Here is a 53835-nt window from a genome sequence, read left to right as displayed (position 1 = left end):
GTGCAGCGCGCGCTCGCCGAACTCGAGGCCGAGGAGCGGGTGCGCTCGCTCGGGCGGGCGCGGGCGCAGCGCTGGCTTGCGCCGCCGCTGACCGGATTCACGACGATCTTGTTACTCCCCGCTGCGCTGCCGATTGAATAGAGTTGCTCCAAGGCCCCGATCCGGGGTGCACACAAGGAGCAGCGATGAGCAGCAGCAAGACAAGCAAGGACAAGACCGAGGTCGCGGCACGTGCGGCCGAAATCGTTCGCGAGTACGGCCCGTTCGCCGGCGGCGCAAGCGTGGCCGGCGTGACCTATGACGGCCAGCGCGTCTGGGCCGCCACGGGCGCCAGCCTGGTCGCGTTCGATCCCGAGAGCGGCGAGACCGCGCGCACGCTGGCCTGCGCCGGCGACGCCGGCACCGCCTTCGACGGCACCCACCTCTATCAGATCGCCGAGGCGCGCATCGACAAGATCGATCCCGTCACGGGCACGGTGCTGGCATCGATTCCCGCGCCCGGCGGCGGCAGCGACTCGGGGCTGACCTGGGCCGAAGGCAGCCTGTGGGTAGGGCAGTACCGCGACCGCAAGATCCGCCAGATCGACCCCGCGACCGGTGCTGTCTTGCGCACCATCGAGTCCAACCGCTTCGTCACCGGGGTGACCTGGGTCGACGGCGAGCTGTGGCACGGCACCTGGGAGGGCGACGAGAGCGAACTTCGCCGCATCGACCCGGCCAACGGCGTCGTGCTCGCGCGGCTGGAGATGCCGCGCGGCGCCGGCGTCAGCGGGCTCGAATCCGATGGCGCAGACCTTTTCTATTGCGGCGGCGGAGACAGCGGAAAAGTCCGCGCCGTGCGGCGCCCCAGGGCCACCGCCAGGTCCTGACCGCATCCCTCTTCTAAACGTCTAAACGATTCCTTGACCAAGGAGCAGATCATCATGAACACAACGATTGCCGAGACCCGGACCGACAACCATCCCGTCGTGACGAAAGACAGATGGCTTGCCGAGCGCAAGGCGCTGCTGGCCCGCGAAAAGGAACTGACGCACCTGCGCGACCAGATTGCCCAGGAGCGCCGCGCACTGCCCTGGACGCGCGTCGAGAAGAACTACACCTTCGACACCCCCGAAGGCCCGCGCGCCCTCGCCGACCTGTTCGAAGGCCGGCGCCAGCTGCTGGTGCAGCACTTCATGCTCGGCCCCGACTGGGAGCAGGGCTGCCCGAGCTGCTCCTACATGGCCGACCACATCGGCGGCATGCAGGTGCACCTGGAGCACCGCGACGTCACGCTGCTGGTCGTCTCCCGCGCGCCCCTGGCCGAGATCGAGCGCTTTCGCCAGCGCATGGGCTGGCAGTTCAAGTGGGTGTCGGCGCACGGCAGCGATTTCAACTACGACTTCGGCGTGAGCTTCAAGTCGCAGGAGTGGGCCGAGGGCAAGGGCCAGGTCTATTACAACTACAGCGTGCGGCCGTTCCCCGCGGAGGAAGCACCCGGCATCAGCGTGTTCTACAAGGACGATGCGGGCGAGGTCTTCCACACCTACTCGACCTACGAGCGCGGCGTCGAGGTGATGATGGGCACGTACAACCTGCTCGATCTCACCCCCAAGGGCCGGGACGAACACAACGCGGCCTACACCATGGACTGGGTGCGCCACCACGACCGCTATGAACCGGCACCGGCTGTCAAACCGGCGGCCCATTCGTGCTGCCACGAGTCCAGCTGAACGACGGCGCGCGGACGGAACTCGCAAGCACATCGTGGAAACCCTCTGGCCATGGCTGGTGGTGGCGGGCGTCGGCGCCCTTCACGGGCTGAACCCCGCCACCGGCTGGATGTGGGCCGCGGCCTGGGGCGTGCATTCGCACGATCGGGCGCAGGCACTGCGGGCCTTGCTGCCGATTGCGGTCGGGCATGCCGCATCGGTCGCGCTGGTGGCCGCCGCGATGGCGTTCGGCCTCTCGATGGATCGCGTGGCGCTGCAAGCCGCGGCCGGCGGGCTGGTGGTCGTCTTTGCGGCGCTGCACCTGTCGGACCGCACGCCCAAGGCGGCGCGCGCTCCAGCGGGGCATACCGGGCTCGCGCTCTGGTCCTTCATGATGGCCACCGCGCACGGCGCCGGGTTGATGCTGGTGCCGGCGCTGATCCCGCTGTGCATGGGCGACACCTCGGCCCGGGAAATCTCCGCATCGGGTTCGTTGCTGCTGGCGCTCGCGGCGGTCGGCGTTCACACCGCGGCGATGCTGGTCGTCACCGGGCTGGTTGCCAGCGGGGTCTGTCGTGGGTTCGACTTCGGCACTCGCTGGCTTCGAAGCTTCAGGCGGAAGCTGCGGTCAGCGACGCGCTAGAGGCGTCCGATCGGGCTGCCCGGCCGCCGCACATAGGCCGGAGCTCGGTCGTGGCTCGCCGTGCTGCCGTAGACCGTGTCGGCCGGGTAGTACTCGGCCTGCAGCTGCACCCGGGCCGCGGCTTCCTCGCCGGCGGTGTGGGCGATGAAGGCGAGCATCAGGTCGGTGCCGGCCGAGACGCCCGCCGAGGTCCACACATTGCCGTCCTGCACGAATCGCTGTTCGACCACGTCGACGTCGCCCAGGGCGCGCAGCCGATCGAGGGAACCCCAGTGCGTGGTGGCAGTCTTGCCGGAGAGCAGCCCGGCGGCGTGGAGCACGAAGGCCCCGGTGCACACCGACAGCAGCGCCTCGCAGCCGGGTGCCTGCGCCGCCAGAAACCGCATCATCCCGGGGTTGTCGACCTCGCGGCGCGTGCCCATGCCGCCCGGCACGAGCAGGTAGTCGAGCGGCGGGCAGTCGTCGAAAGACACATGCGGATTGATCGAAAGGCCCTTGGCGCAGACAACAGGGGCGCGCGTCTCGGCAACGATCAGGCAGTTGTCGGGGCCGGCGGCGAGCTTGCTCCACATGGTGAGCATTTCCCAGGGGCCGACGAAATCGAGTTCCTCGACCTCGGGAAAGATGATGATTCCGAAATTCATACTTTCGAACTCCTTGAGTGCCGCGGAATGTGCAAGAAGGTACAGACTTGCGCATATGGTTGCATATTGGCCGCGCCATGACAGCTGGTTGCAAGCTTGGCTCAGTGTTTTCCTCAGAGAACCATGGCTTGAAACTCGCTAGAGTGAAGGCGGCCGTTCAGGCTTTTGCTTCGCACACATCAAGGAAAATTTCATGAGCAAGAAAGTTGCATATGTCACCGGAGGCATGGGTGGCATCGGAACTGCCATCTGCCAGCGCCTGCACAAGGACGGCTTCACTGTCGTCGCAGGCTGCGGTCCCACGCGCGACCATGCCAAGTGGCTGGCCGAGCAGAAGGCCGAGGGCTTCGAGTTTCACGCGTCGGTCGGCAATGTCGGCGACTGGCAGTCCACGGTCGAGGCGTTTTCCGCCGCCAAGGCGGCGCACGGCCCCATCGACGTGCTCGTCAACAACGCCGGCATCACGCGGGACCGCATGTTCCTGAAGATGACGCCGGAAGACTGGAGCGCGGTGATCGAGACCAACCTCAACAGCATGTTCAACGTCACCAAGCAGGTGGTGGGCGACATGGTGGAGAAGGGTTGGGGCCGCATCATCAACATCAGCTCGGTGAACGGCGCCAAGGGCCAGGCGGGGCAGACCAACTACTCGGCGGCCAAGGCCGGCATGCACGGCTTCACGATGGCGCTGGCGCAAGAGCTCGCGAACAAGGGCGTGACCGTCAACACCGTGAGCCCGGGCTACATCGGCACCGACATGGTGAAGGCCATCCGCCAGGAGGTGCTCGACAAGATCATTGCCACCATCCCCGTCAAGCGCCTGGGCGAGCCGAGCGAAATTGCTTCCATCATCTCGTGGCTGGCCACGGACGAAGGGGGTTATTCCACCGGGGCCGATTTCTCGGTCAACGGCGGACTTCACATGCACTGATCATGCTGACCGGCACCTGATCGAAAGACCCGCTCCGGCGGGTTTTTTCATTTGCGCGATGTGGCTTTTACGAATGGAAAGCGGCGAAAACGGCCCTACAGTTTCCCACCCCCTGGAGGCACGACATGGCAGACACAACAATCGCACCCACCAAAAAGCTCCCTCTTTACCGCTCCCTCTACGTTCAGGTGATCACGGCCGTGGTCATCGGCGTGCTGCTCGGCCATTTCTACCCCGCGATCGGCGAGGCAATGAAGCCATTGGGCGACGGCTTCATCAAGCTCATCAAGATGATCATCGCGCCGATCATCTTCTGCACGGTGGTGGTCGGCATCGCCGGCATGGAAGACATGAAGAAGGTCGGGAAGACCGGCGGCCTGGCGCTCCTGTACTTCGAGATCGTGAGCACCATTGCGCTCGTGGTCGGGCTGCTGCTGGTCAACGCCCTGAAGCCCGGCGCGGGCATGAACATCGACCCGGCCACGCTCGACACCAAGTCGATTGCCTCCTTCACCGGCCCCGGCAAGATGACCGGCACGGTCGACTTTCTGCTCAACGTCATCCCCAGCACGGTGGTCGATGCCTTCGCCAAGGGCGAGATCCTGCAGGTGCTGCTGATCGCGGTGCTGTTCGGCTTTGCGCTGCACCGCTTCGGCGGGCGCGGCACGCTGGTGTTCGACGTGATCGAGAAGGGCTCGCACGTGCTCTTCGTGATTGTCGGCTACATCATGAAGCTGGCGCCCATCGGTGCGTTCGGCGCCATGGCCTTCACCATCGGCAAGTACGGGCTGGGCAGCCTGTTCTCGCTCGGCAAGCTGATGGGCACGTTCTACCTGACCTGCCTGCTGTTCATCTTCGTGGTGCTCGGGCTCATTGCGCGCTTTCACGGCTTCAGCATCTGGAAGTTCATCAAGTACATCAAGGAAGAACTGCTGATCGTGCTGGGCACGTCATCGTCCGAATCGGTGCTGCCGCGCATGATGGAGAAGATGGAGAACCTGGGCGCCAACAAGGCCTGCGTGGGCCTGGTGATTCCCACCGGCTACTCGTTCAACCTCGACGGTACTTCCATCTACCTGACAATGGCGGCCGTGTTCATCGCGCAAGCCACCAACACGCCGATGACGCTGACCCAGGAGATCACGCTGCTCGCTGTGCTGCTGCTCACGTCGAAGGGCGCGGCGGGTGTCACCGGCAGCGGCTTCATCGTGCTGGCGGCCACGCTGTCGGCGGTCGGCCATGTGCCGGTGGCGGGGCTCGCGCTCATCCTGGGCATCGACCGCTTCATGTCGGAGGCGCGCGCGCTGACCAACCTGATCGGCAACGGCGTGGCCACCATCGTGGTGGCCAAGTGGACCAACGAACTCGACGAAGCCAGGCTGCAGGCCGGGCTCAACAACGAGAACTGGGTCGAGGCCCAGGAGCCGGAAGTGCTCGAAGGCGCCCGCGTCAGCAAGATGGCGGATTGATGGCCGACTGATGCGCGACTGATGGCCGGGTAATGTCGAAGGACAGGCATCGTTCCTGCAGAATGGAACGATGCCCCACAGCGTTTCCCTGATCAACACCATTGCCGCCGGCTTGGGACTGGCGCTCGTATTCGGTTTTCTGGCGCTGCGCTTGCGGCTGCCGGCCTTGGTGGGTTACCTGCTGGCGGGCGTGATCATCGGGCCCTTCACGCCGGGTTTCGTGGCCGATGCGGGCATTGCCTCGCAACTGGCTGAAATCGGCGTGATGCTGCTGATGTTCGGCGTGGGCCTGCATTTTTCGCTCGACGATCTGCTCGCGGTGCGCAAGATCGCATTGCCCGGCGCGCTGGCGCAGATCGCCGTGGCCACGCTGCTCGGCGGCGCGCTGGCACTCTGGTGGGACTGGTCGTGGGGCGAGGCCCTGGTTTTCGGCCTGGCGCTGTCGGTGGCCAGCACGGTCGTGCTGCTGCGCGCACTCGAAACCCTGGGCATTCTCGATACGTTCACGGGCCGCATCGCGGTCGGCTGGCTGGTGGTCGAAGACCTTGCCATGGTGCTCGTACTGGTGCTGATGCCGCCGCTCGCCGGTGTCCTGGGCGGCCGCGCGGGCGGTGCGGCCGCTTCTGCGGACCCCCTGTGGCAAACGCTCGGGCTCACGCTGTTGCAGGTCGGCGGCTTCGTGGCGTTGATGCTGGTGGTAGGGCGGCGGGCCTTCCCGTGGATTCTCTGGCAGGTCACGCGGACCGGCTCGCGCGAACTGTTCACGCTGTGCGTGATCGCGGCCGCGGTCAGCATCGCCTTCGCCTCGGCGGCGCTGTTCGGCGTGTCGTTCGCCCTCGGTGCGTTCTTCGCGGGCATGGTGATGCGCGAGTCGGAGTTCAGCCACCGCGCGGCGCAGGAGTCGCTGCCGCTGCGTGACGCCTTCGCGGTGCTGTTCTTCGTCTCCGTGGGCATGCTCTTCGACCCGTCTGTGATCATCGAGCGTCCGCTGCAGGTGCTGGCCGTGGTGGGCGTGATCGTGCTGGGCAAATCGCTGGCCGCCTGCGCGCTGGTGCTGGCGTTTCGCTACCCGCTGGGCACCGCGCTCACCGTGAGCGCGAGCCTTGCGCAGATCGGGGAGTTCTCGTTCATTCTTGCGGGGCTCGGCGTGTCGCTCGGGCTGCTGCCGGTGGAGGGGCAAAGCCTGATCCTGGCCGGCGCACTGATTTCGATTGCCACCAACCCGTTGTGGTTCAGCCTGATTGCGCCATTGCAACGATGGCTGCACGCCCGCTCTCCGTTGGCGCGGGGGCTGGAATCGCGCGACCATCCGCTGGCCGAGTTGCCGATTACCACCGAGGCGAAATACCTGTCCCGGCAGGTCGTTCTGGTGGGCTACGGCCGCGTCGGGCGCCGCATTGCGTCCGAACTGGAGGCGAACGACATTCCCTACGTGGTGGCAGAGCAGAACCGCGAACTGGTGGAGAAGCTGCGCGAAGCCGGTGTTGCAGCCGTGTGGGGCGATGCGGCCGACCCGGCTGTTCTGGTTCAGGCGCACATCGCCCGCGCCCGCGTGCTCGTGATTGCGGTGCCCGACGCCATGAACGTGCGCCAGATGATGGCCACTGCCTACACGCTCAACCCGGCCATCGAAACCGTGATTCGCAGCCACAACGAAGACGAAGCCCGGCTGCTGATGCAGGAGACAGCCGCAACCGTCTTTCTGGGCGAACATGAACTGGCGCAGGCCATGGCGCGTGACGTGGTGCGCCGGACCGTGGCTGCGGCCTGAGCCGCGATCGGCGAAGGCCGCCTCAAAGGTCTTCGATGACCAGCGTGCGATAGCGCTGGGCGATGGAATACGGCACGGTGCGCACCACTTCCATCAGGCGGCTGGCTGCCTCTTCGTTCTTGGTTTTCACCAGCAATCCGGTGTGGCCTTCGCGCGCCAGCTTGGTGTAGGCGCGCACGGTTGCGGCGTCGGTTCCGGCGGAGGGCAGCGGGTCGTCGGACTCCTTGACCGTCGGCGTGATCTCGTCGAGCACCGTTTGGGACGGAATCAGGTAGATCTCGTCGCCGCTCACGCCCTTGTCGATCAGTAGGTGGCCGATGCGGTTGGCGTCTTCCGCGCTCGGAAACATCACCATCGAGTAGCCCGATGGATAGAAGGCGCCGCCGAAGGTCGCTCGCATGTGGGGTTCGAGGACGAAATTCTTCATGATGCTGCCTCTTGGGTGGGTGATGCAGTTCTTTTACAGCCACACTAGGCCTTTGGCCAGCCGTGCGCTGTAGGCCTGCTTCTATATTTCCGCAGGGTGGCGCGGGAGGTTTGTGCCGGAACCTTTGCGGAACACCCCGGCAAGCTCCTGTACACTGCCGCTTCCATGTCGTGCCATCTCTTCGTTCCCACCGCCGCCTGCGCCGCCTCCATGGCCGGCGTGATGCCGTCCGCCTTCGCGCGGGTGAATGGGGCATTGGTTGCACGAATGATTACCACCATTACCACCGCGGCCACCTGAGCACGCGCAGGTGGCCGTTTCGGCAGCCACCTGGTGTATCGCTCTTCTTCTCCGAATGAATGAAACCCAGCTCTGGCAGCTGGGTTTTTGTTTTTTCATCCGGAGATTTCCATGTACCGCGATCCAGTCCAGTCACTCGAACCCCTGCCCAGCCGCCCTGCGGCCATGCGCGCTCTGCGCGTGGGGATGATCGGCATCGGCACCGTCGGCTCGGGCACGTTCCGGGTGCTGGCGCGCAACCAGGCCGAGATCGCGGGCCGCGCGGGCCGGCCGATCGAGGTCGTGATGGTCGCGGCGCGCAACCTGGCGCGGGCCGCCGGCATCGTGGGCAAGAGCGTGCCGCTGACCGACGACCCGCTGCGCGTTGCCACGCACCCCGATGTCGACGTGGTGGTGGAAGTGGCCGGCGGCACAGGCCCGGCGCGCGAATGGGTGCTGGCCGCCATCGCACACGGCAAGCATGTGGTCACGGCCAACAAGGCCTTGCTGGCGGTGCATGGCGCCGAGATCTTTGCCGCCGCCCGTCAGCATGGCGTGGCCGTGGCCTACGAGGGCGCGGTGGCGGTGAGCATCCCCATCGTCAAGGCGTTGCGCGAAGGCTTGGCGGCCAACCGCATCGAATGGGTGGCGGGCATCATCAACGGCACCACCAATTTCATCCTGAGCAAGATGCGCGATGAAGGCCTGGACTTTGCCGCCGCGCTCGCGCAGGCCCAGGCGCTGGGCTATGCCGAGGCCGATCCGGCCTTCGACATCGAAGGCATCGATGCTGCGCACAAGCTCACGCTGTTGGCCGCCAATGCGTTCGGTACCCCGGTGCGCTTCGCCGATGTGCAGGTGGAAGGCATCACGGCCTTGCAGCGGATGGACGTGGCCTGCGCCGAGCAGCTGGGCTACCGCATCAAGCTGCTGGGCATGGCACGCCGAAGCGAAGAGGGCATGGAGCTGCGCGTGCAGCCCGCGCTGGTGCCCGCGTCGCACCTCATGGCACATGTGAACGGGTCGATGAACGCCGTCATGGTCAAGGGCGATGCGGCCGGCGTGACGATGTACTACGGCGCGGGCGCCGGCTCCGAGCAGACGGCATCGGCGGTCATCGCCGACCTGGTCGATGTGGCGCGACTTGATGGCACCAGCATCACGCAGCGCGTGCCGCACCTGGGCTTTCATGCGCACGCGATGAATGCATTGCCGGTGCTCCCCCGTGCCGCCGTGTCTTCCCCGCACTATCTGCGCGTGCCCGTGCAGACCGGCAGCGGCATCGAAGCGGTGGCGAGCTGGTTTGCGGATCGGCAATTGCCTGTTAAGCAGGTGACGCTCGCGGCCGGGCAACCCGACACAAGCCCGCAAGTGCTGGTACTGACACTGCCCGTGCGGCAAGCCGAGATGGACCTCGCCCTGCACGCGCTGCAAGCGCACCCAGCGGTGGCGGGCGCGGTGACGGCGCTCCGGGTGGAGGAACTGGCGTGAGGCCTCTCGTTCCAAGCTGAGACAGAATGCGCCCAGCGCGGGCGCTTGTACCCGCAACCGCAACGGGAGTCGCAATGGATGTCGATGGGTTGGGTAGCTCTCGAGAATGCTGGGGAAGCCGCGCGTGAAAGCTTGGTTGCTGACTGTTGCGCTGAGCTTGGCAACGCCCGCGTTTGCGCAACCGGCGGAGCCGGTGAACCAGGTGGACGGGGCGTCTTGCCAAGCCGAAGAAGCCGCGCTCGAGCGCGACATGGACCTGGCTCGCTCCAGGGGCCAGATGCTGCGCCGGCGGCAGCTCGCCGAGACCCTGGCCGCGCTGCGCACGCGCTGCCAGGGGGCTCCGTCTTCTCAAAGCCGTGCGGTGCGCATTGACAAGCTGGAGCACGACATCCGGCTGCTTCGGGCAGAACTCGAACATGCCGAGGAGCAACTGCGCGAGTTGAAGAACGAGCGTCCCTGACCGCTGGCGTTACAGCCGCGGCAGCTGCATGCGCACTCGCCGCGCCGCTTCTTCCTCGCGCGCGTCGTCCACCTCGCGCAGCACGTTGCCCAGATCGACCGGCCCCGTGTCGCGCGCGTGCGTGCCGGTCAGCGCCGATTCGACGCGCAGCAGGCCGCGCTCGTACAGGTGCCAGATCTCGTCGCCGTAGTGCGTACGCAGCAGTTCGGGTGCAAACTGGCCGAAGAAGTTGCGCAGGTTCTCGACATCGCGCAGCAGCATGCGCTTGGCGTGGTTGTTGCCCGCCGCATCCACCGCCTGGGGCAGGTCGATGACCACCGGTCCGTCGGACGCCAGCAGCACGTTGAACTCCGACAGGTCGCCGTGCACCACGCCCGCGCACAGCATGCGCACCACCTCTTTCAACAGGCTGGCGTGGTGCCGCACCGCCTCCTCGGGCGTAAACGCCACGTCATTGAGCCGCGGCGCCGCATCGCCGTTGGCGTCGGTCACCAGTTCCATCAGCAGCACGCCTTCCAGGAAGTTGTAGGGCACGGGCACCCGCACGCCGGCCGCCGCCAGCCGGTAGAGCGCATCGACTTCGGCGCTTTGCCAGATGGCCTCGGTCACCTGGCGCCCGAAGCGCGTGCCCTTGGCCATCGCGCGCGTCTCGCGCGAATTGCGCACCCGGCGGTTTTCCGTGTAGTCGACGGCCTGGCGGAAACTGCGCTTGTCGGCTTCCTTGTAGACCTTGGCGCAGCGCGTTTCGTCGCCGCAGCGCACCACGTAAACCATGGCTTCCTTGCCGCTCATCAGCTGGCGAACCACCGTGTCGATAAGGCCTTCGTCGACCAGCGACTGCAGTCGTGGCGGTGCTTTCATTGATGTTGCTCCCTCGTGGCCAGCGGGCGGGTCGAGAGGAAGGCTCTCAGGCTCTCCGGGCCGATCTGGTAGACCGCATCATGCCTGTGCGCCGCAAAGCCCAGCCGGCGGTTGATGGAGAGCATGGGGGCGTTGACTTCGGCGTTGTGCGTGACGGCCATCGTGACCTCAGGGTGGCGCTCGCGCACCAGCTCCAGCATCAATGCCTTCACGCCCTTGGCCAGACCCTTGCCGCGCCAGTGACGAGCCACGGCCGTGAGCCGTTGAAACATGCGGTCGGGGTACAGCTGGTTCCAGCTTGCATCGCATACCGCGGCCACCTCGTTGCCGTCGAGCAGGAGCACGAGGAAATGCTCGCCGCCGCGGCGGTCGATCTCGGCATACCAGGCGCGAAAGTCCTCGAGCTCGAAGCGCATGGGCGGCCGTTCGAGAGCGGTGGTGGGAACTTCGTCCAGCAGCGCGGACAGCGGCGCCATCAGCGTTGCAAGCCGCTCGAAAGGCACGCGGCCCGCATGGATCTCCATGCGCAGTCCGCGGCCGGCCGCGAGCGCCTCCGCCCGCCAGCGGGCCAGCGCGGCGCCATCGAGATCCGCGAAGGCCATGCGGTTCTCGATGCTGCGGTGTTTCTCGGCCGCACCGATGGCCGCGAGAAACGCGTGTCCCTCGGGAAGGGAGGCCTTGACGGTCGCCGTGGTCTTGCCGCGCTCTTCCATCGAGGTCAGAAGCGTGCGCATCAACGTGCTGGCAACGCCTTGCCGCCGGTGGGACCGGCGTACGCCGCCCCACACATCGACGAAAGGCGCATGGGCCGGGTACCCGGGCGTGCCTTCGCGGCGAACGCTCATGTTGAGGCTGCCGACGATGTCTCCCTGGCCGTCCAGCGCCAGGATGCGATGCACCACGTGCAAGGGCGTGTGCTGGCGCACGTTCTGCATGTTGTCGGCATCGGTCGGCCAGGGTTCACCCGGAAAGTCTTCCTCGTTGCGAAGACGCCAATAGGCAAGGACCTTCGACCACTCTTCAGCGGAGGCCTGCTGAGGATCGAAAACAGAAGTCGCGAAATGCCGCACGTCGGCGGCACGGGTTTCAAGCATGGTGGGCCTTGATGATTCTGAAACGGACGGTCGCGGCCGGCAAGGCATGCCGCCGACGGCGTTTGAATCTCGGGCGGTTTGTTGTTGCGGCAGGAATCGCCGCAAAGCTCAGTCGAACAGGCTGTGCCCTTCAGGGCGTGCGCTAAGAGGGAACCGGGGAAAGCGCGTCAGCAGCTCGTTGAAGAACCGACAAACCGACCGGGAGCGGGGCGTTGAACAGCTGTGTCTTCCATCGCTTACCTCCAGTCTGGGTTGTTTGTCGAAGCGCCGAATGTAGCGGCCTTGTTGCACGCTGTGAAGTGCCGTGTGGTGTTCGCGCAGCGCACATGTACCAGCACCTGCAGGCGGACTGCCGAGCACTATCAGCTTTCGCTCGCCATTTCAAAGGCGGCGGGTTTTTCCACGTCGCGATCACCGGGATTCCGTTCGCCAAGGGTTTGTACTTAGATGCGGTCGCAGAATTGATCTCACGGGCCTGCCCCAACAAGCAAAAGCAGTCCGAAGCATCTCCAACCCATTCAATTCAACGCATTGAACAAAGGAATTCCGAATGACCTCTTCCAAGCTTTTCAAGCCTTCCAAACTTTTCTCCGCCGCCGCATTGGCCCTGGTGACCGCTGCGGGCGCCGCCCATGCCGAAAACTATGAAGGCGTCCACCCGCTGACTTCCGCCGAAAGCCGCGCCGACGTGGCTGCCGGGGGCGTGGTTGCCGCGCGCGTCGGCAATCCCTACGCGACCGGCGCCGATTCAGGCCCGACTGCTGCGCCGGTCGCTCTGAATAGCCGTGAATCGGTGCGCGCCGAAGCGGTGGTCGCCACACGCAATGCCGACCCGTATGCCGAAGGCGCTTCGTCGGGCGTGACCCCGATGGTGGCCGGAGCGGTGGACCGCGCGACAGTGCGTGCCCAGGCCTACGCTGCTGCGCGCGGCGACGCATTGCCGCTGTGATTGCTGCAGCTGGCCGCCACATCGCCATATCGCCGCGTCCGAAAGGACGACCGCTTCAAGAAGCCGGTCCTGCGAAAGCAGGCCCGGCTTTTTTCGTTGGGCGCGCCGGCGGAGCAACGGCTGAGCTAAGGTAGCCGGTCGGGTCAATCCAGAACGGAAAAATGAACAACAGGAGCAAGCTTGCCGCATGCCTTCTCGCTGGTGCGATGAGCGTGGGCGCCTCGGCCCAGGAGTGGCCCACGAAGCCCGTGCGCGTGATCGTCCCCGCGCCGCCGGGAAGTTCGCTCGACCTCATCGCTCGTACGCTCGCCGACCGGCTGCGCACGATGTGGAAGCAGCCCATCGTGATCGAGACCAGGCCCGGCGCGGGCGGCCTGATCGGTATGGACGCGGTGGCCAAGGCGCCGCACGACGGCTACACGTTGGGCATCGGGTTCAACGGGCCCATCGCCTTCGGCCCGCACATGTACAGCCGCATGCCGTATGCACCTGTGCGCGACCTGGTGCCGATCGTGCTCACGACGTCGCAGCCCAACGTGCTGGCGGTGCAGGCCGGCAATCCTGCCAACACGCTGCCGGAGTTCGTGGCCTGGGCGAAGAAGCAGGGCAACCAGTTCAGCTACGCATCGGTAGGGGCGGGAAGCTCCTCGCATCTCACGATGGAGCTGTTTCGCAGCACTGCGGGCGTCGACGCGGTGCACGTGCCTTATGCCGGTTCGCCGCCGGCCGGACTGTCGGTGGCCGCGGGCGATACACAGGCGCTGTTCACCGTGGCGCCCGCGCTGCTGCCGCTCATTCAGGGCAAGCGCATCAAGCTGCTCGCGATCACGAGCCTGACGCGCTCCGAGCTGATGAAAGACTTGCCGACAGTCGCCGAGTCCGGCTATCCGGATTTCGAGGCGCTGGCCTGGAACGGCTTGTTCACCGCGAGCGGCACGCCGCCCGAGGTGGTTCGCCGCATCAATGCCGATGTGAACGCCGTGCTGCGGGAGCCGGCCGTGCGCGAACTGCTCGCACAGCAAGGCCTTGTGGCGGGTGGCGGCTCGGTGGACGAATTCAGGTCCTTCATCGACAGCGAGGGCCGCAAGTGGGGCGCCATCATCCGCAAGATCGGCATCCGGATCGATCAGTGAGGCATTCGGATTAATCTGAAGTTCGGATCAATTGATCCGGATTTTCGATTTTACGGATGACGGCGGCCTGCCTACAGTCCGCCTCGATGAACGCCATTGCACTGCCCCCACTGCTGATCGGCTGCGCGGCCGGCTTTTCCGGCGACCGCACCGATGCGGCGGAGCCGGTGGTCGACACGCTGATTGCGCGGCTCGCCGGTGGCCTGGCGGACCAGCGGGCTTTCCTGATCTTCGAAACGCTGGCCGAACGCACGCTCGCACTCGCGCAACTGCGCCGCCGCGACAACCCCGACGCGGGTTACGAGCCCTTGCTCGACGCCATGCTGCGGCCGGTGCTGGCGCGCTGCCTGGCGCACGGCATCCGGATCGTGAGCAACTTCGGCGCTGCCAACCCCCGTGCCGCCGCCCTCCACATCGCCCGCATGGCGCGCGAGCTCGGCGCCGACGCGCCGCGCATTGCGGTGGTGGAGGGCGACGACCTCTCCGGCTCCGAATACCGGCCGCTGTTGCATGAAACGCTCGGTGCGCAGATGGAGGGCCTTCGCATCGTCAGCGCCAACGCCTACATCGGCGCAGAGCCGATTGCCGCCGCACTCGACGCCGACGCGCAGATCGTGGTGTGCGGCCGCGTGGCCGACCCCTCGCTGACCGTCGGCCCCGCCATGTCGCACTTCGGCTGGCGCGCCGACGATTGGAACCGCTTGGGCCGCGCCACCATGGCGGGCCATCTGCTCGAATGCGGCGCGCAGGTATGCGGCGGCTACTTCGCGGACCCCGGCTACAAGGACGTGCCGGGCCTCGATGCGGTGGGCTTCCCGATCGCCGAGATCGATGCCGACGGCCACTGCACCATCGGCAAGGCCGACGGAACCGGCGGTCTCGTGAGCGAAGCCACCGTGAAGGAGCAGCTGCTGTACGAGGTGCACGACCCGAGCGCCTACCTCACGCCCGACGTGGTGGCCGACATTGCCGAAGCCGAGGTGCAGCAGCAGCCGGACGTGGCGAATCGCGTGGCGCTCTCGGGCGTGCGCGGCCATGCGCGGCCGAGCCATTACAAGGTCAACGTCTGCCATGAAGGGGGCTGGCTCGCCGAAGGAGAAATTTCCTACGCGGGGCCGCGCGCCGAGGCGCGTGCGCGGCTTGCGGCCGAGGTGCTGCGCAAGCGCCTCGACGGGCTCGCACTGCGCGTGGACCTGATCGGCGCGCTGAGCATCCTGGGCGACGATGCCGGCCGCATGCTCGCGGACACGCCCGACACCGGCCTGCGCGACGTGCGCCTGCGCGTGGCGGCCACACACGCGGAGCGCGCGCAGGCCGAGCGCCTCGCGCGCGAAGTCATGGCGCTCTACACCTGCGGACCCGCGGGCGGCGGCGGTGTGCGCACGGCGCTCACGCCGCGGCTCAATACCTTGTCCTGCCTGCTGCCGCGCGAAGCGGTGCCGGTGCGCTTCGAACTGCTCGGCGCGGAGGCCTTGGCATGACCATGAACACGGCGACAGACATGATCGAAGTACCGCTCTACCGCGCCGCCCATGGACGCACCGGCGACAAGGGCGACCGCTCCAACATCAGCGTGATTGCCTGGCACGCGGACCTCTACCCCTTGCTGGCCGAACAGCTCACGCCCGAAAGCGTGTCGGCGCAATTCCGCCAAAGGGCACCCGCACGGGTGCAGCGCTTCCTGCTGCCCCGGCTGCATGCGATGAACTTCGTGCTCGACGCGGTGCTCGACGGCGGTGTCAACGATGCGCTGAACCTCGATGCGCACGGCAAGGCGCTGTCGTTCCTGCTTCTGGACATGCCCGTCCGCGTGCCGCGCGCACTCGTGCCGCTGCTGGCGGGGCCATAGCGGCAGCCTCCCTTTTCACTTACCCATCCATCCGGAGACAAAACAATGAAACGACGTTCCCTGACCCTCTCGGCCGCCGCGCTGGCCCTGGCGCCGCTGCTCGGCCACGCGCAGCAGGCTTTTCCAGAAAAACCCATCACCTTCATCGTGCCCTTTGCGGCCGGTACGGCCACCGACCAGATTGCACGTGCGCTGGGCAACAGCATCACGGCCGAAACGAAGCAGCCCGTCGTCATCGACAACAAGGCCGGCGCCAGCGGCTTCATCGCCTCGCAGCAGGCGGCCAAGGCCGCAGCCGACGGCTACACCGTGCTCATCACCACCAACACCACGCACGCCGCCAACGAGCACCTGTTCAAGAAGCTGCCTTACGACCCGGTGAAAGATTTTTCGCCTGTCGCTGCGCTGGGCAAGGGCGGTCAGATCATGGTGGTGAACCCCTCGTTCCCCGCCAAGAGCGTGGCCGAGTTCGTGGCGCTCGCGAAGAAGGAGCCGGGCAAGTACAGCTTCGGCAGCGGCAGTTCGTCGAGCCGCATGGCGGGCGAGCTGCTGCAGCAGATGGCCGACATCAAGCTGCTGCACGTGCCCTACAAGAGCAACACGCTGGCCGTCACCGACCTGCTGGGCGGACAGATCCACATGATGATCACCGATGCGGCCACCGGCCTGCCGCAGATCAAGGGCGGCAAGCTGCGCGCGCTCGGCGTTTCGAGCGCGGCGCGTTCGCCGCTCGCACCCGACGTGCCCACCATTTCCGAAGCCGGCGTGAAGGGCTACGAAATGGGCTACTGGTTCGCGGCCTACGCACCCGCCAAGACCCCGCCGGCCGTGGTCAAGCGGCTCAACGAGCTGCTGGTGAAGGCTGCGAAGAGCGAGTCCGCAAAGACAGCTTTCTACGAACCCACCGGCACCGAGGTGTTCACCACGTCGCCCGAAGAGCTCGCCAAGTTCCAGACGGCCGAGTCGCAGAAATGGGGCCGCATCGTGAAGGCCGCCGGCATCGAAGCCGAGTAGTCGCGCGCCGGCCGTAGCGGGGATCGGCACCGCGCAGACACCACAACGAAGGAGACAAACCATGCAACGCTGGAGCCTGTTGGCTGCCACGGTGGCTTCGGCCGCCCTTTTTTTGAGTGCCTGCGGCGGGAGCGGTGGTGGAGGCGGTGGCTTCGTGCTGCCGCCGCCGGCCGCAACGACACCGCCGCCCGCGGCCTCTGAAGCACCGAAGTTCAAGCTCGCCATTTCCAAGACCGAGGACGTTGCCGGCACCTTCGGCGGCGTGGGGGCCTACGAAAAAATCACCGGCACCTTCACCGGCGAGGTCGACCCGAAGGACGCGCGCAACGCCATCATCCAGGACCTGTCGCTCGCGCCGCTCAATGCCAACGGCAAGGTCGAGTACAGCTCCGACTTCGTGCTCTTCAAGCCCAAGGACATGAGCAAGGCCAACGGCGTGCTGCGCTACGACGCACCGAACCGCGGCAACATCGTCAACCTCGACCCGTATTTCGCCTCGCGCGGCTACGTGTTCCTCACGGCCGCATGGCAGGGCGACGTGCCGGCCACGGCGGGCAAGCTCACGCTCAAGGTGCCCGTGGCGAAGAACGCGGACGGCAGCACCATCACCGGCACCTACCGCGCCGAGCTGCTGCCCACGGCGGCCACCAACGATTCGCTGCCGCTGCCCGGTGGCCCGTTCAACGCCGCCATGCAGGCCTACGCGACCGCGAGCCTCGACAACACGCAGCCCGGCTACGTGCTCACGCGGCGCATCAACGAAGCCGATGCGCGCCAGCTCATTCCTGCCAGCGACTGGAAGTTTGCCAAGTGCAGCGCCGCCGCGCCGTTCCCCGGCACGCCCGACGAGACGAGCGTGTGCCTCAGGAGCCCATGGGACCCGGCCTACATGTACGAGCTGGTCTATGTCGCGAAGGACCCGAAGGTCATGGGCCTGGGGCTCGCGGCGGTGCGCGACATGATCGCCTTCTTCCATCGCGAGGCGAGCGACGCGGCGGGTAGCGCGAACCCGGTGGCTGCCGCCATCAGGAACACCATCGCCTCGGGCGTGTCGCAATGCGGCAACTTCATGAAGACCTTCGTTCACCTCGGCTTCAACGAGGACCGCGCCGGCCGGAAGGTGTTCGACGGCGTGTTCGCGCAGATCGCGGCGCGGCAGACCAACATCAACATGCGCTTCGCGATTCCCGGTGGCGGCGGTGGTGTGCGCACCGACCACACGGCCTTCGGCCAGGCCGGCACGCGCGGCCTTTCGAAGGACTACGTGGACGACGTGGCGCAGCGCCGCGGCGGCATCCTGTCGCGCTGCGAGGCAAGCGGCACCTGCCCCAAGCTCTTCATCGGCTTCAGCGGAACCGAGTTCTATGTGCTGCAGGGCTCGCCGCTGCTGACGGACGCCTGGGGCACGGCCGACCTGCTGCAGCCGGACAACGCGCGCATCTACTACTACGCGAGTACCCACCACCTGCTGGGCCTTCCCTCGCTGCCGGGTGCGACCGCCGGGGCGCTCTACGCCACCAACGCGAACGCCGGCGTGGTGCCGGTGGTGCGCGCGCTCTACCAGAACCTCGAGGAATGGGTCGTCAAGGGCACCACGCCGCCCGACAGCCAGGTGCCGAAGCTCGCCGACGCCACGCTGGTGCGGCCGCAGCAGGTGAAGTTCCCGGCCATTCCGGGCGCGACTTACACGGGTCTGGTCAATACCTATTCGCTGCTCGACTGGGGACCGAGCTACCGGCCGCAGGATGAAAGCGGCATTGCCACGCAAGTGCCACCGGCGTACCTCGGCCGCGACTATGCCGTGCTCGTTCCGCAGGTGGACGCCGATGGCAACGACATCGCGGGCATACGCAGCCTCGACGTGGCCGTGCCTCTGGGCACCAATACCGGCTGGAACTACACCAACAAGCCGGGCACCATCGATCTGGCGGGGCTCTTCGGCGCGTACTTTCCGTTCGCGAAGACGGCGGCGCAGCGCGGTGCGGATCCGCGCCTCTCGCTGCAAGAGCGCTACACCGACCAGGCCGGCTATGTGGCGGCCGTGACGGCCGCCGCCAACGACCTGGTGGCGAAGCGCTTCATGCTGCGCGCCGATGCCGACGCGGCGATTTCGAACGCAGCTGCAAACCCGGCGTTGCCCTAATCGGCCACATGCGCCGCGAACCCCGAGCGGTGCGGCGCAATCTCGGGCCGCAGAGTGAGGGCGGGAATTTCGTAGTCGCCGGCGTTCTGCGCGCGGAAAGGAATCGGGGCCGTCGTCCACAGCGCATCGAGCCTGTGGCCGAGGTCCCCGGTGATCCGCGCGTAAGCCGTCTCGTCGACCTTGCCCGTGCGGTACACCACGAACGGCGGCAGCACGTCGAAGCCCGGGTAGTAGAGGATGCCGTGGTGAATGGGGAAGAGCAGGTCGTCCATCGGCCCGTTGATGCCGCGCGGACTGTAGTGCGGCGCCCAGCCGCCTGCGGTCACCACCAGCATCGCGCGCTTGCCGGCCAGCGTGCCCTGGCCGAAGCGGTCGCCCCAGTGCGTGTCCGAGTGCTCGCCCACGCCGTAGGCAAAGCCGTAGGCATACACGCGCTCGACCCAGCCCTTGAGGATGGCGGGCATCGAGTACCACCAGAGCGGAAACTGGAAGATCACCGCATCGGCCCACAGCAGCTTGGCCTGTTCGGCGGTGATGTCTTCGTGCTGCGTGCCGTCTTCGAACCCGCGCAGCGAATCCAGCACGGGGTCGAAGCGCGCGCCGCTCTCCACATGGGAGAAGTCGTCGGCGGCCAGCGGCGCCTTCCACTGCATGGCGTAGAGATCGGACACGCGTATGTCGTGACCCGAGCGGGTGAGGTGCTCCACCATGAAGTCTTTCAGCGATCCGTTGAGCGATCGGGTTTCGGGGTGGGCATGGACGATGAGGATTTTCATGAGGGCGTTGCCTGCGGGATGAAGAACATGCACGCAGGCTACGGAAGATGGCGATATATTGGAAATGAATAGTTCGAATTCTTGCCATTGCCATGAACAATTTCAGCCGAATCGACCTCAACCTGCTGGTCACGCTCGACGTGCTCCTGGCCGAGCGCAATGTGACGCGTGCGGCCGAGCGCCTGAACCTCTCGCAGCCCTCGGTGAGCGTGCAGCTTGCCAAGCTGCGCGAGGTTTTCAACGACCCGCTGCTGGTGCCCGCGCAACGCGGCATGCGTCCCACCGCGCGTGCCGACGAGCTGTGCGAGCCGTTGCGCGAAGCGTTGGAGTCATTGGGCCGCGCGGTGGCGCCTACCCAACCTTTCAATCCCGCGCAGGCGACCACCACCTGGCGCGTGGCCGCGGCCGACTATGCCGAATCGGCGATCCTGCTGCCGGCGCTCGCCGGGCTGCGCTCGGAAGCGCCGAACACCCGGCTTGCGGTGGTGGAGGCGGTGCCGTCGCGCATGGCGCGGCAGCTGGAGCAGGCGGAGATCGACCTGTTCTTCCACACCAGCGTGGGGGCTCCGCCCGGGCTGCACCGGCGGGTGCTGTTCCACGAGCGCTACGTGCTGGCCGGGCGCGCCGGGCATCCACGGTTGAAGCGACGGCCGACGCTCGCGCAGTTCTGCGCGCTGGAGCACGTGGTGGTGTCGCCGGGCGGCGGCGGCTTCGTCGGGCCGACGGACGAGGCGCTGGCGCAGAAGGGCCTCGCCCGGCGCGTGGCGCTGTCGGTACCGCACTTCCTTTTCATGATGTCGGTGCTGGCCCGCACCGACATGGTCGCGATGCTGCCCGAGCGGCTAGCGCGCGGCGCGCCGGGGCTGCGCGTGGTGGAAGCGCCGCTGGAGGTGCCGGGCTATGAGATGGCCATGCTGTGGCATGAGCGGCGCCATCGCGACCCGGGGCACCGGTGGCTGCGGGAGCGGATAGCCGCGAGCCTGCAGGTGCCATCGGAGGCGAGTCGGTAGGCAGCGCCTCGAACGATGCCGGCCCCTACGCCTGGGCCATGTCCTCGTGGATGCAGAGGTAGTTGCCTTCGGTGTCCTTGAACCAGGCCGCCTTTTCCGAGCCCAGCACGCAGACATGGTTGACGGTTTTCAGCTCGGGGAAGTCGTAGTCCTCGAACACCACGCCGGCGCTCTTCAACGTCTCCACGCTGGCCGCAATGTCCTCGACTTCGAAGCTGATCGCCGTGTGGTCGGCCTTGGTTCCCTCCGGTTTCGGGAACAGCGACAGCGTGCTGCCGCCCACCCTGTAGACAAACTTCCCGTCAGGCCGCAGGCCACCGGGTTTCAGGCCCAAGCAGCCCTCGTAGAAGGCGCGCGCACGGTCCATGTCCTTGACTGGAAGCATGGTCGTTACAGACGAGTCGGACAACATAGACGGTCCTTTCACACCATTCGGCCCAGCGGTTGCCGCTTCGCGAGCGAGCCTCACCTTGGCTGGCCGACCGGGAACAAAGCTTACGCCCGCAACCGCCGCGAAGCCAGCGCAAGCGCGGCCTGCGCACCATCGCACCACGCCGCTCCCGCAACAGCGGCTACAGTCGCCCCGGTACCGGTCCTTCACTTCAGGAGAACACCACCATGGCGACCACCAACACCGTCCGTCTGCACCGCGTGCTGCGCACCCCGCCCGACCGGCTCTACCGTGCCTTCGTCGAACCCCGCGCTTTCGAGCGCTGGCTGCCGCCGTTCGGGTCTACCGGCCAGGTCCACAGCATGGAGCCCGTGGTCGGCGGCGCCTGGCGCATGTCCTTCACCAACTTCGGCAGCGGCCACAGCCACTCGTTCGGCGGGAAGTACCTGGAGCTGGTCCCCGGCCGGCGCATTGCGTACGACGCGACGTTCGACGACCCGAACCTGCCGGGCACCATGAAGACCACCGTGACCCTGACCCCGGTGTCCTGTGGGACCGAAATGTCCGTCGTGCAGGAAGGCATCCCCGACGTGATCCCGGTCGAAATGTGCTACCTGGGCTGGCAGGAATCGCTGCTCGCGCTGGCCCAGTTGGTGGAGCCGAATATTCCGGGTTGAAGCGGCTCCAGTCGGCCGGGAGACGGCTGACCTCGACCTTGTCGAGCTCATACTCCCGGCAAAGCGCTAGGCGATACGCAACGTATATAATCCATACACGTTTCGTATAAGGGCCTTCAATGGGTATCGTAAAAATTTCAGACCTGATGCACGAGAACCTGCGAGTGGCGGGGAACGCGCTCAGCAGGTCCATCAATGCGCAAGCGGAGCACTGGATGCGCGTCGGCATGCTGACCGAGATGCATCCGGAGCTGGACCACCGGGAAATCTGCCAACTGCTGATTCGAGCTGAACTCGCGGGCGGCCTCGACATCGTCGCGGCTGTCACCCCTCAAACTGGCAAGCCGCGCGCATCGTCGACCGGAAAACACTGATGGCTCGCGGCGTTTCCATCAAGTCCGCCGAGGACATCGAGATGGCGCGGCGGGCTGGCAGGCTTGCCGCGGAGGTTCTGGGCATGATCGAGCCCTATGTCGTGCCCGGGGTGAGCACCGACACGCTCGACCAGATCTGCCACGACCACATCGTGAATGTGCAGGGCGCCGTTCCAGCCAACGTGGGGTACCTGGGGTATCCGAAGACCATCCTCACCTCCGTCAACCAGGTGGTCTGTCACGGCATCCCTTCGCCTGACAAGATTCTGAAGAAGGGCGACATCGTCAACATCGACGTCGCCGTCATCAAGGATGGCTGGTTCGGCGACACCAGCCGCATGTACTTCGTCGGCGCCCCCAGTGTGCTGGCTCGCCGCCTGGTGGAGACGACGTACGAAGCCATGCGCGCCGGAATCCGGCAAGTCAAGCCTGGTGCGACCCTGGGCGACATCGGCCACGCCATCCAGTCGGTCGCCCACCGGGGACATTTCAGCGTGGTGCGCGAATACTGCGGGCACGGCATCGGGCAGGTCTACCACGAAGAACTTCAGGTGCTGCACTACGGGCAGCGCGGGGAAGGTCTCAGGCTGGAGCCGGGAATGGTCTTCACCATCGAACCGATGCTCAACGCAGGCAAGCGCGAAACCAGGCAATTGCCCGACGGGTGGACCGTCGTGACCAAGGACAGGTCCCTGTCCGCCCAGTGGGAACACATGGTGGCCGTGACGCCCGAGGGATACGAGGTGCTGACGCCTTGGCCAGGAGGCACCGGGACCTACGCGCCGGTTTGACGTTCGGCGCCGTCAAATGACGGGCACGCTCGTTTCCTTCAGCACGCGCAGCACGAAGTGCGATTTGCTGTGCCGGATGCCCGGAATCTTGTAGAGCTTTTCGCGCAGCAGCCGCTCGTAGTCGCGCGTGTCGCGCACCGCGATGCGGATGTAGTAGTCGTAGTCGCCCGACACCAGGTACGCCTCCTGGATCTCCGGAATGGTCGCAAGCACGCGGCCGAAGTCGTACAGGGTTTCGTCGGTGTGGCTCTCGAGCGTGACCTGGACGATGACCGAGTCGTGATAGCCGAGCTTGGCCGGATCGACGTCGATGGTGTAGCGCTTGATCACGCCATGGGCTTCCAGCTTCTTGATGCGCGTCCAGCAGCTGGTGGGCGACAGGCCCACCTCGTGGCCGATGTCTTGCAGCGTCTTGCGCGAGTCGAGCAGCAGCACGCGGAGGATGGCCATGTCGGTCTTGTCGAAAGATCCTTCTTCATTGGCTGCTGTTTTCCGAAGAGTTTTCATGAAATGGGGCAAAAGGGCCAAAAGAAAGAAGCAAATTCTGCATCAGAACCGGAAGAATCGACGGCATGCGACTGCTCGACCTTCCCCCCACTTCTTCTCCATCCCTCCAGCCCGGCCCGATGCCCGGCGTGCGCAACGGGGCCGAGGCCCTGCTCGACACGCTGGTCGAATGCGGCGTCGATACGCTTTTCGGCTACCCGGGCGGGGCTGCGCTGCCGCTTTACGACGCGCTCCATGGTGAGCCGCGGCTGCGCCATGTGCTGGTGCGGCACGAGCAGGCGGCGGTGCATGCGGCCGAGGGCTATGCGCGCACCACGGGGCGCGTGGGCGTGGTGCTCGTCACTTCGGGGCCGGGCGTCGGCAACACCATCAGCGGCTTGCTCGATGCCATCAGCGATTCGGTGCCGCTGCTGTGCATCAGCGGGCAGGTCGCGACGGGGGTGATCGGCACGCAAGCCTTCCAGGAGAGCGACGCGCTCGGCATGTCTCGTTCGGTGACCAAGTGGAACCAGCAGGTGCGCGCGGCCGACGATGTGCCGCAACTGGTGCGGCGCGCGCTGGAGATCGCCGCCTCCGGTCGGCCGGGGCCGGTGCTGCTCGATGTGCCGAAGGATATTCAACTTGCGCGCTTGGGCCACGGCGCCTCACCCAAGCCGCTGCGGGCATTGCGCACGGGCAGGGCGGCGCTGCCGCCGCGGGCCATGCTGCAGCGCGCGGCCGATCTGATTTCAACGGCGCGCCGGCCGGTGCTCTACGGCGGTGGCGGCTTGATCAACTCGGGGCCGGCCGCGTGCGAGGCTTTTGCGCAACTGGTGCATCGCCTGCATGCGCCCTGCACGCTCACGCTGATGGGGCTTGGCGCCTTCCCGGCGTCGGACCCGAAGTTCATCGGCATGCTGGGCATGCACGGCATGCTCGAAGCCAACCTTGCGATGCACGAGGCCGACCTGGTGGTGTGCGTCGGCGCACGTTTCGACGACCGCGTGACCGGCAAGCTCGACGAGTTCTGCCCGCACGCGCGCAAGATCCACATCGACATCGATCCGGGCAGCATCAACAAGGTGGTGAAGGTCGATGTGCCGATGGTGGGCGATTGCGGTGCCATCGTCGAGGCGCTGCTTGTGCTGCTGCCTGCCGACAGCTTGGCGCCCGAGCGGCTCGCGCCCTGGTGGCAGCGCATCGAGCGTTGGCGCGCGGAAGATTGCCTGGGCTTCGAGCCGCGCGGCAATGCGATCCTGCCGCAGCAGCTGATGGCGTCGCTGCAGCACGCCATCGGCGGGCGCGACGCCATCGTGTCCACCGACGTGGGCCAGCACCAGATGTGGGCTGCGCAATACCTGCGCTTCGAGCGGCCGCGGCGCTGGCTCACCTCCGGCGGTGCGGGCACCATGGGCTACGGATTGCCGGCAGCCATCGGTGCACAGGTTGCGCACCCGGGGGCGCTTGCCGTCTGCGTGAGCGGCGATGCCTCGGTGCTCATGAACATCCAGGAGCTTTCAACCGCGGTGCAGCATCGCACGCCGGTGAAGCTGGTGCTGTGCAACAACGGCTACATGGGCATGGTGCGCCAGTGGCAGGAGCTCAACCACGGCAACCGCTTGAGCCACAGCTGGAACGAGGCGCTGCCCGACTTCGTGGCGCTGGCCAAGGCCTTCGGCTGGGGCGCGCGACGGGTGTCGGAGCCGGCCGAACTCGAGGCAGCGCTCGCCGAATGCCTGGAGAGCGCAGGCCCTTTCTTTCTCGACGTTCAGGTGGCGCCGCAGGAGAACTGCTTTCCGATGATGCCTGCGGGGCACGGGCATCACCGCGTGATGCTCGGAAAAGACCGCTGGTACGAGGAGGGCGCCTGAGCACCGGATAGGCGTTCGCTCAGGCGGGCTCCATGCCGTGACGGCGCTTGAGGGGCGCGCTCTCGGCCGAAGCCATGAACTCGAGCAGCGCACGCACGGCTCGAGGCTGCGTGCAGCCCATGGCCGGAGCGGCCGAGAACACGGTAGTGATCTGAATTTCCGGCGGCAGCGGGCCGAGCAATTCGATGCCCCCGACGCCGATCAGCTCGCTCAATTGCTGGAAGCCCAGCACCGCTTCGCCCTGAGCGAGCAGCGAGCCGACCGGCACGCCCGGCGGCGCCTGCACCAGGCGGCTTCGAACCGCGTCGGCGATGCCCCAGTGCTCGAACAAGGCCATCAGCGCGACGCCGCTCGGGCCGGTCGAGTAGGCGATGCGGGGTGCGGCGAGCACCGCGCTGCGCACGGCATCGCCGGTGGAAATGTCGGGCCGCTCGGCGCCAGCGCGCACGGCCGCGGCAACACCCGAGCGGACCAGGCCGACCTGGCCCGTGGCATCGAGCCTGCCTGCGGCAACCAGCTTGCCGACGGCGTCGGAGGCAAGCACCACCACGTCGAACAACTCGCCCGCGGAGACGCGCCGGGCGGCTTCGACGCCGCCGACGGCGAGGAAGGAAACCGGGACCCCGGTGCGCTGCGAATGGGCTGCGGCGAGCTCGTCCAGCAACCCGCGGGTCGCCATCGAGCAGATGCCTTGAAGCGGTGCTGTCATCCGTCAATCCGGCTTGATGTTGGCTTCGCGAATCAGCTTGCCGTAGCGTGCCGCATCGGTCTTGAGCAGCTTGTCGAATTGCGCCGTCGGCCCGGGCAGCGGAACACCACCTGCGGCAGCGAGCTGGTCGCGCACTTCGGGCGATTCGAGCGCCTTCTGCACCGCGCCATGCAGCTTCGCGAGCACCGGCTGCGGCAGTTTCGCGGGCGCAACGAAGCCGTACCAGACGCTCGACTCGAAGCCCGCGTAGCCCGACTCGGCCACCGTCGGTACGCCCGGCAGAACCGCGGCGCGCTCGGTGCTCATGACCGCGAGCACCTTGAGTTTTCCGGACTTGACCAGCGGCAGTACCTCCAGGGCATTGACCGCCACCACGTCCACATGTCCGCCGAGCACGTCGGTGATGGCTTGCGCGCCGCCCTTGTAGGGCACATGGCGCAGCGAGAGGCCTGCGGTGTGCTGGAACAGCTCCATCGCCAGGTGCGGTGTGGAGCCGTTGCCCGGCGTCGCGACGGTGACGCTGCCGGGCTTGGCCTTGGCCGCCGCCACCAGCTCGGGCAGTGTCTTGATGGCCGCGCCCTCGCGAACCGTGAACACCACGGGCACGCGTCCGACCGAAGCGACCGGCGTGACGTCGCGCTCCAGGTCGTAGGGCGCGGGCTCGAACAGCGAAGGGTTCACCGCCAATGCGTTGGCGGCCAGCAGCAGCGTGTAGCCGTCAGGCGGGCTCGCGATGAGCGCCTTCACCGCGATGTTGGTGCCCGCGCCCGGCTTGTTCTCGACGATGACGGGCTGCCCGAGGATGGCCGACATCCGCTGGCCGACCGAGCGGGCAATGGCATCGACCGCACCGCCGGCGCTGTAGCCGACCAGGATCTTCACGGGCTTGGAGGGATAGTCATCGGCGGCGGCCGCGCCGATCGAGACGCCGAGCGCCATCAGTGCCGCCAGTCGCAGAAGGTGGCGGCGAATTGGGTTTTTCATCATTGCTTTGTGGATGGAAAGGGTTTCTCGTCCCAGGTTTGAGGCGCGGCATCCCTGCCGGCCACCGAATACAGCGCGCCGGGCGCGTTGCGTGTCTGCTGGAATTCCTCCAGCGATTGGCCGCGCATGGCGGCATAGATGTGCAGGTTGGAAACGCCGAGCACAGCGCCCAGCTTCTCGAGCATGAAGAAGATCACGCCGTAGTGAATGAGCCCGCGCCAATCGCGCCGGCGCACCAGCGCGCGCTCCTGTGCTGTCAGGCCCGCTGCTTCAAAGGCCGCTTCCTCATCGGCGAGGAAGCGTGCGCGATGGTCCGGGCGCGTCATGCCATGCAGGAACTTGTTGAGCCGGTAGGCGCGCACGCTGGTCTCGAGCGTGAACGGATAGGAGCCGTCGAGCGCCTCGATGCCCGCGAGCTGCTCATTCATGTGGCGCCGGTGCCTCTGCACCTCGCCGGCCACGGGCGGGCTCGCAAGGTTCTCGTAGATGGCCGTCGCAATGCCGGTCATCGAAGGCAGGTAGTAGCTCTGGTGCGTCTTGCGCACGCTGGACGACAGCGCGCCGCGCATCACCAGCCACATGATCACTTCGGCGCCCTCCATGCCGCCGAGCGTGGCGAGCTCGGCTTGCGTCATCTCGGTGAGCCGCACTGGGTCGTTCTCGATCAGGTCGAGAAACTGCGCATCCCACGCGGTGTTGTTGAAGCCCGCGCGCTCGCCGTGCACCTGGTGCGAGAGACCGCCGGTGGCGACGATGGCCACGTCCAGGTCTTCCGGGTAGCTCTCGATGGCGCGACGCAACGCCTGGCCGAGGCGCCAGCAGCGGCGCGCCGAGGGCACGGGCGACTGCAGCACGCCCACCTGCAGCGGCACCACCGGAATCGGCCAGCTCGGCTCGTGGGGGCACAACAGCGACATCGGCGAGAACACGCCATGGTCGAGCGCCCGGTCCTGGAAGAAGGACATGTCGAACTCGTCGGCCACCAGAGAGCGGCCGATGTGCTGCGCGAGCGCCGGATGCCCGGCCAGCGCGGGCAGGTCGCGCGCGCCGCCGCCTTCGTCGGCCACCTCGTGCCGCTCGCCCACCCCGAGCGAAAAAGCCGAGTAGTGGTCGAAGAAGAACGAGCTGACGTGGTCGTTGTAGATGAAGAAGAGCACGTCGGGCCGGCGCTCCGCCAGCCAGCGCTGCACGGGCTCGAAGGCCTCGAAGATGGGTGCCCACACGGGGTCTTGCTGCTTCTTCTTGTCGAAAGCGAAGCCGATGGTGGGTGTGTGCGAGCACGCGACGGCGCCGATGATGCGAGCCATGACGTCTTGCGGCGTTCAGTCGACGTAGCGCAAGCCCGCCTTGGCGAGCGGCTCGCGCATGGCGTACATGTCCAGGCCGAGCTCGCCGGCCGCGAAGCGCTCGCGCTTGGCGGTCTCGTTGGCTTCTCGGGCTTCGGCCGCGTCGGCCACCTGCTGTGCGCGCGCGGCCGGAACCACCACCACGCCGTCGATATCTGCGACCACCACGTCGCCCGGACAGACCAGCGCGCCCGCGCACACCACCGGCACGTTCACCGAGCCGAGCGTCGCCTTGATCGTGCCCTTCGAATGAATGGCGCGGCTGAACACGGGGAAGTTCATCGCGTTGAGGTCGCGTACGTCGCGCACGCCGCCGTCGATCACGAGGCCCTTGCAGCCGCGCGCCTGGAACGAGGTGGCGAGCAGGTCGCCGAAGAAGCCGTCGGTGCTGTCGCTGGTGCAGGCCGCCACCACCACGTCGCCGGGCTGGATCTGCTCGGCTGCGACATGCAGCATCCAGTTGTCGCCGGGCTGCAGCAGCACGGTAACGGCGGGGCCGCAGAAGTGCGCATCAGGATGAATGGGGCGGATGCGGGGCTGCATCAGCCCGAGCCGGCCGAGCGCCTCGTGCACCGTGGAGACGCCGAAGCGCGAGAGCTTTTCGACCGCGGCCGGATCGGCGCGCGTGACCTTGCGGTGAACGACGCCGAGTTGCTGGATGGTGCTGGATGCGGTCATGTTCAGAGCCCCTTGGCAGTGAGTGCGCGATCGAGGCGCGGATAAACGCGGCGTGCGTTGGCTTCGAACACCTTGTGCCTGGCGGCGTCGTCGAGCATCGGCGTGGAGTCGATGTAGCGGCGCGTGTCGTCGTAGAAGAAACCGGTCTCCGGATCGATGCCGCGCACCGCGCCGATCATTTCGCTCGCGAACAGGATGTTGTCGGCCGGAATCACGCGCGCCAGCAGGTCGATGCCCGGCTGGTGGTACACGCAGGTGTCGAAGAAGATGTTGTTCAGCAGGTGGTCCTTGAGCAGCGGCTTTTTCATCTCCTGCGCCAAGCCGCGGAAGCGCCCCCAGTGATAGGGCACAGCGCCTCCGCCGTGCGGAATGACGAAGCGCAGCGTGGGAAAGTCGGCGAACAGATCCGACGTGAGGCACTGCATGAAGGCCGTGGTGTCCGCATTCAGGTAGTGCGCGCCGGTGGTGTGGAAGCAGGCATTGCAGCTGGTGCTGACGTGCACCATGGCCGGAATGTCGTGCTCGACCATCTTCTCGTAGAGCGGGTACCAGTGGCGGTCCGACAGCGGCGGCGAGGTCCAGTGCCCGCCCGACGGATCCGGGTTGAGGTTGATGCCCACGAAGCCGTACTCGCGCACGCAGCGCTCGAGTTCGGGGATGCAGCTGCGCGGGTCCACGCCGGGCGACTGCGGGAGCATTGCGGCGCCGATGAAGTGGCCAGGGAACAGCTCGCTGACGCGAAAGCACAGCTCGTTGCAGATGGCGGCCCAGGTCGAAGACGTTTCGAAGTCGCCGATGTGGTGCGCCATGAAGCTCGCGCGCGGGCTGAAGATCGTGAGGTCGCTGCCGCGCTCCTTCATGAGGCGCAGCTGGTTGCTCTCGATCGACTCGCGTAATTCGTCGTCGCTGATCTTCAGGTCGGAGGCGCGGGGCTTCAGCGCAGGGTCTTTCAAGCCCGCGATCTGCTGGTTGCGCCAGTTTTCCAGCGCCTTGGGCGCGGTGGTGTAGTGGCCGTGGCAGTCGATGATCATCTGCAATTCCGTGGGTTGCTTGGGTCTGCGTCGAGGGTGGAAGCAGCGTGTGCGTCCAGTGTGGTTCGCGCTGCGGATGCGTGGGGTGAGTTCGGGTTGCTCTACCATCAGACTTTTTTATCGGCCGGGGTTTTTCCCGAATCTGATCGAGCCGTTCGGCGAGAGAACATCGGCAAGAAGAAAAGCCCGTGAACCGACGAGACAAAGTTATCGACCCGACGCATGCCGGCGCGCTAGGCATCAATCTGCGGCACCTGCGCGCGTTCTCGGCCGTGGCCGCGTCCGGCAGCATTGCCAGGGCCGCGGAAGAGCAGCTCTATCGCGTGGCTTCGGGCGTGACGCGCTCCATCTCGGAACTCGAAGGCGCGCTGGGCCGGCCGCTGTTCGACCGCGGCTCGCGCGGCATGGCGCTCAATTCATATGGGGACCTCGTGCTGGTGCGCGCGCGGCGCATCGAACGCGAGTTCGAGGATGCGCGCGCGCAGCTCGTCGCGCGCGGCGGCATCGGCGCATCGGCCGACGTGCACTCGCTCTTCACGTCGATCCTCAACGGCCGGCGTCTCGCGGTAATTGCGAGCCTCGCGGAGAAGCGCAGCATGCCGGTGGTCGCGCGCGAGTTCGGCATCACGCAGCCGGCCATCAGCCGTGCGCTGAAAGACCTCGAAGACGGGCTCGGCGTGCCGCTGCTCGAGCGCAAGTCGCGCGGGCTGGTGCCAACGACCGCGGGCGAGATCGTAGCGTTCCATTTCAAGCGGGTGCTCTCGGAACTGCGCCACATCGGGCCGGACATCGCGGCCAGCGAAGGCACGCTGCAGGGGAGCGTGACGGTCGGCGCATTGCCGCTCGGCCGCACGCAGATATTGCCGCTCGCGATCGCCTCGCTGGTTGCGCGCCATCCAGGGCTGCACGTCGCAACGGTCGAAAGCCCTTACGACGCACTATCGGCATCGCTGCGAAGCGGCGACATCGACTTCATTCTCGGCGCCCTGCGCAGCAGTGCCGAGGCCAAAGACCTGCAGCAGGAAGCGCTTTTCGTGGACCGCATTTCAGCGATCGCCCGCGCCGGCCATCCGCTCGCGCGCGCCACGCGGGTCGACTTCGATGCATTGCGGCAAGCGACGTGGGCGCTGTCGCGGCACGGCACGCCCTCGCGCGAGTTGCTCGAGCGCTTTTTCTCCGCGGCGCGGCAGGCGCCTCCCATTCCCGCGGTCGAGACGGGCGACCTGGCCGTGCTGCGCGGCCTGCTCCTCGAAAGCGACATGCTGACCGCGATCTCGGCCCATCAGCTGCGCTACGAGATCCGCGATGGCAGCCTGGTGGTGCTGAATTTTCCGCTCGACGAGACGCGGCGCGACATCGGGCTCAGCCAACGCCTCGGCGCGTTTCCTTCGCCGGGTGCGCGGGCCTTGATGCAGGAGATACGCGCCGTGGTGGCACGGTCTCCCGATTTCCACGTCAGGGGGCCAGGCTGATCTCGCGTGACGGAGCAACGATGATCGTCAGGAGTGGCCGTCGACCCGCATCTGAAAGAGAAAGTAGGGCGGAATGCATGCGCCCCGGCCGTCCGGCTGGCCTTCCGCTTGCGCGCAGATGAAGTCGTCGCGGCAGGGCTGCTCGGCCGAGCAGCTGCGCAGGTTGCCGGGTCGCGTGTGTTTGCTCAGGCATTCGCCGAAGGGCTTGTTCGCAGCCAGGCACTGGTTGAAGTCGCTGAGAATGGCGATGCCGCCGCAGGTGCCGTTCTTGTCGAGCGGGTCGCAAGGGCCCGAGCACATGCCGCCGGGGAAGCCGACCGAGGTTTTCTCGCAGACCGAGAGCGCGCCTTCGCAGGCCACGCGCGGCAGTTTCTCGGCGCGGTCGAGCCACGGATTGGCCGACGGCGTGATGCGTGTGGGCTCGCAGCCCGCACCGACCGTGGCCTTGTCCGATGCGGCGTTCGCGTCGCCGGGCTCGGCGAGCGGCCGGAACGGATCGGGCCGCGGTGCCGACAGCGCAGCGTGCACGTAGCGGCCACGCCGCGCCAGTTCGTCCTGCAGGTGCGGCGAGTGCGGCAGCGCAAGCGCATTGCCCGCAGTGAAGGTGCGCGATGCGCCGCGCCGGTCGACGCCGAGCAGATGAAAGCCCGCGACCGCGCGGCTCTGGTGGCAACCCGCGCAACTGAGATCGTCGAGGCGGCGCAGCACGGCCTGCGGCGAGTGCAGCGTGCGGCTCGCGGGCACGGCCTGCCACTCGGCGGCTGAAAAGATCTGCGCGAACGGCCGGTTGGCCAGCCGTTCGAGACCGCGCGGCGCCACGGAGAGGGCTTCGGTCGCCAGGAATTTCGCGGGCAGATGCAGCGTGGCTTCGTCCAGCGCGCGCAGGTTGCCGGGCTGCTGCAGCCACTGCCGCAGTTCCTTGCGCAGCGGGGCATCGGCCTTGAGCCGCGCGACGTCGGGTGTGTTTTCGAGCGGGGCCACGTCGAAGCGCTGCGCGCTCGTGTTCCATCGGAAGGCACGCAGCATGTATTCCGCATGGCCGCCAAGATCGGGCCGCACCGCGGAGGGCCAGCGCACGCTCTGCAGGTTGGTGGTGATCTGCGCAATGCGTGCGGGCGCAAGGCGTTGCGGCGCCAGCGGACCGTCCGGCGACACCAGCCAGCGGCCGAGCGCCTCGTCCGTCATCGAAGGCTGCGGCGGTTGCCAGCGACGTGCGGTGCCGGCGCAGCTGCCGTCGGCGTCGGGTGCATCGCCGCGCAGTTCGACGTTGACCGTCATCGGCAGGCGAGACTGCATCGCAGGCGTGCGATAGGCGAGCCGATACACCAGCCGTGTTTCGCCGCACGCGCTGTTCTGGAACGGTCGGCGATCCATGCGATTGGCGACGCCCACGAGTTCGAAGAAGGCGTCAGGACTCGCGAGCCAGCGCGCGTCGAACAGCCGGTGCGGGTAGCGCGCGATGCCGACGCCGGCACGCGGGTCGCTGCGCTGGATGCGCGTGAGGCTTTCGTTCAGCGGACGGGCGATGGATTGCCAGGCGGGCGAGCGCATCAGCGCCTGGTTGGTCGTGATGCCGTCAGCCGAAACGGACACTTCGCCGAACCAGCGCGCGAAGCCGGCGCCGGATTTTTCGGCGGCTTGCAGGGCGGCCGGCGATGTGACGACGAGCAAGGGTTCGGCTGCATGCGCAAGGGGCGCATTGAAAGCGAAGGCTAGCGCGACGGCGGCAGGCAGGCTGTGTTTGAAGAGCGGCACGCAGGCGATTGTGCCGCGCCGCTCGGCGCGCTCGCGGCCACCGGGGCGGGCCGTCTTCGCTTACCCTCCGTCACCTGGGCTCTGTGGCTCTCTGTTCAATTCTCATTTCAAAAGTAGACCTGCATGGATCAAATCACGGCAATGAAAGCGTTTCAAACCGTGGTGACGGCGGGCGGCTTCTCCGCCGCCGCGAAGCTATTGCAGGTCTCGCACACGGTCGTGTCGCGGCAGGTCGCGCAACTGGAAGCCCTGCTGGGCACTCAGCTGCTGAACCGGACGACGCGCCGCTTCGCCTTGACCGAGGCCGGGCAGACTTACCATGAATACAGCACGCGGATTCTCGAACAGCTCGAAGAAGCCGCGCTGGCGGTGACCCGGCATCAGGTTCAACCAGTGGGCGTGCTGCGCATCAACGCCCCGATGTCGTTCGGTCTGCAGGAACTGGCGCACTGGTTGCCGGCCTTCGGCGCCGCCTATCCGGGAGTGAAAATCGATCTGGTCTGCAACGACCGGTTCGTCGATCTGATCGAAGAGGGTTTCGACGTCGGGCTCCGGCTGGCTTATGTGCTGTCGGATTCCACCTTGATCATCAAGCGGTTGGCGACATGCGAGGAATGGTGGGTGGCATCGCCCGGGTACTTGCAAGCGCACGGCACTCCGCGGGTGCCGGCCGACCTGGCGCAGCACAACTGCCTGGTCTATTCGCTGATGCAAAAGGCCAACCTGCCCACGTTCACCGGACCGGACGGCGCTGCCCACACGGTGGGCATCACAGGAAGCCTGCAGGCCAACAGCGGCATCGCCTTGCGCGCCGCGGCCATGTCGGGAATGGGTCTTGCTGCCTCGCCCGCGTTCCTGGTTCATCAGGACGTGAAGCGCGGAGATCTGGTTCGTGTGCTGGCCGATTTCAGGCAGCGGCCGCTGGAGCTTTACGCGCTCTATCCGCAGAGCCGTCATCTGTCGCCCAAGGTGCGCGCTTTCGTCGACTTTGCGGCGAGCCAATATCGGGAACCGCGCTGGTAGGCTGTCGGATTCTCCCGAATCACTTCGTTGAACGTTCGCCCTTGGCCGTGGGCACCAGGTCGAAGTGGTCGTTCTGGTACTGGAACAGCACGCAGTTGGCGCCGGGTTCGCAGCCGCTGAGGTGCGGCAGCTTGCCCGGGATGTAGTAGTACGAACCCGCCGGATACAGCACTTTCTTGCCGTCTTCGAAGACGGCATAGAAGACGCCGCTCAACACGACGGTGGGCAAGCTCTGCGTGTGGAAATGGGGCGGGTTGTTCTTGCCTGCCGGAAATTCTACGAAGGCCGTTGAGCCGCGAATGGCTGTGGACGTCGGTCTGGGAAAAGGGCTTCGACATTCAATCGAGATCGCTCGACACCAACATGTCGTGCCTGCGCCGAAAGCTCGGCTTGCACACGGGCAGGCATGGGTTGAGCCTGCAGTCGATCTGGGGAACGGGCTACCAGTTGAGCCAAGCCGCGCGGGCGCTTTAGCAGGTCGGACACGAAGCCCCGGTGGATGGCGTGCGCACGACGAGCACGAGAGATCGTGCAATTTGCCGCAAGTTCGATTTTGGAGATTGGCTAGCGAGGCAGATTGCGCGGCGTAGTGGCCGACCATAGGCGAAGAGCGTTGCCGGCGCCTTGGCGCCGGCTGGTGAGTGGACGAGCCGCGTCCGCAATTGATTATTTCAAGAGGCTTTCATGACTGCATTGCAAACCCCGGCGCGACGTGTCTGGCACGTCGTTTCGCCCACCGGGGAGGAACATCAAGTGATTCTGGAGGTAGGTATCCCTGCTCCACGCCCGGATGGATCGTGGGGCGTAATGACTTCCGTTGGCGGCCTTGATCCCGAGCCGCGGATTATTTTCGGCGTCGATGCGTGGCAAGCCATGAGTCTCGGCATGCATTTCGTGGCGAACCAGGTCGAGTTTTTTTCCGAGAAGGGCTGGCAGTTTTTCTGGGAAAGAGCGGGCGATCGCGCGAGCGCATCTGAACTCAGGTGTGACTCTCCAGAGAAGGAAGGGACAGGGACGAAAAATGAACAATCGTGATGAGAACGATAAAAAATTCAGTCATTACCCGATCGATCTGCCGATCCTGATCGGAGAGGATCACAAATACGTGCCTGTGATCGCCGTCTTCCGGAACATCCCCATCGAGAACATCGATGAATGGGTGATGTTCGAAGGAAAACCACGAAACGACCGCGATATCGCAACGGAAATTCTGGTCGAAGTACGAGGCTTGCCCGGCGCCGATGGCCGGCAAGGCCGGCACTACAGCGTGGCCGAAGTCCTTGCGTTCGAACTTGCGTCGGCGCTGATCGTCTCGGTGTTCTTATCGAAGCTTCCGCGAGCGGACGATCGGCCCAAGACCGAAGCGCGGCGACCTAAGCATTCCAGCAGGAGCCATGGCGCGGGCCTTCAGCCCAGCCCGCCTGCGATGTTCCAGCCGAATTCGCGGCTCGCCTTTTGTTCTCCGGATGGCAGCGAAGCAACGATCGATGCGGGTCGCCATGGTTCGGAAAGCTTCGCAGATCGGCGATAGGCAGTGTGCGAAATGACCGATTTCAGCGAGTTCCGGCCCGAACTTGGTAGGCGTTTTCGTTCGGAGCGGCGTTGCCCTTCAACCGAATGCCAATCGAAACGACACGCCATGAAGAGTCTTGTCCACGCCTCAGGGAACACCCAACCGCAAAAGCCCCTCAAGTCCCGCTCGATGTGGGCGATGATCTGGCGCGGCTTTGCAAGGGTCGATGAAACGCAGCGCGCCAAGGAAAGGCGCGTGCTCGAGCGAACGCAGCAGTTGGCGCGTCTGGAGCAGATGGAAATCGACCAGCTTGTTCGTGAAGTGGGCGAGTGGTGACGCCGCCATCGCCTTTGTGGCGCCGCAGCATTGATGCCGCTTCTTGTTTGCGTGCCTGGCGAATCACGCTGGTGGGGGTGCTGATTGGTTTTCTGGTCGGCCAGGCGATGGCTATCACCTGGCTGGCTCTGGGCCCGGCCAAGACCGTGCAGGAACGCCAGGTGATCGAGGCTGCATGGCGTGCCAGCGCTACCGCGGCGCACTGTGGCGAGCAGGCTTCGCAAGAGACGAAAAGCGATTGTTAGACCGACGACGCAGCGGCCTGCCCCGGTTATCCCCAATTGCAAAATCGTTAACAGTTGCCAAATAATCCGGCAACTGTATGAATGACGATCCGTCCGCCATCCTGCGCATCGATACCGATGCCCTGCCGGCGCGCGACAAGTTCGCGTTCTGGGCCGAGGAGATGGGGACCAAGCGCGGCTTCTCCAGCTACGACAGCCCGGAGCGCGACACTTTCTACCAGGAGCTTTCGGTTGTCGACGCGAACGGCGTCGCTTTCATGCGGGCGCGGGGAAGCGCCCTCGATATCTACCGCAGCGCGCCCAGCCGCATCAAGGAAGCGGCCGAGTACCCCTTTCACCTTCTGGTCAAGCTGAACACGGGGTTCACCACCAGCGAGCAGCTGGGCCGCAGCGCGACCATCGGTGTCAACGACATGTTGATCATCGACTCCAATGAAGCCATGCGGCTGCGTTCGCACCACGGGACAGATGCCTGGATCATCGGGCTGTCGCAAGCGCTGGTGACGCGCTGGCTGCCGGACGCGAGAGCTGCGGCGGCTGTTGTGCTCAAGGGCGACAAGGGATGGACGGCCGTCTTGGCGGGTTATTTGCGCGCCACGAACCTGGAGCATCTGAACGCTGCTGCGAGCCCGTTCGAGCGTGAACTCATGGGCGAGCATGTGCTGTCGATGCTGTCGATGGCGCTGTCCCAGAACAAGCTTGCCCATGACACGGAAACAGTTTCCGCGCGGGACCGCGTCCTGCATGCCCGGATGCGCGCGTGGATTCGCGACCATTACGCAGACCCGGAGGTGAGCGCGGCCAAGCTCGCCGCCGACTTCAACGTCTCCGTGCGCTACGTGCACAAGGCCTTCGCGAGCGCCGGGCGCGGCATGAGTTTTCTGGACGCGGTGCAGCACGAGCGCATGGAGGCCGCCATGCGGATGCTGCGAACCTCGAACATTTCGAACACGCAGATTTCGCAGATCGCCTACAGCTGCGGCTTCACGGATCCCGCCTATTTCGGATTGGTGTTCCGCAAGTACCAGGGATGCGCACCCGGTGTGTTTGCGAAGGCGCATGGCCTGAATCCCGAGCCTCGTTTGTCGATCGACGCTGCTGCGCAGTCCGTCCTGGCTGTCTCCCGGTAGCGCACGCGCGGCGCTGCCGCCGCCGCCATCTCTTCCGCCGGCCTACGGCGTGACACATTGTCCCGGTCCTGGGACATCCCCCCGCCTTTCGCGCGCACGACGCCGTGGCGCCACCCTGTGGACGCATGGACGGAACGGCCCTTGCTATGACAAGCGAGTCCATGACTTCGTCCCGCCGCCCGAACCCGCCCATGACCTCCACCGACTTCGCCATCGCCTCCCGGCATGACCTGAGCGTTCGCACGGTGAGCGTGAGCGCTCCCGGGCGTCTGCACCTGGGGTTTCTCGATCCTTCCGGCTCGCTGGGGCGTGCGTTCGGCAGCCTGGGGCTGGTGATCGACGGTTTCACGACCGAGCTCGAACTGTCGGCCGCGTCGTCGGACCACCTGAGCGCCGACACACCGGCCGCCGAGGCCGAGCTCGATCGGGCGGCCGCCCATCTCGAGCGGCTGAAGCAGCGCAGCGGCTGCCATGCGCCGCTGGCCCTGCGGCTGCGCCGGGTGCTGCCGTCGCATGCGGGCTTTGGCTCGGGCACGCAGCTCGCGTCGGCGATCGGGCGGGCCTTTGCCGAATGGCACGGTCTCGACCTGGGCACCGCGACGCTGGCGCATTGGCTCGGCCGCGGGCTGCGTTCGGGCATTGGGATCGCGGGTTTCGACAGCGGCGGCTTGCTGCTCGACGGCGGTCCCGGCCCGGACGGCCTGCCGGCGCCGCTGCTGTCGCGCATTGCGTTTCCACCGGCGTGGCGCATCGTCGTGGTTCAGGATCCCGCGCATCGCGGCCTTTCGGGCGGCGAGGAAAAAAAAGCCATCGCGGCCTTGCCGCCGTTGCCGCAGGCGGCCGCCGCCGAGATCTGCCATCAGGTTCTGATGCGTGTCCTGCCCGCCGCCGCAGGCGCGGAGTTTGCACCGTTCGCCACGGGCATCAACCGCATGCAGCAATTGCTCGGCGAGCACTTCGCGCCGGCGCAGGGCGGCACCTTCACCAGCGCGGCGGTCGCGCGGTTGATGCAGTGGTTCGCCGATGCGAGCCGCGCAGGCGGCGCGGCCATCGGCCAGAGCTCCTGGGGTCCCACCGGCTTTGCGATCGTGCCTTCGGAAGCGCAGGCGCAGGTGCTTGTGGATGCCGCGCGGGCCTCCGGGCGCATCGGGCCGCAGCTGCAACTGCACATCGTCTCGGGCCGCAACGGCGGCGCCGTGGTGCGCGACCGCATTGCCGAGCCGCGCATGCGCTGAATTCGTCGCCTGTTTTCACACCGCACGCCGACATCCCACGTCAACCTTTTCACACACCCACGCAGGCTCTCATGGAACGTCCCCGCATCCTCCACATGTTCACCCCCGGCCGCCAGATGAGTCCGTTCGACATCAACATGGCGGCAGACGCGGGGTACCAGATCATCGTGCCCTATTGCGACGTGGCGCTCGATCGCATCACGGGGCTGACGCAGGACACCATCTTCTCGCGCGGGCCCAAGGGCGTTGCGCGCACCGGCATCTTCATCGGCGGGCGCGACGCGCAGCTGGCGGCCGACATGCTCGAGCGCGCAAGAACCTCGATGGTCAAGCCCTTCGTCGTCTCGCTCATGGCCGACCCGAGCGGCGCCTACACCACGGCTGCGGCCATGGTGGCTTGCGTGGAGGCCGCGTTGAAGCGTCACCATGCGCAGGGCCTCGAGGGCCAGCGCGTGGTGATCCTCGGCGGCACCGGGCCGGTGGGCCGCGTGGCTGGCGTCATCGCAGCGCAGGCCGGCGCCGATGTGTACTTGTCCAGCCGCAACGGCATCGATGCGGCGCAAGAAGCGGCGGACGAAACCGGGCAGCGCTTCGGCGTGAGGCTGCACGGCCTGTCGGGTGGCGACCCCGATGCCGTGCGCCGCTCCATCGCCGATGCCGATGTGCTGCTGGCGTGCGCGGCTGCGGGCGTGCAGGTGGTCTCGAGTGAAGCACTCGGTGCCACGACGCGGCTCAAGGTGGCGGCCGACGTGAACGCCGTGCCGCCCGAAGGCATTGCCGGCGTGGGCGTAATGGATGACGCCAAGCCGCTGGCCGGCACGCAGGCGGTAGGCATCGGCGCCCTGGCCGTCGGCAACGTCAAGTACCAGACGCAGCATCGACTGCTGGTGCAGATGTGCGAGGCCGAAAAGGCGCAGGTGCTGAGTTTTCCCGAAGCCTTCGCGGTCGCACGCACGTTCCTGGTTGAGCAGGCCGAAAAGGCAGCTTGAAGCAGGCCCGCGCAATGCCGACCGTTGCCGTCGCCGCCATCTCCGCGCGCGCCATGGCCGAGGCCGCAGCGAACGATGGCTTCAAGGTCGTTGCGCTCGACCTGTTCGGCGACGTCGATACGCGGCGCGCCGCATCGCGCTGGCTGCCCATCGGCGCGCCCGGCAGTTTGCAGATCGACGCGGCAACCGTCATGGCCGCGCTGCGCCAGTTGGCGGACGAGGGCGAGGGCGGAGAGCCGGTGGTGGGCTGGATCGCGGGCAGCGGCTTCGAAGGCGAGCCCGCATTGCTGGAAGAGGGCGCGGCCGTGCTGCCGCTGATCGGCACCGCGCCCGCCGCCGTGCGCCGCCTGCGCGATCCGGCGAGCTTCTTCGGCTTTCTTGCGGCGCGCGTCATACCGCACCCCCAGGTGATGCTGCAGCCGCCCGAGGATCCCGCTGCGTGGTTGATGAAAGATGCCTACGGCTGTGGCGGATGGCATGTTCGCCGTGCGCCCTGGTCGTTGGACGAGCCGCCGTCTTCGCACCATTACTTCCAGCGCGAGATGCCGGGGCTGCCGATGTCGGCCACCTTCATTGCGAACGGCCGCGATGTGCATGTGCTCGGCTTCAACGAGATGAGCGTGCGTCGTTTCGGCTCGCGGCCCTTCGTGTTCTGCGGTGTCGTCGGGCCGGTGCCTGTGCCGGAGAACATTGCAAGCCGCGTGACATCGATCGCGCGCATGCTCGCAGTGGAGTTCGAGCTGCGGGGCCTGTGCAGCCTCGACTTCATGCGCGACGGCGACACCATCGGCGTATTGGAAGTCAACCCCCGGCCGCCGGCAAGCATGAGCCTCTACCGCAGGCCCGCCGATTCACCGGGCCTGATGCAGGCGCATGTGCGCGCCTGCACGAGCGGCGAGCTGCCGACGATGCCGCCCCAACCGCAAGATACGGAAGGTATCGAGATCGTGTTCGCGCGTCGCCCTGTGCAACTCGATGCGCCCGCGGCAGAAAAGCTCGCCGCATGGCCCGGTATCGGCGATGTGCCCGGCGCCGGCCAGCGCTTCGACATCGACGACCCCTTGTGCACCCTGACCGCGAGCGACACCGGCGCGGACCCGGTGCGCGCCCGTTTGAACGAAGGCCGCGAGCGGCTGCTGAAATCACTGGAGACATTGGCATGAGCAACACACCACCGCCGACGGGTGCCGCGGGCCTGAGCGTCAACCGGTTGGCCCGGCCCCTTGTCGAGCGCCTGCTGGCCGATGCCGATGCGCTCGGGCTGCTGGTGCGCCACGACGAGAGCGGTGCGCACATCGTCGATGCCGGTATCGCGGCGCCCGGCAGCATCGAGGCCGGCTTGTGTGTCGGCGAAATCTGCATGGGCGGTCTCGGGCATGTGACCCTGCGCAGCGGCGGCAGTGCCGAAGGCTGGCCCACCTGGCTCGACGTGCGCAGCTCCCAGCCGGTGTTGGCTTGCCTCGGCAGCCAGTACGCAGGCTGGAGCCTCGCGGCGACCAAGGAAGAGACCGGCGGCAAGAAATTCTTTTCGCTCGGCTCGGGCCCCGCGCGCGCGCTGGCGGTGAAGGAAAAGCTCTTTGCCGAATTGAACTACCGCGACCGCGCAAACACCGGCGTGCTGGTGCTGGAGGTCGATCGCGCGCCACCGAAGGTCGTGATCGACAAGCTCCTGCGCGACTGCGGCCTGGCCGCGGAAGCGCTGACGTTGATCCTCACGCCGACCACCAGCCTCGCGGGCACGACACAGGTGGTGGCGCGCGTGCTCGAGGTGGCGCTGCACAAGGCGCACGAGCTGGGCTTTGCGCTGACCGACATCGTCGATGGCGCCGCGACGGCCCCGCTGCCGTCGCCGAGCGCCGACGGTGTGGAGGCCATGGGGCGCACCAACGATGCCATCCTGTACGGCGGCCGCGTGCATCTCACGGTTCGCGGCGGCGACGAGGCGGCGCGCGGGCTGGCTCGTGCGCTGCCTTCGCGCAACTCGCGCGACTACGGGCGGTCGTTCGCCGACATCTTCAAGGAGGTCGAGTACGACTTCTACAAGATCGACGGCGCATTGTTCGCCCCCGCCGAGGTGTGGGTCAGCAACATCGACAGCGGCAACACCTGGCATGGCGGCGCGCCCGACATGGCGCTGCTGCAGCGGCTCTGGCTGCAGGAGGCCTGACCATGCGCATCGCAATCATGACCGACGAAATCGGCTGGCACACGCGCCAGCTGCAGGCCGCATTGCGCGCGCGCGGCGCGGTAGGCCGCTGCGTCGACCTTGCCGACTGCAGCATCGACACCACCGCGGCATGGCACGGTCTCGTCATTCCGGGCTATGGCCGCGAACTGCCCGACGCGGTGCTGGTGCGCGGCATTGCGGGCGGCAGCTTCGAGCAGGTCACCAAGCGCCTGGGCGTGCTGCATGCGCTGCGCGAACTCGGCGTGCCGGTCTACAACGATGCGCGCGCCATCGAGCGCGCGGTCGACAAGTCGATGACCAGCCTGCTGCTGCATGCCGCGCGCATTCCCGCGCCCGCCACCTGGGCCACCGAGTCGGCGGCGCAGGCCCGGCGCATCGCCATGCGCGAAACCGCCGCGGGGCACGCACTCGTGCTCAAGCCCTTGTTCGGCTCTCAGGGCAAAGACCTGCGGCTCGTGGGAGAGGTCGACGGCGTGCACCATCCGATGCCCGATACCGACGCGTGCTATGCGGGCCTGGCCTATCTGCAGCGCTTCGTTCCGCCGATGGCGTCGCCCGGTTTCGACTGGCGCGTTCTCGTGGTGGGCGGGCGTGCCATCACTGCGATGCGGCGCGTCAGCACGCATTGGGTTCATAACGTGGCCCAGGGCGCGCGCTGCGAGCCCGCCAATCTGGAGCCGGCGCTTGCGCAGTTGGCCGAAGACGCGGCCCATGCACTCGACATGGACTACGCGGGCGTGGACCTCATTGCAGCAGCGAGCGGGCCGAAGATCCAGGTGCTCGAGGTCAATGGCGTGGCTGCATGGCAGGGGCTGCAGCGCGTCACCGGCTTCAACATCGCCCGCGCCATCGTCGACGACCTGCTCGACCGCAAGATGGTGCAGACCCGCCGCCGCGTGGAGGAGAGCCTGCCACCGGAGCGCCGCGCCTGATGAACGCCCGGCAGGCCGCCATCGAACGCGCGCGGGCCTGTTTCCTGCGCGCCTGCTGGCTCGATGTTGCGGTGCGCAAACCCGGCAACGTGAGCCAGGCTTCGCCCGGACACCGCATGCAGGCCTCGATGTTCATCGACAGCGCCAAGGCCGCGGCAGGCCCGCTGTTCGAACCCGGCTTGCGCGCAGGGGAACGCATCGAAGCCGCTGTGGAGGCCACTTGGGCGGTGGCGGGGTGCAACACCAACCTCGGCATTCTCTTGCTGTGCGCTCCCATTGCGCTGGCCATGGAGCAGAACCCCGCCGCGGCAACGCCTGCCGCGTTGCGCGCGTCGGTGGAATCCGTGTTGGCCACCCTCGACATCGATGATGCACGCGCGGCTTACCGCGCCATTGCGCGCGCGCATCCTGGCGGCCTTGGGAGCGCGCCGGAGGAAGACGTGCACGACGCCCCCACGGTCGACCTTCGCGCAGCCATGGTGCTTGCGGCCGACCGCGATCTCATTGCACGCCAATACCGCGACGGCTTTGCGGACCTGTTCGCGCTGGCATTCCAGGTGCCGGTGTATCAGGCCGGTCAGTGCAATGCGCCCGCCGACGCCGCAGCCCCGCCCGACGCGGCCACTGTGGCTTCCGTCCAACGGCTTTACCTGGCTTGCCTGAGCGCCTTTCCCGATTCACACATTGTTCGAAAACACGGCGAGCGCGTGGCACAGACTGTCATGACCGCGGCGCAGGCCTGGCGCGAGCGGGCGGACGCCGGCGTGGCGCTCGATGCAGACCCGGAATTCGCCGCCTGGGACGTTTCGCTCAAGGCCGCAAGCGTCAACCCGGGAACCAGCGCCGATTTCACCGTGGCCGCACTGCTGCTGTCGGGCTGGATCCGGTCGTGCGCGGCGCCCGCCCGAAGCGCGGCGAGCGGATGGCACGGAACGTGATAACCATGGCATTGCGCTGGTCGTTCTGACCGGTGTCGTAATGATCCCAATCACCTTGGACCTCTGAGAGGAGACTCGAAACCATGGCAAAAATAGATCGACTGATGGTGGGCGAATCGCTCGTCGGCGAGGGCAACGAAGTAGCCCATATCGACCTGATCATCGGACCGCGCGGCAGCGCCGCCGAGACCGCCTTCGCCAACGCGTTGACGAACAACAAGGACGGCTTCACGTCGCTGCTCGCTGTCGTGGCACCCAACCTGCTGACCAAGCCGGCAACCGTGATGTTCAACAAAGTGACCATCAAGGGTGCCAAGCAGGCGGTGCAGATGTTCGGGCCGGCGCAGCGCGCCGTTGCGTTGGCGGTGGCCGATAGCGTCGAGGACGGCACCATCCCCATGGCCGAGGCGGACAACCTGTTCATCTGCGTCGGCGTGTTCATCCACTGGCTTGCCGACGACGACAAGAAGATCCAGGACTACAACTACCAGGCCACCCGCGAGTCCATCCAGCGCGCCGTAGCCGGTCTGCCGACCGCTGCCGAAGTGGTCGACAAGAAAGGCACGACGGCACACCCGTTCGCCGCGCACCTCTGACATCTCCGAGGCCCCGAAAACGAAGAAGCCGGCGCGTGGACCGCGTCGGCTTCTTTTCTTGTGCCTTGCCGCGCGGGGCGGCGGTATCCGATCTCAGTGTTTGGCGGGCACCATGCCGCTGGCGAGAAACTTCAATACGGTTGCGCTGTGAGCCGGCTTCGACGCTCGGTGCGTTGCGGCATGGCGCTCGATCTGCACGCCCACGGCCTGCACATCGTCGAACTTGCGCGGCTTCACGACCTTCACGCGGACCCAGCCGGCGCCGAATTCGTCGATGAGGATGTCGACAATCGCTTCTGCGAAGGCCTCCAGCAGCTTCAGCCGGTGCTCGGCCATGAGCCGCAGCAGCCGCTCGCGCACCACGCCGTAGTCGATCGTGTCGCCGATGCGGTCGGTGTCGCAGGCGCGCGCGCGGGGCACTCCAGCGTGCACGTCGATCACCAGCGGCTGCGGATGATGCAGCTCGGAGTCGTGGATGCCAATCACTGTCTGGCCGCTGAAGCCCTCGATGAAGATCAGGTCCATGGGCGCGGGCGCCTCGTTCCCATCGGGCGAAGCGTCCGATGCGGTCGCGGAAAGGCGGGCCATGGAAGGACTCGGGCTGGTGTTCAAGTGGCGTCTCCGGTGATCGAATGTGTTTGAAAGTGTGTCTGGCGGCATGCAAGCCCACTCCAGCTGGATTCATCAACGCAAAATGCAGGCCAGAGAGCGGATCCAGCTCCGGCGCTTGTCACTGCTTGGTGTTTCACCGGGTGTGCAGCGTGTCGGCAAGTACAACAATGGACCGACCAAGGAGACACGATGCAAAGCGCTGGAGACATCCAATGACATTGACGCTGCGACAAGGCGACAGGCATGCCGACCGAGTGCTCGACGTGGTGAGGCGGGGCTTTCACGAAGAGGGCAACGACCTGGTCACGCGCTCGTGGAGCCGTTGCCTGAACCAGTACCAGCTCGATCCGGGCCGTCCGCGCGAGCCGGTGGTCATTGCGTCGTCGGCCTTGCAAAGCCGGCGCAACCAGCATGCCGACGTCATTGAATGCGCACGCTACGAGATGACCACGCTCTACCAGCAGCTCGCCGATGCCGAGTCGGCCGTGGTGCTGACCGATACCGACGGTGTCATCGTGCACATGGTGTCCTCGCCCGAGTTCGCCGCCGAAGTGGAGCCCATGGGCCTGCGCGCCGGCGGCATGTGGGGCGAGGCCGAGGCCGGCACCAACGGCATGGGCACCTGCCTCGCGGCCGCGCACCCGATCTCGGTGCGTCGCGAAGAGCACTTTTTCAGCCACTTCACGCAGCTCACCTGCTCGGCGGTGCCGGTGTTCGATCCGTCCGGCGAGATCATCGCGGTGCTCGACGTGACCAGCCGCTCCAGCCTCATGCAGCAGCACGTGCTGGTGCTGCTCGGCATGACGGCGCGCATGATCGAGAACCGTCTCATCGACAAGCGCTTTTCGAATGCGCATCCGCTGCACTTCCACAGCCGGCCCGAGTTCGTCTACACGCTGCATGAAGGCAAGCTTGCGGTCGGCGACGACGGGCGCATTCTCGCGGCCAACCGCAGCGCCTTGTTCCAGCTCGGCCTGCAGTCGATGGACGAGATACGCACGCAACGCATCGACGATCTGTTCCAGACCTCGCTCGAAGACATCGTGCAGCGCAGCCTTTCTTCTTCGTTCCATCCGGTGGTGGCCTACCGCGCCAACGCGGCGCTGCGATTCTTCGCGGTGGCGCGGCGGCCGGCATCCGATGCGGCCACGCCGTCGCGCGCACGTGCAGCGGGCGCAGGTGGCGCAGGGGCTGCTCCCATCGTGGCCGAGACGGGCATCGACGCTTTCCGTGCGCCGCTGCGGCCTGTTGCCGCTGCGCGCCCAGCGCCCGGCATTCGCACGTTCAAGGATGCGCGGCTCGTCGCCCATCTGGACACCGCGCGTCGTGTGGTCGCGCGCCGGACCCCGGTGCTGCTGTGCGGCGAAACGGGTTCGGGCAAGGAGGTGTTCGCACGTGCCATCCACGAGACCAGCCCGCATGCACAAGGTGCCTTCGTCGCGGTCAATTGCGCGAGCCTGCCCGAGACGCTGATCGAGTCCGAACTCTTCGGCTACAAGGCCGGCGCCTTCACCGGCGCACAGCGCAGCGGCCGTCGCGGCAAGATCCTGCAGGCCGACGGAGGCACGCTGTTCCTCGACGAAATCGCCGACATGCCGCTGGAGCTGCAGGCCCGCCTGCTGCGCGTGCTCGACGAGCGCCAGGTCACGCCGCTGGGTACCGAAGAAACCCACCCGGTCGATTTTCAGCTCGTGAGCGCAAGCCATCAGCATCTGCCGAGCCTGGTGCGCGAAGGCCGCTTCCGTGAAGACCTCTACTACCGTCTCGCCGGCATCGAACTCGACCTGCCCGCCTTGCGCGACCGCACCGACAAGCGCGAGCTGATCCATGATGTGCTGAAGGACGAGGGCGGCAGCGACTGCCGCCTCGGCGAAGACGCCGAGCGCGTGCTCATGGGCTATCCGTGGCCCGGCAACCTGCGGCAACTGCGCCACGTGCTGCGCAGTGCCGCCGCGCTGGCCGACGGCAAGACCATCACGCGGGAGCACCTGCCTTCGCTGGCCGCAAGGCCGGTGCCTTCTCCCGCGCCGACCTATGCGGCATTGCCTGCACTGTCCGAACCGGCGGATGCCTCGGCCGACGCAGCACCTTCCGATGCGGCACCGGCCGTCAAACTCAATCCGATCCAGGCCAACGAGCGGCAGGTACTGTTGCAGATGCTCGAGCAGCATCGCTGGAACGTGAGCAACGTCGCCAAGGCGCTCGATGTCAGCCGCAACACCTTGTACCGAAAACTCCACAAGCTTCACATCGAGATCTCTCCACCCGATTGAGCCCGCGGACCCTCTGGACATGACGAACGAAGGGGCATCGGGGACGGGCCACAAGATCGATCCACGCGGCGCGGGCCTCGCCATCGAAGACGGCGAACCGCCGCTCCCGGCATCGCCGCCTCGTTCGCGGCTGGCCTGGTGCATCACGGGTTCCGGCCACTTCCTCGAAGAATCGCTCGCGCTCGCGGCGCGGCTGCCGTCGGTGGACCTGTTCCTCTCGGCTGCCGCCGAGGAGGTGCTGCCGATCTACAAGCTGCACATCGAGGCGCTGAAGTCGCGCTTTCGCGTCTTTCGCGACAAGACGGCCAGCGGCGTGCCGGTGGGCATGCTCTACGACGACATCTATCACACGGTGGTGGTGGCTCCGGCCACCAGCAACACGGTGGCCAAGTGCGCGTTCGGTATCAGCGACAGCTTGCCGACCAACATGTTTGCCCAGGCCGGCAAGCTCGGCATTCCTGGCATCGTGTTTGCATGCGACACAGAGCCGGTGGTGGTGACCAAGTCGCCGCACGACTGGGTGACGCTGCGGCCGCGGCGCATCGAACTGGACAACGTGGAGCGGCTGCGCGGCATCGATTTTTGCCAGGTGGTCTCGTCCCCGGCCGAACTCGAAGCCGTGCTCGCCGCACGCATGAAGGAACTCTCTCTCGCATGGAACACATCGTCTTCCTGACCGGGCGCCTCGCCCAAGCCAGCCTCTCGCGGGTGCTGGCCGGCATCGAGGCGGCGCCGTTCACATGGGAAGTACGGGAGATCGGGTTGCAGGTGGCGGCGCTGATGACGGCCGACATGATCCGCCGCCGCGTCGCGGCACCGGTAATGACCGAAGCTGAAGGCGAGGGCGCCGTGCCGCGGCGCGCCGACCGCATCATGGTGCCGGGCCGCTGCCGGGGCGATGTCGAGGCCTTGAGCCTTCACTTCGGCGTGCCGGTGGAGCGCGGCCCGCAAGAGCTGAAAGACCTGCCGCGCCACTTCAACCGCAGCGCGCACGCGGTAGACCTGAACGACTACGAGGTCGCGATCTTTGCCGAGATCGTCGATGCGCCGCGCCTCTCGGTCGCGCAGATCATCGAGCGCGCCGGGCAGCTCGCGGCCGACGGCGCCAACGTCATCGACCTGGGCTGCCTGCCCGAGACGCGCTTCGAGCACCTGGCTGAAAGCGTGCAGGCACTGAAGGCCGCGGGCTTTCAGGTGAGCGTCGATTCGAGCGACCCGAAGGAACTGCTGCTCGGCGGCAAGGCCGGCGCCGACTACCTGCTGAGCCTGACGCTCGACAGCCTGTGGATCGCCGACGAGGTGGCCGCCACGCCGGTGCTGATACCGCGCGTTCCGGCCGACGAAGAATCGCTGTACGAAGCAGTGCTGCAAATGCAGCGCCGCGGCCGCGCCTTCCTGGCCGATTCGATCCTTGACCCGATACCTTTCGGCTTGACCGCCTCCATCGTGCGCTACCACCGGCTGCGCGAGCGCTTTCCCGATGCGCCGATCATGCTGGGCGTCGGCAACGTCACCGAGCTTACCGAGGCCGACACCAGCGGCATCAACGCGGTGCTGTTCGGCATTGCCGCCGAGCTGAACGTGGCGGCGGTGCTGACCACGCAGGTCAGCCAGCACGCGCGCCGCGCGGTGAGCGAGGCCGACTGGGCGCGCCGCATCATGCATGCCGCGGCCCGCAACGCCACGCTGCCCAAGGGCATGAGCGATGCGCTGATGACGGTGCATGCCAAGCATCCGTTTCCCGACACGCCCGAAGAAATCGGCGAGATCGCCTCCCAGGTGCGCGACCCGAATTTCCGCGTGCAGATATCGCCGCTCGGGCTGCACGTGTACAACCGCGACGGATTGCGGCTGGGGCAGGGCGCCTTCGAACTCTGGCCGCAGCTCAAGCTGCAGGACGATGCCGACCACGCGTTCTACATGGGCGTGGAGCTCGCGCGCGCCGAAATCGCCTGGCAGCTCGGCAAGCGCTACGTGCAAGACCAGCCGCTCGACTGGGGGTGCGCCGCGCCGCGGCCGACCGAAGACCTTGCGCGCTGGTGCGCGCCGGGAACGACCATGAAGACTTCCAGGAACCAGAGCGCGGCCGAGCCGGGCGTCGTAGACGCCGCCGCACCGTCACCCTCATGAACGACCAGATCTTCGAAGCCGTGGTGACCACGGTGGCCCCTGGCGGCAAGCCACACGTGGCCCCGATGGGCATTCGCTACCAGGATGGCGGCATTCTGCTGATGCCGTTCAAGCCCTCGACGACGCACGACAACATCGTGGCCACCGGTCATGCGGTGCTCAACATCGTCTGCGACACCCGCGTGTTCGCGGGCTGCGTGACCGGACGCAAGGCTTGGCCCACGCTGCCCGCCGAACGCATCGAAGGTGTGCGGCTTGCCGCGGCATTGCGCCACATCGAGCTCGAACTCGCCGAGCAGCGCGACGACGTGCAGCGGCCGGTGCTCCGAATGGTGCCGGTGCACGAGGCGACCCATGCGCCCTTCGTCGGCTTCAACCGCGCGCAGGCCGCGGTGATCGAAGGCGCCGTGCTGGTCAGCCGCCTGCACATGCTGCCCCCCGAGAAAGTGGAAACCGAAATGACCTATCTGCAGATTGCGATCGACAAGACCGCCGGCCCCGAGGAACACGAAGCCTGGGAGTGGCTGCGTGCCGCCGTCGCACAGCATCGCGCCGGCACACCGGAGCGCGCATCATGACGCGCATGCTGGTGAGCGTGCGCAGCGTGGACGAAGCCTTGCTTGCGGCAAGCGGTGGGGCCGACTTCATCGACCTGAAGGAGCCCGGCGAGGGCGCGCTCGGCGGTCTGCCGGTGGCAACGGTCCGCGCCATCGTGGAGGCACTGCGTGCGCACGGCATCGGCCTTCCCGTGAGCGCAACCATCGGCGACCTGCCGATGCGTGCGTTGGACCGCATCCTGGCGCAGGTGGAAGCAGTCGGTGCCTGCGGTGTCGACTACGTGAAGGTCGGCATCGAGCGAGGCGCCGAAGCCTTCGCGGTGCTCGACGCGCTGGCGATTTGCGGCTGGCCCGTGGTGCCGGTCTTCATCGCCGACCGCGGGCTCGATGCCGCGCTGGTCGCACATGCCTGCGCACTGGAATTTCCGGCGTTGATGGCGGACACTGCCGACAAGCAGGCCGGCAGCCTGTTCGATGCGGTGCCGATCGCGGACCTGCGCGCCTTTCTGGCTCAGGTGCGCGCCTCGCATCGGCTGGCCGGCCTCGCGGGTGCGCTGCGCACAAAACACGTTCCGCTGCTGCAGTCGCTGGCACCTGATTTCGCGGGCTTTCGCAGTGCTGTTTGCGTGGCAGACCGCAAGACGGCGCTCTGCCCGCAGCGGCTTGCGGCACTGGCCGCGCTGCTGCACGGCGAGGTCGTCGAGTCCGTGCCGGCTTGAACATTTTCTGCGTGCGCGGCGGGCAGGCCGGGTCAGCGCGGCACGAAGGTGGCTTCGCCCAGCAACAGCGCACGCATGATCGCCAGCTGGTTCTTGTGAAGCAGGGTGATCGGAAACGCCGCGTCGCCAGACTGTTCGGCAAACTGCTGGTCGACCACGCCGGTATCACCCAGTTCGGCCAGCGTCATTTGCGGATCGATGACGCACGACTTGACCAGCACCAGCTGCTCGGCATTGAGATGCTTCGCGAGATCGAGCGCAATGGTGTCGGAAGTGGCGTTCCAGCCGGTGCGCTCGTCGGGTTGCTCGCGCCGCAGTTCGAGCGGCACCCAGAGGGCAGTCTTTCCCTGGCGCAGCAGATCGGGGATGTCGGTCTTGCGCGCGGCCAGCTGCAGCGCAGGATTCAGTCCATGCAGCTGGTAGGCCGTTTGCGCCATGGCCAGCACCGCCATGTTGTGCGCGGCCAGGTCGTTGAACTGCCAGTGCGCCTGTACACGCCGCACTTCATCCGCAAAGGTGCCGCCGCCGCAGACCACCGTCACGCGGCCGCCGCCGATCTGCGTCAGCAAATCGAGCCACTGCGGCAGCAGCGGGTCGGCACAAAGGCTGCCGCCAATCTTGACGACCCACATCAGTCGTGCTCCCTTTCGAACAGCGCCGCCACCGCGACGCTGGGTGCGCATACCTGCGCCCAGGTGCCGGTGCCCGCGGCCGCTTGGCGGGCCACCTTCGCGACGTCGCGGCCATAGGCGGCAAAGCGGCGCGGCGCGGAGCCAGCGGTTTCGGCCGCGGCAACGGCCGCCAGGCTGGGCACCAGGAAGGCGCCGCAGCCCGCGCTCACAATTACCGCTTCACGCGAGAGCCCATGCGCGCCGAGCACGCGGCGCAACTGCGATCCCACGGCTTCGACCTGGGCCGCGCGCCAGGCGTGCGCCAGCTCCAGCCATTCTTCAGCGGAGGCATCGCGCTCGTCCAGCCCGACCATGCGCGCGAGCCGCTGGCGCGTGGCCGGCAGGCTCTTGGCTGCGTTGTCGGCGCTCGGGTACAGGTCGTGCGCCGGGTCGAGTTCGCCGCAAAGCCGGTAGACGTCGGCCGTGGTGGCGAAGAATTCGTTCATCACATGGCGAGCGTGGCCGCGCCATTCGATGCGCTGCGTCAGCGCACACACCGGCGTGCGCACCACGCCGTGGTAGGCGAGCTCGCCGCTCACCAGTCGTTCGGCGTCGGTGCGGCTGGTGGTCAGCACGCGCTCGTTGCCGAAGGCGATCAGGTCGGTGGTGGTGCTGCCGATGTCGACCAGCATGCCCTCCGGAAACACCAGTGCGGCGTGGCGAGCCGTCGCAAGCCAGTTGGCCGAGGCGATGTGTTCCCAGTGCCGGGCCACGTCTTCGGCGGAGCACCATCCGGCATCGCCGGCAAAGAAGTGCAGGGCACCCGATGGCGCAGGAAGCGACGCCGCCAGCGCGGCGGCAATGCCTCGCACGCCGGCTTCGCGATCGGGGAACAGGTCGACCATTTCGCCCGTCATGGTCACGGCATGCTGTGCTGCGGCGAGCGCCGGCCAGCGCGCCTGCGCGGCTTGCAATGCACGCGCCAGGTGATCCAGGCCCTGCCAGAGCGGGCAACCCCACTGCGCCACATCGGCCACCTCGCCGCCTTGCAGCAGGCAGGCCTTGACATGTGCACCGCCGATGTCCCACCCGATGGTGGCGCGTTCAGGCGTTGGCACGTGCAAGTTCCCGCTCGCGGACTTCGCCGTGAAGCCGGTCCGCCAACAGTTCGGCCGCCAGGTTGCGGCCCAGCGCCGCCGAGAGCCCGACATAGGCGCAGGTGACGCGCGGGTTGACCTCGATCACCACCGGCCCGTGCTGCGGATGCCAGACCAGGTCGATGCCGGCGAAGCCGCGCAGGCCCGGGATGGCGCGTGCCACTTGCATGGCCAGCGCGGCCAAGGAGCGCCGGCGCGGATCGCCCTGGCCCACGGCGTCGACGCTCACACCGTCGAAGGACAGTCTCCCGTGCGTGTCGATCGAGATGCACTGGCGATTGATGCTCAGCATTTCGGCATTCTGCGCCGAGCACAGCAACGACAGGCTCAGTGCTTCGCCTTCGATCCAGGGCTCGAGCGTCAGGGGCGCGCCGCCTTGCGCGCGCAGGGCCTGGTCTTCGAGCGCGTCCGCATGGCGCGTGTGCACGTGCGTGGCCACGCCGCCGGCGCCATCGTCGGGCTTGACCACCCAGCGCTTGATCTCGGATGCATCGGCGAAGGCCAAAGGCGTTTGCACGCCATGCGAAGCCAGGTGCGCGAGCGTGGCCTTCTTGCCCGCGGTCAGTTCGATGGCCTCGGCGCTGCAACCCAGCCAGCGCGCATTGCCCACCGTGCGCTGGAAGCGGGCCAGGAGGCCGTCCGTCTCGGGGGCCACCAGCCAGACCAGGTCGTGCAGCGCGCTCTGCCGCGCCACGAAGTCGAAGGCCGATTCGTTGGCCCGCGGGCGCAGCGGCATCGCCCGGGCGGGCAGGGTGTTCCCCTGTTCGCAGGTTGCCGCCGAAACCGAACAATCGGCAGCGCGCATCAGGTCTGCCACCATCGCGTCGCGCATGGACGTTCCGAGCGGCAGCAACTCATCGGCCGCCGCGTCATCGCCATAGTCGCTCCAGCCGCCGCCGCTGAGATACTCGTAAACAAAAACGCGTGTCGTCATTTCATCATCCACCTTCCGGGCGCTTTCCCATGACTTCCGAATTGAACCTGATCCCCGTTGTCGACCTGCTGCAGGGGCAGGTGGTCAGGGCCGTGCGCGGCGACCGCAAGGCGTACCGGCCGATCGTCTCGGCGCTGTGCGCCAGCAGCGATCCGGTCACGGTGGCGCGCATCCTCTGCGACCACTGCGCGGCGCGGCAGCTGTATGTGGCCGACCTCGACGCCCTGCAGGGCGGGGCGGTGCAGATCGGCGTGCTGACCGATCTGCTGAAGGTCTTGCCTGAAATCGAACTCTGGCTGGACGTGGGCCTGGCGGACGCCGCGGCGGGCGAGGCGCTGCGCACGCAGCTGGCGCCTTTCGCCTCGCGCATCGTGCTCGTGTTCGGCAGCGAATCCCTGCGTTCGCGCGAGGCGCTCGAACGCTGCTTCGAAAATGCGGCGGACGGGACCGCCGGCGTGGCTGAACCCGCTGCCGCGCTGTCGCTGGACCGGCGCGACGGACGTCGCCTGGACAACGC

General features: G+C 66.9%; 60 protein-coding genes (2 of these 60 cut by a window edge). 42 read left to right on the top strand and 18 right to left on the bottom strand.

Features of this window, described 5'->3' with window-relative positions; all coding sequences use genetic code 11:
- The 4 genes in view from QFZ42_RS14310 to QFZ42_RS14295 are tightly spaced (at most 54 nt apart) and all read left to right on the top strand, a layout consistent with a single transcriptional unit that may run on beyond the window.
- Positions 1 to 141 carry the final stretch of a helix-turn-helix domain-containing protein gene (locus tag QFZ42_RS14310; RefSeq protein WP_307701587.1) on the top strand. It extends 1080 nt beyond the left edge of the window, so 141 of the gene's 1221 nt are visible here — the last part of the coding sequence; its start codon lies off the left edge, out of view; it ends in the stop codon at positions 139 to 141.
- Between the two features lie 44 nt (positions 142 to 185).
- Entirely contained in the window at positions 186 to 869 is a 684-nt protein-coding gene (locus QFZ42_RS14305) for a Vgb family protein (RefSeq protein ID WP_307701586.1), read from the top strand.
- A gap of 54 nt (positions 870 to 923) precedes the next feature.
- Positions 924 to 1712, top strand: coding sequence for a DUF899 domain-containing protein (locus tag QFZ42_RS14300; protein ID WP_307701585.1), 789 nt, complete (start codon positions 924 to 926; stop codon positions 1710 to 1712).
- Positions 1713 to 1746: 34 nt separating this feature from the next.
- The gene (locus QFZ42_RS14295) at positions 1747 to 2334 is read left to right on the top strand and encodes a hypothetical protein (protein ID WP_307701584.1); all 588 of its coding nucleotides are present in this window, start codon (positions 1747 to 1749) and stop codon (positions 2332 to 2334) included.
- Here the strand turns inward: QFZ42_RS14295 and QFZ42_RS14290 are convergent.
- Positions 2331 to 2978, bottom strand: coding sequence for a DJ-1/PfpI family protein (locus QFZ42_RS14290; RefSeq protein WP_307701583.1), 648 nt, complete (start codon positions 2976 to 2978; stop codon positions 2331 to 2333). The genes QFZ42_RS14295 and QFZ42_RS14290 overlap by 4 nt on opposite strands.
- 193 nt (positions 2979 to 3171) lie before the next feature.
- Here QFZ42_RS14290 and phbB point away from each other — a divergent pair, with 193 nt between their 5' ends.
- The 3 genes from phbB (at position 3172) to ybaL (ending at position 7149) form a co-directional block, all read left to right on the top strand.
- Entirely contained in the window at positions 3172 to 3909 is a 738-nt protein-coding gene (gene phbB, locus QFZ42_RS14285) for an acetoacetyl-CoA reductase (RefSeq protein ID WP_307701582.1), read from the top strand.
- Positions 3910 to 4034: 125 nt separating this feature from the next.
- Positions 4035 to 5378 (top strand): dicarboxylate/amino acid:cation symporter, encoded by a 1344-nt coding sequence (locus QFZ42_RS14280; protein WP_307701581.1) that lies wholly within the window; start codon positions 4035 to 4037, stop codon positions 5376 to 5378.
- Between the two features lie 70 nt (positions 5379 to 5448).
- A complete protein-coding gene (ybaL, locus tag QFZ42_RS14275) occupies positions 5449 to 7149 on the top strand; it encodes a YbaL family putative K(+) efflux transporter (protein ID WP_307701580.1) in 1701 nt (566 codons plus the stop codon).
- A 22-nt stretch (positions 7150 to 7171) separates the two neighbouring features.
- Here ybaL and QFZ42_RS14270 read toward each other — a convergent pair whose 3' ends face one another.
- Positions 7172 to 7576: a hypothetical protein gene (locus QFZ42_RS14270; RefSeq protein ID WP_307701579.1), complete on the bottom strand. Its 405-nt coding sequence runs from the start codon at positions 7574 to 7576 to the stop codon at positions 7172 to 7174.
- A gap of 411 nt (positions 7577 to 7987) precedes the next feature.
- Here QFZ42_RS14270 and QFZ42_RS14265 point away from each other — a divergent pair, with 411 nt between their 5' ends.
- A complete protein-coding gene (locus QFZ42_RS14265) occupies positions 7988 to 9346 on the top strand; it encodes a homoserine dehydrogenase (RefSeq protein ID WP_307701578.1) in 1359 nt (452 codons plus the stop codon).
- Between the two features lie 124 nt (positions 9347 to 9470).
- Positions 9471 to 9806: a DUF1090 family protein gene (locus QFZ42_RS14260; RefSeq protein ID WP_307701577.1), complete on the top strand. Its 336-nt coding sequence runs from the start codon at positions 9471 to 9473 to the stop codon at positions 9804 to 9806.
- A gap of 9 nt (positions 9807 to 9815) precedes the next feature.
- Here QFZ42_RS14260 and QFZ42_RS14255 read toward each other — a convergent pair whose 3' ends face one another.
- Positions 9816 to 10667: a PA4780 family RIO1-like protein kinase gene (locus tag QFZ42_RS14255; RefSeq protein WP_307701576.1), complete on the bottom strand. Its 852-nt coding sequence runs from the start codon at positions 10665 to 10667 to the stop codon at positions 9816 to 9818.
- Positions 10664 to 11761: a GNAT family N-acetyltransferase gene (locus QFZ42_RS14250; protein ID WP_307701575.1), complete on the bottom strand. Its 1098-nt coding sequence runs from the start codon at positions 11759 to 11761 to the stop codon at positions 10664 to 10666. The genes QFZ42_RS14255 and QFZ42_RS14250 overlap by 4 nt, the downstream gene beginning before the upstream one ends.
- A 326-nt stretch (positions 11762 to 12087) precedes the next feature.
- Between QFZ42_RS14250 and QFZ42_RS14245 the strand changes: the two genes are divergently transcribed.
- The 7 genes from QFZ42_RS14245 (at position 12088) to QFZ42_RS14215 (ending at position 18849) form a co-directional block, all read left to right on the top strand.
- Positions 12088 to 12315, top strand: coding sequence for a hypothetical protein (locus QFZ42_RS14245; RefSeq protein ID WP_307701574.1), 228 nt, complete (start codon positions 12088 to 12090; stop codon positions 12313 to 12315).
- Positions 12312 to 12710, top strand: coding sequence for a helicase SNF2 (locus tag QFZ42_RS14240; RefSeq protein ID WP_307701573.1), 399 nt, complete (start codon positions 12312 to 12314; stop codon positions 12708 to 12710). The genes QFZ42_RS14245 and QFZ42_RS14240 overlap by 4 nt, the downstream gene beginning before the upstream one ends.
- A gap of 161 nt (positions 12711 to 12871) precedes the next feature.
- On the top strand, positions 12872 to 13843 hold the full coding sequence (locus QFZ42_RS14235; RefSeq protein ID WP_307701572.1) for a Bug family tripartite tricarboxylate transporter substrate binding protein: 972 nt from the start codon (positions 12872 to 12874) through the stop codon (positions 13841 to 13843).
- Positions 13844 to 13929: 86 nt separating this feature from the next.
- Complete coding sequence (locus QFZ42_RS14230) at positions 13930 to 15324, top strand: acyclic terpene utilization AtuA family protein (protein WP_307701571.1); 1395 nt, start codon at positions 13930 to 13932, stop codon at positions 15322 to 15324.
- Between the two features lie 2 nt (positions 15325 to 15326).
- Positions 15327 to 15692 carry an AtuA-related protein gene (locus QFZ42_RS14225; RefSeq protein ID WP_307704240.1) on the top strand — a complete coding sequence of 122 codons (366 nt, stop codon included), beginning with the start codon at positions 15327 to 15329 and terminating at the stop codon, positions 15690 to 15692.
- A 45-nt stretch (positions 15693 to 15737) separates the two neighbouring features.
- A complete protein-coding gene (locus tag QFZ42_RS14220) occupies positions 15738 to 16706 on the top strand; it encodes a Bug family tripartite tricarboxylate transporter substrate binding protein (RefSeq protein WP_307701570.1) in 969 nt (322 codons plus the stop codon).
- Positions 16707 to 16767: 61 nt separating this feature from the next.
- Positions 16768 to 18849, top strand: a complete 2082-nt coding sequence (locus QFZ42_RS14215; protein WP_307701569.1) for an alpha/beta hydrolase domain-containing protein — start codon at positions 16768 to 16770, stop codon at positions 18847 to 18849.
- On the opposite strand, the gene QFZ42_RS14210 is transcribed toward QFZ42_RS14215, so the two are convergent.
- Positions 18846 to 19625 (bottom strand): NAD(P)H-dependent oxidoreductase, encoded by a 780-nt coding sequence (locus tag QFZ42_RS14210; protein ID WP_307701568.1) that lies wholly within the window; start codon positions 19623 to 19625, stop codon positions 18846 to 18848. The genes QFZ42_RS14215 and QFZ42_RS14210 overlap by 4 nt on opposite strands.
- 92 nt (positions 19626 to 19717) lie before the next feature.
- Between QFZ42_RS14210 and QFZ42_RS14205 the strand changes: the two genes are divergently transcribed.
- A complete protein-coding gene (locus QFZ42_RS14205; RefSeq protein ID WP_307701567.1) occupies positions 19718 to 20635 on the top strand; it encodes a LysR family transcriptional regulator in 918 nt (305 codons plus the stop codon).
- A 25-nt stretch (positions 20636 to 20660) separates the two neighbouring features.
- Here QFZ42_RS14205 and QFZ42_RS14200 read toward each other — a convergent pair whose 3' ends face one another.
- On the bottom strand, positions 20661 to 21047 hold the full coding sequence (locus QFZ42_RS14200) for a VOC family protein (protein ID WP_307701566.1): 387 nt from the start codon (positions 21045 to 21047) through the stop codon (positions 20661 to 20663).
- A 206-nt stretch (positions 21048 to 21253) separates the two neighbouring features.
- On the opposite strand from QFZ42_RS14200, the gene QFZ42_RS14195 reads away from it, so the two are divergent.
- The 3 genes from QFZ42_RS14195 to map all read left to right on the top strand — a co-directional run bounded on the left by QFZ42_RS14195 (position 21254) and on the right by map (position 22868).
- Entirely contained in the window at positions 21254 to 21703 is a 450-nt protein-coding gene (locus QFZ42_RS14195; RefSeq protein ID WP_307701565.1) for an SRPBCC family protein, read from the top strand.
- A 119-nt stretch (positions 21704 to 21822) separates the two neighbouring features.
- Entirely contained in the window at positions 21823 to 22077 is a 255-nt protein-coding gene (locus QFZ42_RS14190; RefSeq protein WP_307701564.1) for a ParD-like family protein, read from the top strand.
- Entirely contained in the window at positions 22077 to 22868 is a 792-nt protein-coding gene (gene map, locus QFZ42_RS14185) for a type I methionyl aminopeptidase (protein ID WP_307701563.1), read from the top strand. Before QFZ42_RS14190 ends, map begins: the two co-directional genes overlap by 1 nt.
- A gap of 12 nt (positions 22869 to 22880) precedes the next feature.
- On the opposite strand, the gene QFZ42_RS14180 is transcribed toward map, so the two are convergent.
- A complete protein-coding gene (locus QFZ42_RS14180; RefSeq protein ID WP_307701562.1) occupies positions 22881 to 23375 on the bottom strand; it encodes an Lrp/AsnC family transcriptional regulator in 495 nt (164 codons plus the stop codon).
- 65 nt (positions 23376 to 23440) lie between these two features.
- Between QFZ42_RS14180 and ilvB the strand changes: the two genes are divergently transcribed.
- Positions 23441 to 25225 (top strand): biosynthetic-type acetolactate synthase large subunit, encoded by a 1785-nt coding sequence (gene ilvB, locus QFZ42_RS14175; protein ID WP_373423336.1) that lies wholly within the window; start codon positions 23441 to 23443, stop codon positions 25223 to 25225.
- Between the two features lie 19 nt (positions 25226 to 25244).
- Here ilvB and QFZ42_RS14170 read toward each other — a convergent pair whose 3' ends face one another.
- From QFZ42_RS14170 to QFZ42_RS14150, 5 genes are read right to left on the bottom strand one after another with little or no spacing between them, the layout of a single operon-like run.
- A complete protein-coding gene (locus tag QFZ42_RS14170; protein WP_307701561.1) occupies positions 25245 to 25934 on the bottom strand; it encodes a substrate-binding domain-containing protein in 690 nt (229 codons plus the stop codon).
- A gap of 3 nt (positions 25935 to 25937) precedes the next feature.
- A complete protein-coding gene (locus tag QFZ42_RS14165) occupies positions 25938 to 26918 on the bottom strand; it encodes a Bug family tripartite tricarboxylate transporter substrate binding protein (RefSeq protein WP_307701560.1) in 981 nt (326 codons plus the stop codon).
- Complete coding sequence (locus QFZ42_RS14160) at positions 26918 to 28225, bottom strand: gallate dioxygenase (RefSeq protein WP_307701559.1); 1308 nt, start codon at positions 28223 to 28225, stop codon at positions 26918 to 26920. The genes QFZ42_RS14165 and QFZ42_RS14160 overlap by 1 nt, the downstream gene beginning before the upstream one ends.
- A gap of 15 nt (positions 28226 to 28240) precedes the next feature.
- Positions 28241 to 28942 (bottom strand): 4-carboxy-4-hydroxy-2-oxoadipate aldolase/oxaloacetate decarboxylase, encoded by a 702-nt coding sequence (gene ligK / locus QFZ42_RS14155; protein WP_307701558.1) that lies wholly within the window; start codon positions 28940 to 28942, stop codon positions 28241 to 28243.
- A 2-nt stretch (positions 28943 to 28944) separates the two neighbouring features.
- Entirely contained in the window at positions 28945 to 29973 is a 1029-nt protein-coding gene (locus QFZ42_RS14150; RefSeq protein WP_307701557.1) for an amidohydrolase family protein, read from the bottom strand.
- A 188-nt stretch (positions 29974 to 30161) separates the two neighbouring features.
- Between QFZ42_RS14150 and QFZ42_RS14145 the strand changes: the two genes are divergently transcribed.
- A complete protein-coding gene (locus QFZ42_RS14145; RefSeq protein ID WP_307701556.1) occupies positions 30162 to 31445 on the top strand; it encodes a LysR family transcriptional regulator in 1284 nt (427 codons plus the stop codon).
- Between the two features lie 27 nt (positions 31446 to 31472).
- Here the strand turns inward: QFZ42_RS14145 and QFZ42_RS14140 are convergent, their stop codons facing one another.
- Positions 31473 to 33200, bottom strand: coding sequence for a hypothetical protein (locus tag QFZ42_RS14140; RefSeq protein WP_307701555.1), 1728 nt, complete (start codon positions 33198 to 33200; stop codon positions 31473 to 31475).
- A 123-nt stretch (positions 33201 to 33323) separates the two neighbouring features.
- On the opposite strand from QFZ42_RS14140, the gene QFZ42_RS14135 reads away from it, so the two are divergent.
- Positions 33324 to 34223, top strand: a complete 900-nt coding sequence (locus QFZ42_RS14135; RefSeq protein ID WP_307701554.1) for a LysR family transcriptional regulator — start codon at positions 33324 to 33326, stop codon at positions 34221 to 34223.
- A gap of 19 nt (positions 34224 to 34242) precedes the next feature.
- On the opposite strand, the gene QFZ42_RS14130 is transcribed toward QFZ42_RS14135, so the two are convergent.
- Positions 34243 to 34524, bottom strand: a complete 282-nt coding sequence (locus tag QFZ42_RS14130; protein WP_307704238.1) for a cupin domain-containing protein — start codon at positions 34522 to 34524, stop codon at positions 34243 to 34245.
- Between QFZ42_RS14130 and QFZ42_RS14125 the strand changes: the two genes are divergently transcribed.
- The 13 genes from QFZ42_RS14125 (at position 34512) to fae (ending at position 44325) form a co-directional block, all read left to right on the top strand.
- Positions 34512 to 34697, top strand: a complete 186-nt coding sequence (locus QFZ42_RS14125; protein ID WP_307704237.1) for a winged helix-turn-helix domain-containing protein — start codon at positions 34512 to 34514, stop codon at positions 34695 to 34697. The two genes, QFZ42_RS14130 and QFZ42_RS14125, sit on opposite strands and share 13 nt — an antisense overlap.
- 210 nt (positions 34698 to 34907) lie before the next feature.
- On the top strand, positions 34908 to 35258 hold the full coding sequence (locus QFZ42_RS14120) for a hypothetical protein (RefSeq protein ID WP_307701553.1): 351 nt from the start codon (positions 34908 to 34910) through the stop codon (positions 35256 to 35258).
- A complete protein-coding gene (locus QFZ42_RS14115) occupies positions 35245 to 35754 on the top strand; it encodes a hypothetical protein (RefSeq protein ID WP_307701552.1) in 510 nt (169 codons plus the stop codon). The genes QFZ42_RS14120 and QFZ42_RS14115 overlap by 14 nt, the downstream gene beginning before the upstream one ends.
- Positions 35755 to 35766: 12 nt before the next feature.
- Positions 35767 to 36072, top strand: a complete 306-nt coding sequence (locus QFZ42_RS14110; RefSeq protein ID WP_307701551.1) for a hypothetical protein — start codon at positions 35767 to 35769, stop codon at positions 36070 to 36072.
- On the top strand, positions 36066 to 36317 hold the full coding sequence (locus QFZ42_RS14105; protein ID WP_307701550.1) for a hypothetical protein: 252 nt from the start codon (positions 36066 to 36068) through the stop codon (positions 36315 to 36317). Before QFZ42_RS14110 ends, QFZ42_RS14105 begins: the two co-directional genes overlap by 7 nt.
- A 77-nt stretch (positions 36318 to 36394) precedes the next feature.
- Positions 36395 to 37447 carry a helix-turn-helix transcriptional regulator gene (locus tag QFZ42_RS14100; protein WP_307701549.1) on the top strand — a complete coding sequence of 351 codons (1053 nt, stop codon included), beginning with the start codon at positions 36395 to 36397 and terminating at the stop codon, positions 37445 to 37447.
- Positions 37448 to 37638: 191 nt separating this feature from the next.
- Positions 37639 to 38682, top strand: coding sequence for a beta-ribofuranosylaminobenzene 5'-phosphate synthase family protein (locus QFZ42_RS14095; RefSeq protein WP_307701548.1), 1044 nt, complete (start codon positions 37639 to 37641; stop codon positions 38680 to 38682).
- 71 nt (positions 38683 to 38753) lie between these two features.
- Positions 38754 to 39671, top strand: a complete 918-nt coding sequence (locus QFZ42_RS14090) for an NAD(P)-dependent methylenetetrahydromethanopterin dehydrogenase (protein WP_307701547.1) — start codon at positions 38754 to 38756, stop codon at positions 39669 to 39671.
- 14 nt (positions 39672 to 39685) lie between these two features.
- Positions 39686 to 40834, top strand: coding sequence for an ATP-grasp domain-containing protein (locus QFZ42_RS14085; RefSeq protein ID WP_307701546.1), 1149 nt, complete (start codon positions 39686 to 39688; stop codon positions 40832 to 40834).
- Positions 40831 to 41838, top strand: a complete 1008-nt coding sequence (mch, locus tag QFZ42_RS14080) for a methenyltetrahydromethanopterin cyclohydrolase (protein ID WP_307701545.1) — start codon at positions 40831 to 40833, stop codon at positions 41836 to 41838. Before QFZ42_RS14085 ends, mch begins: the two co-directional genes overlap by 4 nt.
- Positions 41839 to 41840: 2 nt before the next feature.
- A complete protein-coding gene (locus tag QFZ42_RS14075; RefSeq protein ID WP_307701544.1) occupies positions 41841 to 42791 on the top strand; it encodes an ATP-grasp domain-containing protein in 951 nt (316 codons plus the stop codon).
- Positions 42791 to 43729, top strand: coding sequence for a triphosphoribosyl-dephospho-CoA synthase (locus tag QFZ42_RS14070; RefSeq protein ID WP_307701543.1), 939 nt, complete (start codon positions 42791 to 42793; stop codon positions 43727 to 43729). Before QFZ42_RS14075 ends, QFZ42_RS14070 begins: the two co-directional genes overlap by 1 nt.
- A gap of 83 nt (positions 43730 to 43812) precedes the next feature.
- Positions 43813 to 44325, top strand: a complete 513-nt coding sequence (fae, locus tag QFZ42_RS14065; RefSeq protein WP_307701542.1) for a formaldehyde-activating enzyme — start codon at positions 43813 to 43815, stop codon at positions 44323 to 44325.
- Between the two features lie 93 nt (positions 44326 to 44418).
- Here the strand turns inward: fae and QFZ42_RS14060 are convergent, their stop codons facing one another.
- Entirely contained in the window at positions 44419 to 44850 is a 432-nt protein-coding gene (locus QFZ42_RS14060) for a dihydroneopterin aldolase (RefSeq protein WP_373423391.1), read from the bottom strand.
- Positions 44851 to 45149: 299 nt separating this feature from the next.
- Between QFZ42_RS14060 and QFZ42_RS14055 the strand changes: the two genes are divergently transcribed.
- From QFZ42_RS14055 to QFZ42_RS14035, 5 genes are read left to right on the top strand one after another with little or no spacing between them, the layout of a single operon-like run.
- Entirely contained in the window at positions 45150 to 47210 is a 2061-nt protein-coding gene (locus QFZ42_RS14055) for a sigma-54-dependent Fis family transcriptional regulator (RefSeq protein ID WP_307701540.1), read from the top strand.
- A gap of 19 nt (positions 47211 to 47229) precedes the next feature.
- Positions 47230 to 47886: a flavoprotein gene (locus QFZ42_RS14050; RefSeq protein ID WP_307701539.1), complete on the top strand. Its 657-nt coding sequence runs from the start codon at positions 47230 to 47232 to the stop codon at positions 47884 to 47886.
- Positions 47865 to 49340 carry a DUF6513 domain-containing protein gene (locus QFZ42_RS14045; RefSeq protein WP_307701538.1) on the top strand — a complete coding sequence of 492 codons (1476 nt, stop codon included), beginning with the start codon at positions 47865 to 47867 and terminating at the stop codon, positions 49338 to 49340. The genes QFZ42_RS14050 and QFZ42_RS14045 overlap by 22 nt, the downstream gene beginning before the upstream one ends.
- Entirely contained in the window at positions 49337 to 49918 is a 582-nt protein-coding gene (locus tag QFZ42_RS14040; protein WP_307701537.1) for a DUF447 domain-containing protein, read from the top strand. The genes QFZ42_RS14045 and QFZ42_RS14040 overlap by 4 nt, the downstream gene beginning before the upstream one ends.
- Entirely contained in the window at positions 49915 to 50616 is a 702-nt protein-coding gene (locus QFZ42_RS14035; protein ID WP_307701536.1) for a (5-formylfuran-3-yl)methyl phosphate synthase, read from the top strand. The genes QFZ42_RS14040 and QFZ42_RS14035 overlap by 4 nt, the downstream gene beginning before the upstream one ends.
- 32 nt (positions 50617 to 50648) lie before the next feature.
- Here the strand turns inward: QFZ42_RS14035 and QFZ42_RS14030 are convergent, their stop codons facing one another.
- The 3 genes from QFZ42_RS14030 to QFZ42_RS14020 are packed head-to-tail and all read right to left on the bottom strand — an operon-like array spanning position 50649 to position 53318.
- Positions 50649 to 51248, bottom strand: a complete 600-nt coding sequence (locus QFZ42_RS14030; protein WP_307701535.1) for an amino acid kinase family protein — start codon at positions 51246 to 51248, stop codon at positions 50649 to 50651.
- Positions 51248 to 52345 (bottom strand): hydantoinase/oxoprolinase family protein, encoded by a 1098-nt coding sequence (locus QFZ42_RS14025; protein ID WP_307701534.1) that lies wholly within the window; start codon positions 52343 to 52345, stop codon positions 51248 to 51250. Before QFZ42_RS14025 ends, QFZ42_RS14030 begins: the two co-directional genes overlap by 1 nt.
- Positions 52332 to 53318 (bottom strand): ATP-grasp domain-containing protein, encoded by a 987-nt coding sequence (locus tag QFZ42_RS14020; RefSeq protein ID WP_307701533.1) that lies wholly within the window; start codon positions 53316 to 53318, stop codon positions 52332 to 52334. The genes QFZ42_RS14025 and QFZ42_RS14020 overlap by 14 nt, the downstream gene beginning before the upstream one ends.
- 29 nt (positions 53319 to 53347) lie before the next feature.
- Between QFZ42_RS14020 and QFZ42_RS14015 the strand changes: the two genes are divergently transcribed.
- Positions 53348 to 53835: the 5' portion of a HisA/HisF-related TIM barrel protein gene (locus tag QFZ42_RS14015; protein ID WP_307701532.1), read on the top strand. It continues 253 nt past the right edge of the window; 488 of the gene's 741 nt are visible here — the first part of the coding sequence; the start codon lies at positions 53348 to 53350; its stop codon lies off the right edge, out of view.

Source organism: Variovorax paradoxus, from assembly GCF_030815855.1.
Taxonomy (GTDB): domain Bacteria; phylum Pseudomonadota; class Gammaproteobacteria; order Burkholderiales; family Burkholderiaceae_C; genus Variovorax; species Variovorax paradoxus_M.
The sequence above is the reverse complement of the archived record's forward strand: the minus strand, read 5'-3'. Positions and strand labels throughout refer to the sequence as shown.

Bases quoted from the DNA above. Each gene is read 5' to 3' on its own strand.
- QFZ42_RS14300 (WP_307701585.1), top strand. From the start codon at position 924: ATGAACACAACGATTGCCGAGACCCGGACCGACAACCATCCCGTCGTG.
- QFZ42_RS14120 (WP_307701553.1), top strand. From the start codon at position 34,908: ATGACTGCATTGCAAACCCCGGCGCGACGTGTCTGGCACGTCGTTTCG.
- QFZ42_RS14250 (WP_307701575.1), bottom strand. From the start codon at position 11,761: ATGCTTGAAACCCGTGCCGCCGACGTGCGGCATTTCGCGACTTCTGTT.
- QFZ42_RS14085 (WP_307701546.1), top strand. From the start codon at position 39,686: ATGCCGACCGTTGCCGTCGCCGCCATCTCCGCGCGCGCCATGGCCGAG.
- QFZ42_RS14240 (WP_307701573.1), top strand. From the start codon at position 12,312: ATGACCTCTTCCAAGCTTTTCAAGCCTTCCAAACTTTTCTCCGCCGCC.
- QFZ42_RS14235 (WP_307701572.1), top strand. From the start codon at position 12,872: ATGAACAACAGGAGCAAGCTTGCCGCATGCCTTCTCGCTGGTGCGATG.
- mch (WP_307701545.1), top strand. From the start codon at position 40,831: ATGAGCAACACACCACCGCCGACGGGTGCCGCGGGCCTGAGCGTCAAC.
- QFZ42_RS14290 (WP_307701583.1), bottom strand. From the start codon at position 2,978: ATGAATTTCGGAATCATCATCTTTCCCGAGGTCGAGGAACTCGATTTC.
- QFZ42_RS14200 (WP_307701566.1), bottom strand. From the start codon at position 21,047: ATGTTGTCCGACTCGTCTGTAACGACCATGCTTCCAGTCAAGGACATG.
- QFZ42_RS14095 (WP_307701548.1), top strand. From the start codon at position 37,639: ATGACCTCCACCGACTTCGCCATCGCCTCCCGGCATGACCTGAGCGTT.
- QFZ42_RS14230 (WP_307701571.1), top strand. From the start codon at position 13,930: ATGAACGCCATTGCACTGCCCCCACTGCTGATCGGCTGCGCGGCCGGC.
- ligK (WP_307701558.1), bottom strand. From the start codon at position 28,942: ATGACCGCATCCAGCACCATCCAGCAACTCGGCGTCGTTCACCGCAAG.
- ybaL (WP_307701580.1), top strand. From the start codon at position 5,449: ATGCCCCACAGCGTTTCCCTGATCAACACCATTGCCGCCGGCTTGGGA.
- QFZ42_RS14020 (WP_307701533.1), bottom strand. From the start codon at position 53,318: ATGACGACACGCGTTTTTGTTTACGAGTATCTCAGCGGCGGCGGCTGG.
- QFZ42_RS14045 (WP_307701538.1), top strand. From the start codon at position 47,865: ATGGAACACATCGTCTTCCTGACCGGGCGCCTCGCCCAAGCCAGCCTC.
- QFZ42_RS14210 (WP_307701568.1), bottom strand. From the start codon at position 19,625: ATGAAAATCCTCATCGTCCATGCCCACCCCGAAACCCGATCGCTCAAC.
- ilvB (WP_373423336.1), top strand. From the start codon at position 23,441: ATGCGACTGCTCGACCTTCCCCCCACTTCTTCTCCATCCCTCCAGCCC.
- QFZ42_RS14055 (WP_307701540.1), top strand. From the start codon at position 45,150: ATGACATTGACGCTGCGACAAGGCGACAGGCATGCCGACCGAGTGCTC.
- QFZ42_RS14035 (WP_307701536.1), top strand. From the start codon at position 49,915: ATGACGCGCATGCTGGTGAGCGTGCGCAGCGTGGACGAAGCCTTGCTT.
- QFZ42_RS14280 (WP_307701581.1), top strand. From the start codon at position 4,035: ATGGCAGACACAACAATCGCACCCACCAAAAAGCTCCCTCTTTACCGC.
- QFZ42_RS14040 (WP_307701537.1), top strand. From the start codon at position 49,337: ATGAACGACCAGATCTTCGAAGCCGTGGTGACCACGGTGGCCCCTGGC.
- QFZ42_RS14160 (WP_307701559.1), bottom strand. From the start codon at position 28,225: ATGGCTCGCATCATCGGCGCCGTCGCGTGCTCGCACACACCCACCATC.
- QFZ42_RS14060 (WP_373423391.1), bottom strand. From the start codon at position 44,850: ATGGACCTGATCTTCATCGAGGGCTTCAGCGGCCAGACAGTGATTGGC.
- QFZ42_RS14135 (WP_307701554.1), top strand. From the start codon at position 33,324: ATGGATCAAATCACGGCAATGAAAGCGTTTCAAACCGTGGTGACGGCG.
- QFZ42_RS14070 (WP_307701543.1), top strand. From the start codon at position 42,791: ATGAACGCCCGGCAGGCCGCCATCGAACGCGCGCGGGCCTGTTTCCTG.
- QFZ42_RS14170 (WP_307701561.1), bottom strand. From the start codon at position 25,934: ATGACAGCACCGCTTCAAGGCATCTGCTCGATGGCGACCCGCGGGTTG.
- QFZ42_RS14150 (WP_307701557.1), bottom strand. From the start codon at position 29,973: ATGATCATCGACTGCCACGGCCACTACACCACCGCGCCCAAGGCGCTG.
- QFZ42_RS14180 (WP_307701562.1), bottom strand. From the start codon at position 23,375: ATGAAAACTCTTCGGAAAACAGCAGCCAATGAAGAAGGATCTTTCGAC.
- QFZ42_RS14165 (WP_307701560.1), bottom strand. From the start codon at position 26,918: ATGAAAAACCCAATTCGCCGCCACCTTCTGCGACTGGCGGCACTGATG.
- QFZ42_RS14245 (WP_307701574.1), top strand. From the start codon at position 12,088: ATGTACCAGCACCTGCAGGCGGACTGCCGAGCACTATCAGCTTTCGCT.
- QFZ42_RS14215 (WP_307701569.1), top strand. From the start codon at position 16,768: ATGCAACGCTGGAGCCTGTTGGCTGCCACGGTGGCTTCGGCCGCCCTT.
- QFZ42_RS14220 (WP_307701570.1), top strand. From the start codon at position 15,738: ATGAAACGACGTTCCCTGACCCTCTCGGCCGCCGCGCTGGCCCTGGCG.
- QFZ42_RS14270 (WP_307701579.1), bottom strand. From the start codon at position 7,576: ATGAAGAATTTCGTCCTCGAACCCCACATGCGAGCGACCTTCGGCGGC.
- QFZ42_RS14255 (WP_307701576.1), bottom strand. From the start codon at position 10,667: ATGAAAGCACCGCCACGACTGCAGTCGCTGGTCGACGAAGGCCTTATC.
- QFZ42_RS14110 (WP_307701551.1), top strand. From the start codon at position 35,767: ATGACCGATTTCAGCGAGTTCCGGCCCGAACTTGGTAGGCGTTTTCGT.
- QFZ42_RS14305 (WP_307701586.1), top strand. From the start codon at position 186: ATGAGCAGCAGCAAGACAAGCAAGGACAAGACCGAGGTCGCGGCACGT.
- QFZ42_RS14100 (WP_307701549.1), top strand. From the start codon at position 36,395: ATGAATGACGATCCGTCCGCCATCCTGCGCATCGATACCGATGCCCTG.
- map (WP_307701563.1), top strand. From the start codon at position 22,077: ATGGCTCGCGGCGTTTCCATCAAGTCCGCCGAGGACATCGAGATGGCG.
- QFZ42_RS14090 (WP_307701547.1), top strand. From the start codon at position 38,754: ATGGAACGTCCCCGCATCCTCCACATGTTCACCCCCGGCCGCCAGATG.
- QFZ42_RS14225 (WP_307704240.1), top strand. From the start codon at position 15,327: ATGAACACGGCGACAGACATGATCGAAGTACCGCTCTACCGCGCCGCC.
- QFZ42_RS14190 (WP_307701564.1), top strand. From the start codon at position 21,823: ATGGGTATCGTAAAAATTTCAGACCTGATGCACGAGAACCTGCGAGTG.
- fae (WP_307701542.1), top strand. From the start codon at position 43,813: ATGGCAAAAATAGATCGACTGATGGTGGGCGAATCGCTCGTCGGCGAG.
- QFZ42_RS14195 (WP_307701565.1), top strand. From the start codon at position 21,254: ATGGCGACCACCAACACCGTCCGTCTGCACCGCGTGCTGCGCACCCCG.
- QFZ42_RS14030 (WP_307701535.1), bottom strand. From the start codon at position 51,248: ATGTGGGTCGTCAAGATTGGCGGCAGCCTTTGTGCCGACCCGCTGCTG.
- QFZ42_RS14075 (WP_307701544.1), top strand. From the start codon at position 41,841: ATGCGCATCGCAATCATGACCGACGAAATCGGCTGGCACACGCGCCAG.
- QFZ42_RS14050 (WP_307701539.1), top strand. From the start codon at position 47,230: ATGACGAACGAAGGGGCATCGGGGACGGGCCACAAGATCGATCCACGC.
- QFZ42_RS14265 (WP_307701578.1), top strand. From the start codon at position 7,988: ATGTACCGCGATCCAGTCCAGTCACTCGAACCCCTGCCCAGCCGCCCT.
- QFZ42_RS14205 (WP_307701567.1), top strand. From the start codon at position 19,718: ATGAACAATTTCAGCCGAATCGACCTCAACCTGCTGGTCACGCTCGAC.
- QFZ42_RS14115 (WP_307701552.1), top strand. From the start codon at position 35,245: ATGAACAATCGTGATGAGAACGATAAAAAATTCAGTCATTACCCGATC.
- phbB (WP_307701582.1), top strand. From the start codon at position 3,172: ATGAGCAAGAAAGTTGCATATGTCACCGGAGGCATGGGTGGCATCGGA.